This window comes from Streptomyces sp. NPDC043870, from assembly GCF_056435785.1.
This window is the reverse complement of the sequence record NZ_JBWKDT010000015.1, coordinates 57,672-113,568: the sequence shown is the minus strand read 5'-3', so window position 1 is coordinate 113,568 and position 55,897 is coordinate 57,672. Positions and strand designations below refer to the sequence as shown.

The window sequence follows — 55,897 nt, the reverse complement described above, 5'->3', positions numbered from 1 at the left end:
ATTCGTGGACGTGCCCGTGGTGTCGCATTCCTTGCGGTTGGTTCCGATGTCCACGAGCTCGTTGATCTCGCGGGTGTGACGGAAATTGCCGGGGTTGTGGCCGGGGTCGATCACGACGACCTTCCCGGCGAGGGGGCCCTTCGCGGTCGAAGCCGTCGAGGACGCTGCCGGGCTCCCCGGCGGTGCGGCCGGTGCGCCTGCGGACGTCGAGGGCGACGCGGAAGCCGTGGGAGGCGTGGCCGCCCTGTGCAGGGGCGGGGCCTTGGGTGAACCGCTCTTCCCGGCGCATCCGGCCAGGCAGGCCGCCGCGAGCGCGGCGACCGCGAGGAGGGCGCCGGCGCGGGCCGGGCGGCGGCGCCGGGGGGAGGGCTGGTTCTTGTCGTACGGCACGTCGCGATGCTAGGGGATGTCCGGCCCCGCGCCTCAGATTCCGTCCCCCGTGCGACGCAGGACAAACACCGAATCGGTGTCGGCGGCCTCTTGGCCGGGAAGCGCTTCGGTGGCCGTGGCGACGCGGCGGACGGGACGAGGATGGGCAGGTCAACAGGCTTTTCGCTGGCCGATTTCCCGTTGGGTGGCCTGCCATACGGCGTCGCGCTCGCCGGCGTCCAGGAGGTATGCGCTTGGCTTGGCCCGCTTGAGGCGCCGCTGGTAGAGACCCGGGGGGTGTTCGCCAGTGGCCAGGCTCACGACGTCTTGAGCCGCTTGGGCAACGGAGCCTCCGATGAAAAAGCTCGAGAGTGTGAACGCGCTGCGTGTGAGGAGGGGCAACGGAGCGCTCAGTCCGGTTCCGCGTACCGGCCCAGGGCCGTACACGTAACTGCGGATCCCCCTTCGGCCGTAGCGTTCGTGGAAGTCGATGCCCAAGTAGTCGTTGGCGATGGAGATGGTCTCGATGGCCTTCAGGCTCGAGTACTTGACTTCGCCGTGGAGGTTGGTCCGGTCCAGTCGTTTGGTGATCGAACCGCCTCCTGAAACCGCGATGACCCGGGCGTCCCGACCCTCGAGGACGGGGAGGAAAAGGTTGTCGAGATAGAAGCGGGCAAGGTACTGGGTGGCATAGGTGAGCTCCGCACCTTCGGCCGTGAGAGTGCGCCGTACTGCTGTCCCTCCCGCCGAGTGCACCAGGATGTCGAGAGCCTCATAGCGCTCCATGAATGTTTCGGCGAAAGCCTGCGTGCTGCTCATCAAAGAGAGGTCTGCCGTCAGGACGTCGACCGGGGAACCGGTCTCGCGGCGAATCTTGTCCGCCGCCTCTGCGGCCACCTTCGTGCGGCGTCCTGTGATGACGACGTGTGCCCCGAGGCGGGCAAGTTCCATGGCTGTGCTGGCGCCGATGCCGGCCGAGCCTCCCGTAATGAGAGCGCGCTTGCCGCTCAGAGGTGTTCCGTTGGTCATTTTCTGTCGTTCCTCTTGGAATTCGTTCCTGTGTGGGCATGGGAAGGAGTTGCGGCTCGGAGCTACGCGGCCGACGTCGGTCGGGTTCCGCGGGACCGGAAAGGCCGGGCGAGCCTGGGTGCCAGAAGGTCTCGTACGGTGACAAATGCCGCGATGAATAGGGCGGCTGCGGCGCCTCGATTGGGCTTGACGTCTTTGCCGCGACCGAGGCGGGCGAGTTGTTGCTGGTGCCAGGCGCCGTCGAGGAACGCATCGACGGCCTTGTGACGCGTGGTCCGCGGCCGCGTCGAGCTCCGTTCGGTGCTGCCGGCCAGCAGGTCACGGGGGAAGCCGGGGTCGTGGGTAATGGGCCGGGCGAGACCGAGGACGTCCACCGCACCGCTGGTGAGGGCGTCCGTCATGCCCTGGCGGGTCCTGAAGCCGCCGGTCAGCATCAGTGGTGCGGACACCTCCCTGGAGAATTGTTCGGCGAACTCCAGGAAATAGGCCTCGCGTTGGCGGGTCGAAGCGCGCGACGACGCTCCTGCGAGCATGACGGCATTCTCGTAGGTGCCGCCTGAGATCTCGATGAGATCGACGCCTTCGGCTTCCAGGGCCTTGGCTACGGTCAGGGAGTCACCGGGCTCGAATCCACCCCGCTGGAAATCGGCGGAATTGAGCTTGACGGCGACCATGAAATGGTCAGGAGTGGCCGCCCTGACAGCCCGGAAGGCCTCGATGAGCAGCCGCATGCGGTTTTCCAGTGAGCCACCCCACCGGTCGGTACGCCGGTTGCTGAGCGGGGACAGGAACTGGTTGAGCAGGTATCCGTGGGCGGCGTGCAGCTGAACCCCGTGGAAGCCGGCGGCCGCGGCGATCCCGGCGGCGCGGGCGAAACGGTCGATGATGTCGGTGATCTCCGCTTCCTGAAGGGCGCGTGGGTGACGGAAGAGACCCGCGACACCTGCGGACAGGGGAACGGCGGAGGGGGCCGCCACATCCTGTCGGCGCCCGGGCAGGGTGTTGCCCCGCATGGTCTGCCTGCCGGGGTGCGACAGCTGCAGGATGAAGCGGGTCGGCGTGCCGGCGGTAACCGCTGCCCAGCGGCGAAGCATGTCGATGTGACGGTCGTCCTCGATCACGACGTTGCGCGGCGCCTCGAGCGAAGAGCCGTCGACCATGACGTTTCCGCTGATCAGCAGGCCCACGCCGGACGACGCCATGACCCGGTATGCCTGCACGAGCTGTGCGGTGGGGGCACCGGACCAGTCCGCGAGGTGTTCGCTGGTCGCCGCCTTGGCGAGCCGGTTGGGCAACGTGAGGCCGCAGCCGAGGGTGAGGGCCGAGGACAGAGTGGCTCGGCCGGTACGGGGTGAAGGTGGCATGGGAGCCCGTCAATACCTCTTTGAGGACGTCGCTGTACGACGTACCTGAACAACGTACATGGACGGTGTATAGGTAAACCTGTACAAGGTACAGTTGTCAACGTGGCGAAGAAGAAAGACATTGCCGAGGCGCGTGAACGGCTGACCCGGGACGTCATCGTGGCGAGCGCCATCGCTCTGGCTGACGACGAGGGCCTCGGTGCGGTCACGGTCCGGCGGCTCGCTCACGCTCACGGCGTGACACCCATGGCGCTGTACTGGCACTTCAAGGACAAGGACCAGTTGCTCGACGGAATCGCCGAGCGCTTGTTCCGGGATGTTCAGATCCCGCCTGTCGGTTCCGCGCCCTGGCATGAGCAGCTTCGTGCCATGCTCATGGCGCTGGTCGCGGCGCTGCGCCCCCACCCTGCGGTCGCCGGGCTTGCCCGTTCCGGCATCCTGTCCTGCGAGCCGGGACTGGCGATCGTGGAACGCACCCTCTCGCTTCTCCGCCAGGCAGGATTCACCGCGGAACGGGCAGCGGAGATCGGCGGCTTCCTTCTCGCCGCAGTGGTGACGCTGGCATCCGACGAGCCGGGCCTGGCATACGGAAGCGACGCCGAAGCCCGCGACGATGCCCTGCGTGTCAAGGCTGCCTCGCTCAGTGCTCTGTCACCACGGCGCTACCCCAACGTGGCGGCCTCCGCCGGAGCTCTGGCGGCGTGCACGGGGCCGGACTCCAACCATGACCTGGGCATCGACATGCTGGTGACCGGCGTCGTGGGCATGGCGGACGGGCGCGTCACCAGCCGCTGAGACGTCGCGGAGCCGGCCCCTGGAAGTCGGCCCTGCCCGCGGCTTGCCCGCTGGGTTCGGCGGGGCGTGGGCGGGATGTGGTGAGGTCGGGCGTTCAGATCCCCTGACCGGTGCGCCGCAGGACGCGCAGGGAGTCGGTCGCCGACACCTCGGTGAACGCGCCCGAGGCAAGAGCCCGCAGGTAGATGCGGTACGGGGCCTGGCCGGTCCATTCGTCGACCGGGTCGGGGAAGACGTCGTGGATCACCAGCAGCCCGCCCTCGGCGAGATGCGGGGCCCAGCCCTCGTAGTCGTTCGTGGCGTGCTCGTCGGTGTGCCCGCCGTCGATGAAGACCAGCCCGACCTTCCCGCCCCACACCTTCGCCACCTGCGGCGACCGCCCGACGACCGCGATCACGTGCTCCTCCAGGCCCGCCTTGTGAAGGGTGCGGCGGAAGGTGGGCAGCGTGTCCATCCGGCCCACCTCGGGGTCGACCACCATCGGGTCGTGGTAGTCCCAGCCGGGCTGCTGCTCCTCGCTGCCGCGGTGGTGGTCGACGGTGACGGCGACGGTCCCGGCCTCGCGGGCGGCGTCCGCCAGCAGGATCGTCGACCGGCCGCAGTACGTCCCGACCTCCAGCAGCGGCAGCCCGAGCGCCCCGGCCTCGGCTGCGGCCGCGTACAGGGCGAGCCCCTCCTGTACGGGCATGAAGCCCTTCGCGGCCTCGAAAGCGGCGAGGACCTCCGGCTTGGGGGCGGCGGGGGCGGCGGCTGCCATGGCGGATCCTCCGGCTCGTGCAGGCGTACTGGGCGGTCACATGGTAGGCGGGGGCAGGTCACGGCTTCGCGTCGCACCAGGTCCCAGTGGGCCAGGAACATCCGCAGGATGCGCCGCAGATGCGCGCCGAGTGCTCACCGACGGTGAGGCCCATGCCGTAGCAGCCCGCAATGTCCGCCGGTGAGTGGTGAGTTACGTGATTCATGTCACCAGCGTGGCGCCGGGCGATTACGCTCGGCTACGTACCGGAACGAACGCCGCACGGCGTGTGCTTGCGTGAGCTGGGGGCTGCCTCATGGCCAATATCCGCGATCTCGATCCGAGCGCCTCGCCGCTGGACTACTACGGCTCGGAGCTGCGCAGGCTGCGCGAAGAGGCCGGGCTGAAGCAGGGCGAGCTGGGCGGCTGTGTCTTCTGCACGGGGTCGCTGATCGGCCAGATCGAGACGGCGCGGAAGGTGCCGACGCGGGACTTCAGCGAGCGGGTGGACGCGGCGCTGGGGACGGGCGGGGTGTTCTCGCGGCTGGTGGGGCTGGTGCTGAGGAGCCAGTTGCCGAACTGGTTCCAGGCGTATGCGGAGATGGAGGCCAAGGCAGCCTATATCTCCACGTTTCAGCCGCAGTTGGTGTACGGGCTCTTACAGACGAAGGAGTACGCGCGGGCGGTGCTGGGCGTACGGGACGAAAGCAACCTCGACGCCAGGGTCGCTGCACGCATGGAGCGGCAGCGCATTCTGGAGCGCGAGCATCCGCCGCTGGTCTGGGTGGTGATGAGCGAGGCCGTGCTGCACCAGGAGATCGGTGGCAGGCGCGTCATGCGCAACCAACTCGCCCACCTCTTGGGTCTGCGCAGACGGGAGTGGGTGCAGGTGCAGATCTTGCCGTTCGGCGCGGGAGCCCATGCAGGGCTGCCAGGAGAGTTCAATCTGCTGCGATTCGAGGACGATCCGGATCTCGTCTACACGGAGGACTTCGTCCAGGGCCATATGACGGCCAATCCTCAAGCTTTCAGGGAGGGTTCGCTCCGTTACGATCACTTGCAGGCCGCCGCGCTCTCCGTGGAGGATTCGGCGGCACTGATCGCCCGCGTAATGGAGGAACGGTATGGACACCATCCAGACCCTGACGGGCGCTAGCTGGCGCAAGTCGTCCTATAGCTCTGATACCGGCGGTAACTGCATCGAGTGCGCCCCGCTCGGCGCCGCCGCCTGGCGCAAGTCGTCCTACAGCGGTGACACCGGTGGCGAATGTGTCGAGGTCGCCCCCCAGCCCTGCCGCATCGCCGTTCGCGACTCCAAGAACCCCGGGGGCCCCGTCTTCGCCGTCGCGCCCTCCGCCTTCGCGGCGTTCGTCACGGCAGCCACCGAGGGCGACCTCTGACGCGAGCCTGACGTCCACAGGGGTGGGCGGCCCGCCATCCGGGGTGGGTGGGCGGCCCGCCGCCGTGTCAGCGGGCCGTCTCGTGAGCGCGTACCGCCAGGCTGGGCGGCATGGATGCCGCAGTCGACGCCGTGCTGCACGCCCTGGCCCTCGCCGGGTCCATGGCGTGGGAGATCACCTGGGCCCTGATCCTGGGCTTCACGCTGTCCGCCGTCGTGCAGGCAGTGGTCCGCAAGTCCACCGTCGTCTCCCTCCTCGGTGACGACAGCCCCAAAAGCCTCGCCCGGGCGGCCGGCCTCGGTGTGGCGTCCTCGTCGTGCTCGTACGCGGCCGTCGCCCTCGCCCGCTCCCTCTTTCGCAAGGGGGCGAACTTCACCGCGGCGATGGCCTTCGAGATCGCCTCCACCAATCTCGTCGTCGAGCTGGGAATCATCCTGGCGCTGCTGATGGGGTGGCAGTTCACGGCAGCCGAGTTCGTGGGCGGCCCGATCATGATCATTGTGCTGGCGGTGCTGTTCCGGCTGTTCCTGACCGAAAAGCTGGTGCGCGAGGCCCGTGAGCAGGCCGAGCACGGCCGGGCCGGTTCGATGGAGGGCCACGCGGCCATGGACATGTCCATCCCGAGCGAGGGCTCCTTCTGGCACCGGCTGCTGTCGGGCGAGGGCTTCACCGCCACGTCGCACGTCTTCGTCATGGAGTGGGCGGCGATCCTGAGGGACCTCGTTCTGGGCCTGCTCATCGCCGGGGCGGTCGCCGCCTGGGTGCCGGACTCCTTCTGGAGCGCGTTCTTCTTCGAGGGGCATCCCCTGGCCGCGAAGCTCTGGGGCCCGCTGATCGGGCCGATCGTCGCCATCGCGTCGTTCGTCTGCTCGGTGGGCAATGTGCCGCTCGCTGTGGTGCTGTGGAAGGGCGGGATCAGCTTCGGAGGGGTGGTCGCCTTCATCTTCGCCGACCTGCTGATCGTGCCGATCCTCAACATCTACCGGAAGTACTACGGGGCGAGGATGGCCGCCTTCATCCTGGCGACGTTCTACGCCGCCATCGTCGCCGCCGCCTACGTGGTGGAGTTCGTCTTCGGCGCCCTCGGGCTCATCCCGGACCAGTCCACCGCGAAGGTGCCGAGCGAGGGCGTGTCCTTGGACTACACGACGTGGCTCAACATCCTCTTCCTGCTGCTCTCGGCCGTCTTCGTGGTGCGCTTCCTGCGTACCGGCGGGGTCGGGATGCTCCGTGCGATGGGAGGCGCCCCCAGTACCCCGTGACCCCGTGGCCCCGTGACTGGGTGTCCGGGTGTCCGGGTGTCCGGGACTCCGGCCGGGCGTGGGCCGGAGCGTGCCTACGGGTGTTCGGGCGGAAATTCGGACAAGATGGTGCAGCCCCGATTGTTCGACCCGGTACCGCTGTGGAGGCGTCATGGACACCTGGGCCACCTGGACCACCCAGGGAATCATCGCCGGCTCGGGCGGCGTCATGACCACCGAGGGCGGTCCCATCACCGGCGACCTGACGGTGCACACCACGTGGATCGAGGGCCAGGCGCAGGTGACCGTGCAGCACACCGGCGCGACCGAGTGGTACGCCGTGCAGGGCAGCCCCGTGCCCGCGGCCGACGAGGGCACGGCCAGGGCCGTGCACCAGGCGGCCGTGGAGCTGGTCAAGGCAGGGGGCGGCGCCACCTTCTCGTTCCCCGTCTGAACGCGTCGGCCGGTCGGCCTGTCGCCTGTCGCCTGCCGTCGGCCGCCGACTGACGCAGGTGCCCAATATTTGGTGGCGGACAGTTATTTGGTGGCGGACAGTGCCGACGCGCGCGACGATGCCCAAATGGACTTGGATGAGCACGCCGACGAAGCAGCGGCGACTCGGTGGACGCGGTCAACCATCTATCCCGACATGTGGGTTGATCCGGACGACGACCCGCGTGAGAGCGATGCCGAGACCGTCGATGAACGCAGCGCGCTGCTCGGCGGCCTGCATCACTACCGCCTCACCCTGGAAATGAAATGCGCGGGCCTGGACGCCGAACAGATGGCCCGGCGCTCCGTACCGCCGTCCACGATGTCCCTGCTCGGGCTGGTGCGGCACATGGCCGAGGACGAACGACACTTTCGCCGCCTGGCCGGCGAAGACTCGCCCAGGATCTACCGCACCGCCGAAGACCGCGACGGCGACTGGAACGGCGCGACCGCCGACCCGGCGGTCGTGGAGGACGCCTGGCGTCAGTGGCGGGCCGAGAGGGAACTGACCGACCGGTTCATAGCCCGCTTCGCCGACCTCGGCACCCAGCCCGGTGGGGACGGGCAGCTTCGCGACATCCTGGTGATGCAGATCGCGGAGTACGCGCGACACTGCGGCCACGCCGACCTCCTGCGCGAGCGGATCGACGGCCGAGTGGGCCAATGATCACTGCACCCGCGGAACTTCGCAGGGCGAAGTGAGGCAGGACGCGTTCTTTGTGACGCCGATCGACAGTCGGCCATCTCGATCCGTAGTCGGCCATCGCTCCGTTTCGACTGCCCAAGACAGGCCCGAGCGTCTGCCGGAGGCTCGGTGACCCGCGTCACATCCGGCTCCTGTCAGCAATCGGGGCGCCGTCTCGTTCAAGGGGCACGCGAACGAGACAGGAGCAACGCCATGAAGCACCGCATCGTCGTACTCGGCGCCGGATACGCCGGGGCTTTCGCCGCCGGAAACCTGGCCCGCCGGCTCTCTCCCGCCGACACCGAGATCACCGTCGTCAACGCCGTGCCCGACTTCGTTGAGCGGATGCGGCTCCACCAGCTCGCGGTCGGCCAGGACCTCGCGTTCCGCAAGCTCGCCGACGTATTCGCGGGCACCGGGGTGCGGCTGCGCCTGGCGCGCGTCACCGGCGTCGACCCCGAGCGGAGGACCGTCGCCGTGACCGGCAAGGACGGCGAGGACGGCGAGGACGGCGACGGCGAACTCGCGTACGACACGCTTCTCTACACGCTCGGCAGCTCCGTGGCCCACCATGGCGTCCCCGGCGTGGCCGAGTACGCCTTCGATGTGACCGGCCTGTCCTCGGCGCTGCGCCTGCGCGAGCGCCTGGCCGGCCTTGGCGGGGGCGGCACCGTGCTGGTCGTCGGTGAGGGGCTGACCGGCATCGAGGCCGCCACCGAGTTCGCCGAGTCCCGGCCCGACCTCTCGGTCGCGCTCGCCGCCCGCGGCGAGCTGGGCGCCTGGCTCTCCCCGAAGGCCCGCCGTCACCTGCGCCAGGCCTTCGACCGGCTCGGCATCACCGTGCACGAGCACACCGGCATCGAAGCCGTCGAGCCGACACGGGCGATCGCCGCCGACGGTACGTCCATCCCGGCCGACGTGACGGTGTGGTCGGCCGGGTTCGCCGTGCACCCCATCGCGGCCGCCAGCGGCCTGGAGGTCGCCGAGACCGGCCAGATCGTCGTCGACCGCACCATGCGCTCGGTCTCGCACCCGGAGGTCTACGCCGCCGGTGACTGCGCCTACGCGATCGGCGAGAACGGCCGGCCGCTGCCGATGTCCTGCGCCTCGGCCGGCTTCACCAACATGCAGGCGACCGCCGCGATCATCGCGCGCCTGACGGGCAGCGAGGTTCCGACCACCGGGCTGAAGTACCACGGCAACCACATCAGCCTCGGGCGGCGGGACGCGATCTTCCAGATGGTGGACGGGGACGTCCGGTCGAAGTCCTGGTACCTGGGCGGCCGGACCGCCGCGCGGCTCAAGTCGGGCGTGCTCAAGGGGGCCGGGTGGGGCATCGCCCACCCGACCTTCGGCATGCCGAAGCGCAAGCGCCGCCTGGCCACCGCACCGGACCGGTCCGGTGTGAGGGTCGCCGCATAGGCTGTTCCGCGTGGACAGCGTCGCCATCGATCGGTTCGAGGCCAGCCGGGGCCGGCTGGCCTCGCTCGCGTACCGTCTGCTCGGCTCGGCGGCCGACGCCGAGGACGCCGTGCAGGACGCGTTCCTGCGCTGGCAGGCCGCGGACCGGGAACGCATCGAGGTGCCGGAGGCGTGGCTGACCAAGGTCGTCACCAATCTCTGCCTCGACCGGCTCCGCTCGGCGCAGGCGCGCCATGAGCGCGCTGTCGGAGACTGGCTGCCCGAGCCACTCCTCGAGGGCGACCCGATGCTCGGCCCTGCCGATACCTTCGAGCAGCGCGAATCGGTGTCCTTGGCCGTACTGACCCTGATGGAGCGCCTCTCGCCGGTCGAGCGGGCCGCTTACGTCCTGCGCGAGGCCTTCTCCTACCCCCACGCCGAGATCGCCGGGATCCTCGACATCACCGAGTCCGCGAGCCAGCAGCATGTCCACCGGGCCCGACGCCGGGTCGCCGCCGAGCGCCGCGGCGGCGACGAGGTGGACCCCGCGTCCGCGCGCCGGGTCGTCGAGGAGTTCCTCGCCGCCGCCATGTCGGGGCGCACCGAACGGCTGGTGGCGTTGCTCACCGCCGACGCGACCGCGGTCTCGGACGGCGCCGGACTGGCCAGGCGGCTGCTGCGGTACAAGACGCGCGAGCGCATCGCCTCCTACGTGCGGGCCGGCTTCAAGCCCACTCCGGCGAAGCGGCGGCTGGCCGGCGGCTCCCCCGCGTTCCACATCGCGCTGGTCAACGGTTCCCCGGCCGTCCTCGCCGTGGTCGACGACCGGGTCGTGGGCGCCGTGGCGTTCGAAGTCGGCGACGGCAAGGTCGCGTGCCTGCGCGGCATCGCCGCCGCGGACCGGCTCGCGCGCCTCAACGAGGCCTGGCGGCAGTACGCACCCGACGCGCCGGTCATCAGCGCATGGTGACCAGAGCCACCGGAATTGTCCGGTCGCGATTCTTGCTGCGTCGTGACTGAGCTCTGAGCTCTGAGCTGGAAGGTGAAGAAAGGTGTGGGTCTCGCCAGCCCGGAACTGGCCAGGTCGACCTTGCATCTTCGGGCCGTCGACCAGCTTGCTGCGGTCAGCGTGACGGGTCGATCACGCGGTCGCGGAACTCCTGGAAAGTGTGCCGGCCGGACGAGCCCGGAGGAGTAAGCAGGTCTCCTTGCGAGCAGTCCAGAGCACGCGCGGACGTCGAAGCATCGACGTCTTCCAGGCCGGCGTCCAGCCAGACGCAACTTCTTCGCATTAGGCTGTTTCCCATGAGTGCCCGAGCAAGCACACGCCCCGGCGGGCGCAGCGCCCGCGTCCAGCAGTCCGTGCACCAGGCCGTCCGTGACCTCGAGGCGGAGGTGGGGCGGGATGGGCTGACCGTGCCCCTGATCGCGGCCCGTGCGGGGGTCACGCCGTCCACCGTCTACCGGCGCTGGGGGGATCTGCGGGAGCTGCTGTCCGACGTGGCCGTCGAGCGGCTGCGCCCGGATTCCCCGCCGGCCGACCACGGCGGCCTGCGGGCGGACCTGGAGGCGTGGGCGGTGCAGTTCGCCGAGGAGATGTCCTCGACGGCGGGCCGCACGTACGTCCGCGACGCCCTGCTGGGGGACCCCGAGCAGGGCAACGCGGCTCGCTGCTCCGACTACGCCGCCGAGCAGTTGAAGGCCGTCGGCGTGCGCGCGGCCGGGCGCGGGGAGGCCGTGCCCGACCTGGAGACCCTGCTGGACGTCCTCGTCGCCCCCCTGATGTATCGGATTCTGTTCCGCCCCTCGGACCTGTCCGCGGCCTACACCGACCGCCTGGTGGCGGCGGCGCTCGGTCGCGCCTTGCTCCCCCTAATCGGATAAAAGCTAAGCGTTTGCGTTTGGGGGCTTCGTGAGCCTAGTGTGCTTAATGCAAAGCATTTGCCTTAAGGCTCAGAGGTGCTTCCATGATCAGCGTCACAGCTCTGCCGTCCCGTCCCCGTCGCCTGCCCGTGCTGAGCCGCCACGGCGCCTTCCGGCTCCACGCCTCGGTCCTGGTCGGCCTGCTGGCAGCCTCCAGCGCACCGACCCCGCTCTACTCGCTCTACCAGGCCGCATGGCACTTCTCGGCCATGACGCTGACCGTCGTGTTCAGTGCCTACTCGCTCGCCCTGCTGGCGGCACTGCTGACCGCGGGCACGCTCTCGGACCACCTGGGCCGGCGCCCGGTCCTCGCCGTGGCGCTGCTGGCGCAAGCCCTCGCGATGGCCGTCTTCGCCATCGCCCAGGGGGTGCCGGAGCTGATCGCCGCCCGGATCCTGCAGGGCCTGGCGACCGGCGTGGCCACCAGCGCCGCCGGAGCCGCGCTGCTCGACTTCGAGGACCCCGACCGCCCGGGCCGGGCGACTGCCGCCAACGGCATCACCCCCGTGGCCGGCATGGCCGCCGGCGTGCTGGCCGCCATCGCCCTCGTGCAGTACGCCCCCGCCCCCACTCGCACCGTCTACCTGCTGCTGCTCCTGCTCTTCACCGCGCAGGCCGCCGCGGTCCTGCTCACCCCCGAGACCGCCCGCCCTCACCGCGGCGCCCGGCGCTCAATGCGCCCCGCCATCACCGTCGCTCCCGCCTCCCGGCCGGCCATGGTGCTCGCCGGGCCCGGCATCGTCGCCGCCTGGGCCCTGGGAGGCTTCTACTCCTCCCTCGGCCCCTCGCTCGCCCGGCTCATCGCCCCACACGCCGCCCGCGCCACCGGCGGCCTGGTCTTCTTCACCCTGACAGCCGCGGCCGGCCTCGCCGGCCACGCCACCCGGGCGCTGCCCGCCCGCACCGTCAGCCTCGCCGGCACCGCGCTCCTGATCCCGGGAGCCCTGCTGACCCTGAGCGGCCCGCATCTGCACAGCCTGCCCGTCCTGTTCGCCGGCACCGCCCTGGCGGGCGCGGGCTTCGGCGCCGTCACCCAGGGCGCCCTGCGCCTGCTGCTGCCCCCGGCCGCCCCGGGCGAACGCGCCGGCACGCTCGCTGCCTACTACGTCCTCAGCTACCTCGCCATGAGCATCCCCGCCGTCCTCGCCGGCCTGCTGACCAACTTGTACGGCCTGCAGACCGCCGTCTCGCTCTACGCCGCGACGGTCATCCTGCTGGCCCTCATCGGCCTCATCCGCGCCGTGCGCCGGCTCCGCACCGCCTGACCCGGCCCGCCCCGCCCCGCCCGCCGAAAGGACCCACCGATGAGCACCGCCACCCCCCGTCAGACCAATCCCTTCACCAGCACCGGATGGAGCCTCGGCGACATCGCCGTACGCCGCGTCGACGAGATCGAACTGCCGCGCCAGACCGGACCCTGGTTGCTGCCGGACGCCACCAAGGAGGTGCTGGACGAGGCGTCGTGGCTGCGCCCCGAATTCGCCGACGCCGACGTCCCGCGGCTGGCGAGCCACAGCTTCGCGGTGGAGGCCGGCGGGCTGCGGATCGTCGTGGACACCGGCATCGGCAACGGCAAGACCCGGGCCAACCCGGCCTGGAACGGTCTCGACACCGACTTCCTGGGGCGGCTGGCGGCGGCCGGTTTCGCGCCCGAGTCCGTGGACCTGGTGATCACCACGCACCTGCACACCGACCACGTCGGCTGGAACACCCGCCGCGCGGGCGAGGACTGGGTTCCCACCTTCCCCAACGCCCGCTACCTCACCAGCCGCACCGAATGGGACCACTGGGCCGCCACCGACCTGGACGAGGCCCGCACCCAGATGTTCCGCGACTCCGTCCACCCGGTCCGCGACGCAGGGCAGTACGACCTCGTGCCCGTGCGCGAGCAGGCCCATGAGGTGGCGCCGGGCGTCTTCCTGGTCCCTGCCCCGGGCCACACCCCGGGGCAGGTCGCCGTGGAGCTGCGCGGCAGCGACCGCCGGGCGCTGATCACCGGCGACAGCATCCACCACCCCGTGCAGCTGTCCCATCCCCACGTGAACAGCTGCGTCGACATCGACCCGGCCCAGGCGGTCCGCACCCGCGCCCGGCTGCTCGACGGCCTGGCGGACACCGACGCGCTGCTGCTGGGCACGCACTTCCCTCAGCCCACCGTCGGCACCGTCCGCCGGGAGAACGGCCGCCACCGGCTGCTCGCCGAGCCGGGCGTGGAGATCCCGGCCACCGCGGCCTGACCATGCGGCCGGTGCCGCTCGGCGTCCGTACGGGCCACCGGGCAGCCGTGGCGCCCGCAGTTCCCCAAAGCCAATCCTTGGCCTTCAGGGCCTCGACTACTCCGCCGCCCCAGCCTTGACCAAAAGACCGAGAGGGAGAACATCCATGTCCGCCATCGAACTCACACCTCCGGAGGCCGCCCGCTGGGCCGCCCGGGCCGGACTTGTGCTGCCCGCCGAGCGCCACGCCGCGGTCGCCGCGGTCGCCAACCACATCCACAGCGTCGTCGCGGTCCTGCGCGAGCTGGACTTCGCGGACATCCCGCCCGCCGCCGCGTACCGCGCCGGAGAGGAGAAGCACGATGCAGCCGTATGAGCTGCCCCTTGCCGCCGCCGCGGACGCGATACGCAACCGGCGACTGTCCCCCGTCGAACTGGTCGACTCCGTCCTCGATCGCATCGAGAAGGTGGAGCCGCACCTCGGTGCCTACGTCACGGTCACCGCCGAACAGGCGCGCCGGGCGGCGAGCGAAGCCGAACACGAAGCGGCACAAGGCCGTTACCGGGGACCGCTGCACGGCATCCCGATGGGGCTCAAGGACCTGATCGACGTCAGCGGGATGGCCACCACGGCCAGCTCGCGGGTCCGCGCCGGCCATCACGCGACAGCGGACAGCACGGTCGCCGCGCGTCTGAGCGCGGCCGGCGCGATCCTGCTCGGCAAGACCCACACCCACGAATTCGCGTTCGGCCTGACCACCCCGCAGACCCGCAACGCCTGGGACCGCGGCCGGGTCGCCGGTGGTTCCAGCGGCGGCTCCGCGGTCGCCGTCGCGTCGGGCACCGCGACCTTCGCCCTGGGCACCGACACCGGCGGGTCGATCCGGGTGCCCGCCGCGCTCAACGGGGTCGTGGGCCTCAAGCCGACCTACGGTCTCGTCCCCCGTCACGGCGTCACCTCCCTGTCCTGGTCGCTGGACCACGTCGGTCCGGTCACCCGCACCGTCGAGGACGCGGCCCTGGTCCTGACCACGCTGGTCGGACACGATCCGCGCGACCCCGCCTCGCTGTCCGTGCCCGCCGCGGACTACCGGCCCGGTCCCGGCACGGACCTGACGGGGCTGCGCATCGGCCTGCCGCGCACCTACTACTTCGACCACGTCCACCCGCAGGTAGAGACCGCCGTCCGGCACGCCGTCGGGCAGCTGGAAGCCCTGGGCGCACAGCTCGTCGAGGTCGGCATCCCGATGACCCGCTACATCCAGGCCACCCAGTGGGGCCTGATGGTGCCGGAGGCCGGCGCCTACCACGAAGGCAGCTTGCGCTCGGTCCCCGAGCTGTACCAGGAGGACGTCCGCATCCTCCTGGAGGCAAGCGAGTTGATGAGCGCCGGGGACTACGTACGCGCTCAACGCTCCCGCACGCTCATGCGCGCCGAATGGGCACGGATGCTGGAGGAGGTCGACGTGATCGCCGCACCGAGCGTCCCGATGACCGCGGTCGGGGCCGACGAGGAGACGGTCACCTGGCCTGACGGCACGGTCGAGAGCGTCTCCGACGCCTACGTGCGCCTCTCCGCCCCCGCCAACATCACCGGAGTGCCTGCCCTGACCGTTCCGGCCGGCCACGACTCGGCGGGCATGCCGATCGGCATGCAGCTGCTCGGCCGGCCCCTCGGCGAGCGCACGCTCCTGCGGGTCGGCCACGCCTACGAGCAGACGCAGCCCGCCCGGGCACTCGCCAAAGCGGCCTGAAGTCGCAGCGCATGCAGAGTCGCTGACCTTTGCGGGGTTCAGAGCTACAGGACAGGAAACCAGCGACCTGAGTCGGAGCGTCTCGCGTATCTGACCTTCCATCAGTTTGGAACGTGTTCTAATCTGCCGCGCATGGCCACCGGAAGCACGCGCAGCGCGGGAAGCACCGGACGCACCGGAAGCGCCGGAAGCATCGGAAACACGCAGGAGCAGGGCGAGTTGGCGGACTCCGTACGCAGCTGGCTGGCGCGGGCCGTGCCGCCCGAAGCCGTACGGAAACTGCTCGACTCACCGGGAGCCGGCACCGGCGGGCGGCCCGCGTACTGGGACGCGGCCGTGGCGCAGGGGCTGCTCGGGGTGCATCTGCCTGAGGAGTACGGCGGCGGGGGCGGCACGCTCGTGGACCTTGCCGTGGTCCTTGAGGAGACCGGGCGGGCCGCACTGCCCGGGCCGTATCTGCCCAGTGTGCTGGCCTCCGCAGTGCTGACCCGTGCCGGGCGGGGCGAACTCCTACGCGGCCTCGCCGACGGCCGGCGCATCGGGGCCGTCGCCCTCGGCCCCGGCACACTCACCGTCACCCGTATCCCGGGCGGCTACCGCCTCGACGGCACCGCGCCGCCCGTGCTCGGCGCCGGGCAGGCGGATCTGGTCCTGCTCCCGACCCCGGCCGGATGGCTCGCCGTGGACGCCGGTGAGCTCTCCATACGGGGACACGAGAGCGCCGATCCGACCCGTCCCACCGCCGAGGTCACCGCGGACGGCGTCGTCGTGCCCGAGGACCGCGTCCTGGGCATCGGCGGCATCACCGATATCGGTGACGATGGCCCGGACCTTGTCGTCGGCCTCGCCGCCGTGCTGTTCGCCGCCGAGGCGTGCGGAACCGCCGCCTGGGCGCTGCACACCGCCACCGAGTACGCCAAGGTGCGCGAGCAGTTCGGGCGGCCCATCGGACAGTTCCAGGCGGTGAAGCACCTGTGCGCGGACATGCTCGTACGCGTCGAGCAGGCGCGGGCGCTGACCTGGGACGCGGCACGGGCGGCCGACGACGCCACGGCCGCGGGTCTCACCTCCGCCACGGGTCCCACCACCGCCGGCGGCCTCACCGCCGCACTCGCCGCCGCGACCGCCCTCGACGCCGCCTACACCTGCGCCAAGGACTGCATCCAGATCCTCGGCGGCATCGGCTTCACCTGGGAGCACGACGCCCATCTCCATCTGCGCCGGGCCCTCGTCGCCCGCCAGCTCCTCGGCCCCGGCGACGCGCACCGGCTCCGCGCCGTACGGCTCGCCGCGGCCGGCGCCAGGCGCGAGCTGCGCCTCGACCTGCCGCCCGAGGCGGAGCCGTACCGTCGAGCGGCCCGCGAGGCCATCGCCCCCGCGCACGGCCTGGACCCCGGCGCGGCGCGCCGCGTCCTCGCGCCCACGGGCTACGCCGCCCCGCATCTCCCGCCCCCGTACGGCCTCGGCGCCGGGCCGCTCCAGCAGCTCGCCGTCCAGCAGGAGCTACGGGCCGCCGGGATCAAGGTGAGCGACCTCGGTATCGCGACCTGGGTGGCGCCGTCCCTCATCGCCTACGGCACCCAGGAGCAGAAGGACCGCTTTCTGCTCCCGACCCTGCGCGGCGAACTGCTCTGGTGCCAGCTCTTCAGCGAGCCCGGCGCCGGATCCGACCTCGCGAGCCTGCGCACCCGCGCCGAGCGCACCGCGGACGGCGGCTGGCGGATCACCGGCCAGAAGGTGTGGACGAGCGCCGCCCAGTGGGCCGACCACGGCATCCTCCTCGCCCGCACCGACCCGGACGCCCCCCGGCACAAGGGCCTCACCTACTTCCTCGTCGACATGAAGGCCACGGACGGCATCGACATCCGGCCGCTGAAGGAGATCACCGGCGAGTCCCTCTTCAACGAGGTGTACTTCGACGGCGCACTGCTCCCCGCCGACGCCGTCGTCGGCGAGGTGAACGACGGCTGGCGGGTCGCCCGCAACACCCTCGGCAACGAACGCGTCCACATGGCCGACCAGTTGACCTTCGACACGGGACTGGAGGAGCTGATCGCACGGGCGCCCGGCCTCGACGACACCTGCCGTGCCCGGATCGGCGCGCTCGCCGCCGAGGCGCACGCCCTCGCCTGCATCGAGCTGCGCACGACCCTCCAGCAGGTCGACGGCATGGAGCAGGGCGCCGGTGCGTCCATACGCAAGCTCGTCCAGACCCCGCACCAGCAGAGGGTCGCCGAACTCGCCCTCGAACTGCTCGGTCCCGCGGGTGCGGTCCGCGAGGGGCCGGGCGAACGGGCCGTGCACGGCCTGCTGATGTCCCGCTGTCTGACCATCGCGGGCGGCACCACCCAGGTCCAGCTCAATGTCGTCGCCGAGCGCATCCTCGGCCTGCCGCGAGACTGAAGGAGTCCGTCCGGTGAAGACCTACATCGTCGGTGTCGGCATGACGAAGTTCGAGAAGCCCGAGTCACGCGACTGGCAGTACTGGGACATGGCCAAGGAGGCGGGCGGCGCCGCCCTCGCCGACGCCGGGATCCCGTACGACCTCGTCCAGCAAGTCCCTGTCGGCTACTGCTTCCAGGCCTCCACGGCCGGCCAGCGCGCCGCGTACGAACTCGGCCTCACCGGAGTCCCCGTCTACAACGTCAACAACAACTGCGCGACCGGCTCGACGGCCCTGATGATGGCCCGTCAGTTCGTCGCGGGCGGCCTGAGCGACTGCGTCCTCGCGCTGGGCTTCGAGAAGATGAAGAAGGGCGCGCTCGGGGGCGGAGCCGACGGGGGAGACTTCAAGGTCTCGCCCGTGGCCCGGCATTACGGGATCATGGCCGCCGCTCACGGCTTCGAGATGACCCCGCCGACCGCCCAGATCTTCGGCAACGCGGCCCGCGAGCACATGGAACGGTACGGGACGACCCCACGGCAGCTCGCCGCGGTCGCCGCCAAGAACCACCGGCACTCGGCCGGCAACCCCAAAGCCCAGTTCCGGGACGTCTACGAGGTGGACGAGATCCTGGCCGCCAGACCCATCCACCAGCCGCTCACCAAGCTCCAGTGCTCGCCCACCTCCGACGGTGCCGCCGCGGCCGTCGTCGTCTCCGAACGCTTCGTCGTCGAGCACGGCCTCCACGGCAAGGCCGTGGAGATCGCCGGGCAGGCCATGACCACCGACACCGCCGACTCCTTCGACTCCGGCTCCTGCATCGACGTCGTGGGCAGGCCCATGTCACGGGCGGCGGCGCGGCAGGCGTACGAGGCGTCCGGCCTCGGCATCGACGACATCGACGTCATCGAGCTGCACGACTGCTTCTCCGTCAACGAGCTGCTGACGTACGAGGCGCTCGGCATGTGCGCGGACGGCGAGTCCGGGAAGCTCGTCGACTCCGGGGCGACGACGTACGGCGGCCGGTGGGTGGTCAATCCGTCCGGCGGGCTGATCTCCAAGGGGCATCCACTGGGCGCGACAGGACTGGCCCAGGCCGCGGAGCTGACCTGGCAGCTGCGTGGCGAGGCGGGGGCGCGCCAGGTCCCGGGTGCCAGGACCGGACTCGCGCACAACATCGGACTCGGCGGCGCCGCGGTCGTCACCGTACTGCGGAAGTCCTAGACCCCGGCCGGTGGATCATGCGAGCCCAGCAAGATCCGCCGGCCGGACGGGACTTTGAGGAGTGTGGGCCAGGGGGTCGCTTTACTGCTGATGCGGATGGTGATGCGGGTGATGCGGACGGCCCGGTCGTGTCGGCCGCAGCGCGTTGGCGAACACGTAGTCGCCGACGTTGGTACCGATCATGGTCCCGTCCTCGGCGTCCCAGCGGAAGTGCACGCCCAGCCAGAGTCGGCTCAGCTTGCCCTCCTCGGCGACCTGGCTGAAGCTGTTCATCCGGCGGTACTCCTCGATGGTGTGCGGGTCCTCGGAGCGTGCGATGAACGAGACGTCGTCACGACCGAAGAAATGCTTCATCGCGCTTGCCCACGCAGCCGTGAAGTTGGCGTGCCCGGAGGTCCAGGCGGGGAAGCACGGGGTGAACGGTGTCCCTTCGCGGTCCGCGCTGAGAGGCTGCCAGGTCGCGTTCGCGCCGCCCGTCGCCTGGATCGCGGACACCGGGCGCCACTCGTTGATCGGGGAGTCGAACTTGCTGTCCCAGGCGGTGATCCCGGCATCCGCCAACGACAGCGCCGACAGTGCGAACAAGTGGGTGGTCTGGTACGTGTCGAGCTTGAACTTCCTGGCGACGATCCCGGTCAGCTCGAGCAGTTGCCCCGGGGGGTGGTAGGTGCCGTTCAGGTCATGGTCCCAGAACCAGCCGATGACGGTCTGCTCGAAGGTGCGCTCGGTGGAGTCGACGGCACCGACCCGTCGCACCTCGTCGAGCTGGGCCGCGTACTCCGGGCTGGCCAGCAGATCGGCGTAGGAAGTGAAGCCTCGCAGGGTGGGAGGCCGGAACCGCGAGCCGGAGCGGAGCACGAACGGCCTCACCTTGCCCCAGTTCGGGGTATCCGCGTCGCTCGGCTGCTTGCAGGCTCCTTCATCAGGCGTCGCCTCTTCACCCGTCGGCCGCCAGGCTCCAGGTGTGGTGGTGTCGCCGTCGTAGACCGCCGGGTTGTCCGAACCGTCGCCCTCCCGGGATTTGTTGATCTGCCTCACCACCCGGTCGACCACGCGGTCGAGGCGATCGTAGGAGTGGGGGGAGCGGCCGGTCCGGGCCCTGTACTGGGCGTCGATGTAGGCCTGATCTTTGGGGAACAGCTGCGAGATCATCCGGTACGCCGTGCGGTCGATCAGCTGCTCCTCTTCGTGCGGACGCGGCCGCGAATGTCTGTCGGCGTACTTGATCGGCTGGTTGAGGTACGGCTCGTACTTCAGGGTTCCGTACGTGTACTGATAGGCGCTCTCGGCGTTGTAGATCGCCGCGTGGACCATCGCCCGGCCCTGGAGAGTTTGGTGGGCGCGGAGTCCTAGGACCCCGGTCCCGCGGACCTTACGCCGAAATCCGGATGTACGGGCTGTCAGGTGCCTGAGAGCATGACGGTCATGGCCTCAGCCCCGTCAGACACAGCAGACCCCCGGATATCGGCACCGGACCGCCCGGCCGCACGTATGTGGGCGGTCGTACTGGCCGCCTGCGCCGGGCAGTTCCTCGTCGTCCTCGACGTGTCCGTCGTCAACACGGCACTGCCTTCCATGCGGGCCGATCTGGGGCTCAGTGCCGTCGGGCTGCAGTGGGTGGTCAACGCGTACTCGATCGCCTTCGCCGGGTTCATGCTGCTCGGCGGGCGGGCCGGAGACCTGTTCGGGCGGAAGCGGATGTTCCTGGTGGGGCTCGGGCTCTTCACCGCCGCATCGCTCGCGGGCGGGCTCGCCCAGGAAGGCTGGCAGTTGCTCGCCGCGCGCGCCGGGCAGGGGCTGGGTGCGGCCGTGCTCGCCCCCTCGACGCTGGCGCTGCTCACCTCCGCCGTGCCGGAGGGGCCGGCCCGGGCACGGGCCATCGCCACCTGGACCGCGGTCGGTGCGGGCGGCGGCGCCGCCGGCGGGCTGGTCGGCGGGGCGCTGACCGACTCCCTCTCCTGGCGCTGGACACTGCTGATCAATGTGCCCGTCGGCGCGCTGGTGCTGGTACTGGGCATGTGGTGGCTGACGGAGAGCCGCGGCGGGGAGGGGCGCCGGCTCGATCTGCCCGGCGCCGTACTCGTCACGGCGGGTCTCGCGACGCTCGCGTACGGCATCGTGCAGACCGAACAGGAGGGCTGGACCGCCCCCGCGACCCTGGTGCCACTGGGCGCCGGACTCGTGCTGCTCGGTGCCTTCCTCGCGGTCGAGTCGCGGGCGAAGACGCCGCTGATGCCGCTGAAGCTGTTCCGGATGCGGTCGGTGTCCGCGGCGAACGCGGCGATGTTCAGCTGCGGCGCCGCCATGTTCTGCATGTGGTACTTCATGACGCTCTACGCCCAGAACGTCCTCGGCTACACGCCGCTGGAGGCCGGGCTCGCGCTGATGCCCAGCTCGCTCGCCGTGGTCCTCGGTTCAAGCTCGCCCCGCGGCTGATGCCCGTCGCCGGCGCCCGCAACGTCGCCGCCCTCGGGGTGCTGGTGTCCGCGGCCGGCTTCGGCTGGCAGTCCACGATGGACGCGCACGGCTCGTACGTGACCACGATCATGCTGCCCGGCATCGTGATGATGGCGGGCGCCGGATTGGGGGGAACGCCGCTCGCGGCTCTCGCCACCTCGGGGGCCGCACCGGGCGACGCGGGCCTTGTCTCCGGGCTGATCAACACCTCACGGGTGATGGGCGGTGCGCTCGGGCTAGCCGTCCTGTCGACGGTCGCGACGGCCCGGACGGGCGGGGCGACGGATCCGGAGGCCCTGACGGCCGGATACGCGCTGGCGTTCAGGTCCGGCACAGGAATCCTGCTGGGCGGGGTGCTGCTGATGCTCCTCTGGCTGCCGAAGGACCGCCGCATGCGCTGAGGTACGGGGGCGGGGACGGAGCCCCCCGGTCACAGCCAGCCCTGGCGGCGGGCCGCGCGGACCGCTTCCATCCGGCTGCGGGTCCCGGTCTTGCCGATCGCCGCCGAGAGGTAGTTGCTCACCGTCGACTCCGACAGATGCACCTTCGCGGCGATGTCGGCGACCCTCGCCCCGTCCACCGCCGCGTTCAGCACATCCCGCTCACACGGCGTCAGGGGGTTCGGCCCCGCGCTCAGTGCCGCCGCCGCGAGCGCGGGATCGATGACCGTCTCACCACGCAGAACGGCCCGGATCGCCTCCGCGAGCTCGTCCACGGGCCCGTCCTTGACGAGGAACCCGGCGGCCCCTGCCTCCATCGCCCGCCGCAGGTACCCGGGCCGCCCGGACGTCGTCAGAATCAGCACCCGGCAGTCGGGCACCTCGTCCCGCAACTCCGCGGCGGCGTCCAGACCACTGCGGCCGGGCAGTTCGATGTCCAGCAGCGCCACGTCGGGCCGCGCCAACTGCGCGGCCCGCACGATCTCGTCCCCGGCGGTCACCTGCGAGACCACCTCGATGTCCTCCTCCATCCCGAGCAGCAGCGCGAGCGCGCCGTGCATCATGCCCTGGTCCTCGGCGAGGAGGACCCTGACGGACTTGGCGGGGCGGTGATCCCGGGGCATTTCGTCCACCGCTCAAGGATATGGCCGAACCACCCACCGGGCGCGGGCAACCGGCCTGGTCACCGGGACCACCGCCGCCAGCACTGCCGGGTGCGCCGGCGCGCCCGGAGCGGACGTCCGCCGCGGGGGTGTCGTCGAAGAGGCGTACGGCGCCGGAGTCGGGCTCGTGGCAGTGACAAATGTCCTGCGTGGACGCCGGGACACGGTGATCTGACGTTGCGTCAGGAGTCTTCACAAGTCGTGGGGGGTGCGTTATACATAGGGTCCAACCGGCCTAGAACGCGTTCTAGAACGGACGCGGGGAGCGGTCGGTCCCGTACGGCCTCGGTGCGGCCGACGGTGCGGACGGCCGCACCGAGGTCTTCCACTCCACAGTGAGCCAAGGAACCAAGGAGCAGCATCCCCATGCCCATCGATGCCGCCAAGGCGATCGCGGCCGAGCCGCGCAGTGCCGAGATCACCTGGGACCACAAGGACATCCAGCTCTACCACCTCGGCCTCGGGGCGGGCGTCCCGGCGACCGACCCCGACGAGCTGCGCTACACCCTCGAGTCCCGGCTCCATGTGCTGCCCAGCTTCGCCACCGTCGCGGGCGCCGGCATGGGCGTCGTCGGCGGGCTCTCCGCCCCCGGCATCGACGTCGACCTCGCCGCCGTGCTGCACGGCGGCCAGCGGGTCGAGGTGCACCGCCCGATCCCGGTCAAGGGCCGGGCCGTCAGCACCTCGCGCGTCGCCGCCGTGTACGACAAGGGCAAGGCGGCGATCCTCGTACTGCGCTCGGCGGCGGCCGACGACGACGGTCCGCTGTGGACCAGCGACGCGCAGATCTTCGTACGCGGCGAGGGCGGCTTCGGAGGCGAACGCGGGCCGTCCGTGCGGGTGGAGCAGCCGGACCGCGAGCCCGACAAGGTCGTCGAGCGGGCGATCCGTGAGGACCAGGCGCTCCTCTACCGTCTCTCCGGCGACTGGAACCCGCTGCACGCCGACCCGGAGTTCGCCGAGCTCGCGGGCTTCGACCGGCCGATCCTGCACGGGCTCTGCTCGTACGGCATGACGCTCAAGACGGTCGTCGACACGCTCCTCGGCGGCGACGTCGCCCGCGTCCGCTCGTACGCCACACGCTTCGCCGGGGTGGTGTTCCCGGGCGAGACCCTGCGCATCCGGATGTGGCAGCAGGACAGCACGGTCCAGGTGTCGGTGACGGCCGTCGAGAGGGACGACGCCCCGGTGCTCGCCGACACCATCGTCGAAATCGCGTGAGCCGAAACCTCCTGAGTGGAAGCCTCCTGAAGGGAGCCGCACCATGCGCGCAGCCGTACTGCACGAGATCGGCCAGGACAAGCTCGACGTCCTCGACGACGTCGAGGCGGCGGGCTTCGGCCCCGGCAAGGTGAAGATCCGGATGAGGGCGACCGGGCTGTGCCACTCGGACCTCTCCGCGATGAGCGGTGTGCTGCCGCAGCCCGCGCCCTTCGTCCCCGGCCACGAGGGGGCCGGGGAGATCCTCGACGTCGGCGACGGAGTGACCGCGGTCAAGCCCGGCGACCGGGTGCTGATGTGCTGGCTCCCGGCCTGCGGGTCCTGTCCGTCCTGCAAACGCGGCCAGAGCCAGCTCTGCCTGGCCGGCCTCATGAACGCCGGCACGCCCAACTTCAAACGCCCCGGCGGTGACGTCTTCGGCTTCGCCGGTACGGGCACGTTCGCGGAGGAGGTCGTGGTCGACGCGGGCTGCGCCGTGCCGATACCGGACGATGTGCCCTTCGAGATCGCTGCACTCATCGGCTGCGGGGTGACGACGGGAATCGGCGCGGCCGTCAACACGGCGAAGGTGGAGGCCGGTTCGTCGGTCGCCGTCATCGGATGCGGCGGCGTCGGCATCTCCACGATCCAGGGCGCCCGGGTGCAGGGCGCGGCACAGATCGTCGCCGTCGACCCGGTGGCTCCGCGGCGCGAGGCGGCGCTGTCCTTCGGCGCGACCGAGGCCGTCTCCCCGGACGAACTCGCCGACGCCAAGCAGCGCATCACCGGCGGCGAAGGCTTCGACTACGTCTTCGAGGTCGTCGGCAAGTCGGCCACGGCCAGGACGGCGTACGAGACGACGCGGCGCGGCGGCACGCTGTGCATCGTCGGCGCGGGCGCGATGGACGACTTCCTGCAGCTCAACATGTTCGAGCTGTTCTTCGACGAGAAGCGGATCCTGCCGTCGATGTACGGGGGCGGGGGCGTGCTCCGCTCGTACGAACGGGCGATCGCGCTGTGGCGGGCCGGCCGGGTCGACCTGGCGTCGCTGATCACGCACCGCGTACAGCTCCCCGAGATCAACGAGGCACTGACCCAGATGCGCACCGGCGAGGCGCTGCGCACCTGCATCGAGATCTGATCGAGCCGAAGGGACCCGGATGTCACTCCCACTTGAGGGCCTGTCCGCGATCGTCACGGGCGCGGGCCGCGGTCTCGGCCGCGCCGAGGCACTGGAGCTGGCCCGGCTCGGCGCGAGCGTCGTCGTCAACGACTACGGTCAGCCCGGCCGCGACGGTTCCGGCGAGGCGTCCGCAACGCCCGCGGAGGAGGTCGCGGCGGAGATCCGCGCGGCGGGCGGCCAGGCGGTGGCCCAGCTCGGCGACGTCTCCGACTTCGCTTCGGCACGAGCCCTCGTCGACCTGGCGATCGACACGTACGGAAAGCTGGACATCCTGGTCAACAACGCGGGCATCCTGCGGGACCGGATGGTCTTCTCCATGAGCGAGGACGAGTGGGACTCGGTGATCCGGGTCCACCTCAAGGGCCACTTCAACACGACCCACTTCGCGTCGGTCCACTGGCGCGAACGATCCAAGGCGGCGGGTGCGCCCGTCTACGGGCGTGTCATCAACACATCGTCGGAGGCGTTCCTGGCGGGCTCGGCGGGCCAGCCGAACTACGCGGCCGCGAAGGGCGGCATCGTCGGCCTGACGACGTCGACGGCGCTGGCCCTGGCCAAGTACGGCGTCACGGCCAACGCCATCTGCCCGCGGGCTCGTACCCGTATGACGGAGGACGTCTTCGCAGGCTTCGGCGTGCCGTCCGACGGCGAACTCGACCCGCTCGCCCCCGAGCATGTCTCCCCCCTGGTCGGCTATCTGGCGTCCCCGGCGGCGGCCCGCGTCAACGGCCAGCTCCTGGTCGTCCACGGAGGCATGGTGGCGGTCGTCGAACGGCCGCGGGTGGCCGCCAAGTTCGACTCGGCGAAGGACACGTTCTCCTTCGAGGAGCTGGACGGCGCCCTCTCCCCGTACTACAAGTCCCGCCCCCCGGACGAAACCTTCGCCGCGGCGGAGGTCCTGGGCCTGAAGCGGGCCTGAAGCCCTGAAGCGGGGCTGCAGCGGGCGTGAAGCGGGGCTGGGCCGTGTCTTCAAACGCCGGAGGGGCTCCAAAGGAGCCCCTCCGGCAATTGAGGACGGGTCTACTGCCCGCCACCCCCAGGGCGGCGGTGCCGGCCGTGGGCGGGAGACGTCGAGTCCTCCGTCGCCGCCGCACCGCCTCGGTGCTTTCCGGCTCCGCCGGCTGCGGCCTGGTTCGCGGCCGCCCCCTGCGGACGCGCCTGGGTCGTGTCGGTTCGGGCTTCAGACATGTGGGAAGTTCACCCCGTTGAGATCGCTGATTTCGTCGCAAGGCGAGCAGTCACGTCACCGTCGGCATCCGTACGATGCGGCTGCGCAGCCCCCGGCCGCAGAGTCTAACCGCGTGCCGTACGCCCGGTGAGGGGTGCCTCCTGCAACGGCACGGGCCTGCACACAGCAGGACCCCCGACACCCCCGGACGGTTCCCCACCTGCGCATTCCGGTTGTGCCGGTTCTGTGATCGCGGCAGGCACGTCGGGGAGTGGCTCATCCGCCGGGGGCTCCAGCCGAGCCACCCCGCACGGCACCGCACCTGTCGCGTACGGCAGTTGCAGCACGCCGTCCCGGGTCCACAGCCCTGACCCCGTCAACCACCCCTCCGGAGCGGAAAGTTGCTGCAGCCGGCGGCCCGCGGGGCGCCACACCCCCACCCAGCTGCCCGCCGCCGCGTCGATCCGCAGCCCCACCGCACAGCTCTCCGGCATCAGCACCTGCCCCGGCTGGATCGCGAACGGTGTGACCGCCGCGTCGGCCAGGCGCAGGCATTCGGGAAACCGCACCGGCCGCACACTTCCGAGCACCCCCCAGCCCAGCCGGTCGTGGCCCGCCGCGTCCGACCGGATCAGCAGCAGTCCGCTCTCGGCGTCCGCGAGCAGCAGCCGGTCGTTGCTGTCCTCCGTGATCTGCAGCAGCGGCGTCACCTCCCCGCGCCGCTCCAGGTCGACCACCACCGCCTTGGTGATCCCGTCCGACTCCCGGTCCACGGCGAGCATCCGGCCCGTACGGTCCAGCCACACCCCGCCCGAACAGCGGCCCGGCACCTCCGCGACCCGCTCGGGGCCGGACGCCCCGCCCGCCACCAGCCACACCGTCGTCGAACGCTCACCGGGCGCCAGTGCGTACACGCACGTACCGTTCGGCGACGGCGGGAGCAGCCGCAGCGCCGTGGACTCGACCGCGCCGAGCGGCAGTTCGCCGGTACCCGGCCCGGTGGGATACAGCAGGGAGAACGTCCGCCGGTCCGCCACCCTGCGGTGTATCAGCACCCGCCCGTCGGCCAGCGGCGCCACCTGCGCGTCGGGCTCCTCCGGCTGGCCGAGCGGCAGCGGCACCGCGTACGGCTCGGGCCCGTCGAGCGTCCACCGCTCGACGAACCGGGCGTCTCCCTCACCCGCGAGACGCGCCGCGTAGCAGCCGTCCCCGCTGACCGTGAGCGCCGCACGCGGTACGTGCGGTACGTGCGGTACGTGCGGTACGTGCCGGCCGGTATCACCCTCCGGGGCCGCCTCAATGGCACACGCTGTCATCGGATGGTCACCTCCCGGCCACCGAAGCTAGTTTTCGCACTACCAGCCGAACGGCGCGAGCGTGCTCACTTCACACATAAGGGTGGCCATTTCCCGATTCGCCTGAGGCCGAGGGGGGCGCTGTGCTGCGCGAGGCGGCAGCTCGCCGAGCCCGGCCAGTTCTCGCGCACCGTCACCCACGCCATGGGCACCACCGAGGGGAAGGCCGCTCCCCAGCGCGTCGTGGTCCTCGACGTCGGCGAGCTCGACAACGTCGTCTCGCTCGGCGTGAAGCCCGTCGGCTACGCCCCCGCCGAGGGCGACGACGGCATCCCGTCGTGCCTGAAGAAGGACGCCGGCAGCCCCAAGAGCGTCGGCACGATCAACAACCGCGCCAAGCCGACCGTCTCCCTGGTCCGCTACATACCGGACAAGATCCGCCTGTACGCCAAGGCCGCCTTCATCGGCACCGTCCTCGACGACGCCGGACTGCCGCGGCCCAAGAACCAGCAGGTCAACGACCTGGCCTCGGAGATCAGCGCGGAGAAGGCCGACGAGGCGGACGCCGACTGGATCTTCACCGGCGTTTACGGCGACCCGACGAAGACCAAGCGTGACACCGCCCGGGCCAACCCGCTCTGGAAGAACCTGAAGGCGGTCAAGGGCGGCCGGGCCAAGGACGTTCCGGACGAGACCTGGTGCCTGGGTCTGGGCGTGACCGCCGCCGGCGAGGTCCTGGACGACCTGCGCGGATACCTGGTCAAGTAGGAGGCGAGCCCTGGTGCCGTCGCGCACCGGGGCTCTCTCGCCGGGTCCGGGCGTGACCGCCGCAGCCGGCGCCGCGCCCTCCGCCCGAGCGGCGCCGGTTCAGGCGCAATGGACAGCCAGGTAGCCTTTGCTGCGTGCCCCGTCTCTCTGAAGTCACTGCCGCGCTCGACGTCCTCTGGCCGCCCGAGAGGGCCGAAGAGTGGGACGCCGTCGGCACGGTCTGCGGCGAGCCCGGCGCCGAGGTCGCGCGTGTCCTGTTCGCCGTCGACCCGGTCCAGGAGATCGCCGACGAGGCGGTCGCCCTCGGCGCGGACCTGATCGTCACCCACCACCCGCTCTATCTGCGCGGTACGACGACGGTCGCCGCCTCCCACTTCAAGGGCCGGGTCGTGCACACGCTCATCAAGCACGACATCGCGCTGCACGTCGCGCACACGAACGCCGACACCGCCGACCCGGGTGTCTCCGACGCCCTCGCCGGCGCGCTCGACCTGCGGGTCGTCGCCCCCCTCGTACCGGAGACCGGCCTGGGCCGGATCTGCGAGCTCGACCATCCGCTGTCCCTGCGGGAGTTCGCCGACCGCGCCGCGCAGCGACTGCTCGCCACCGCACAGGGCATCCGGCTGGCGGGCGACCCCGACGCCGTAGTCCGGCGGGTCGCGGTCAGCGGCGGCTCCGGCGACAGCCTCTTCGACGCCGTACGAGCCGCGGGCGTGGACGCCTTCCTCACCGCGGACCTGCGCCACCATCCCGTCTCGGAGGCCACGCAGACCGCGTCTCTTTCTTCCGCCCCGTTGGGTCTGGTCGACGCCGCCCACTGGGCCACGGAATGGCCCTGGTGCGAGCAGGCCGCCGCCCAGCTCGACGAGATTTCCGACCGTCACGGCTGGGACCTGCGGGTCCATGTCTCGAAGACGGTCACCGACCCCTGGTCCTCCCACCACACCTCTGGAGCCCCCAACTGAACGCCGCGCCCGCCGACCAGATCCGACTCCTCGACGTCCAGGCACTCGACGTACGCCTGTCGCAGATCGCGCACAAGCGCAGGAGCCTGCCCGAGCACGCCGAGATCGAGTCGCTGAACAAGGACCTCACGCAGCTGCGCGACCTGCTCGTCGCCGCGCAGACGGAGGAGAGCGACTGCGCCCGCGAGCAGACCAAGGCCGAGCAGGACGTCGACCAGGTGCGCCAGCGCGCCGCCCGCGACCAGCAGCGTCTCGACTCGGGTGCCATCACGTCCCCGAAGGACCTGGAGAGCCTCCAGCACGAGATCGTCTCGCTCGCCAAGCGCCAGGGCGACCTCGAGGACGTCGTCCTGGAGGTCATGGAGCGCCGTGAGTCCGCGCAGGAACGTGTCTCCGAGCTGACCGGCCGGGTCGCCTCCGTCCAGGCGAAGGTCGACGACGCGACCGCGCGCCGGGACGCGGCGAGCGAGGAGCTCGACGGCGAGTCCGCGAGCGTCTCCAAGGAACGCGAGGTCATCGCCGGGTCCGTCCCCGCGGACCTGATGAAGCTGTACGAGAAGCTCCGCGAGCAGCAGGGCGGCGTGGGCGCGGCCCGGCTGTACCAGCGCCGCTGCGAGGGCTGTCACATCGAGCTCAACATCACCGAGCTGAACGAGGTACGGGCGGCTGCCGCCGACGCCGTCCTGCGGTGCGAGAACTGCCGCCGCATCCTGGTCCGTACGTCGGAGTCCGGCCTCTGATGGCTCGCGAACTGATCGTCGAGGCCGACGGCGGCTCCCGGGGCAACCCGGGCCCCGCGGGCTACGGCGCGGTCGTCCTCGACCCGGCGACGGGGGAGACGCTCGCGGAGCGGGCGGAGTACATCGGCGTCGCGACGAACAACGTCGCCGAGTACCGCGGACTGGTCGCAGGCCTGAAGGCGGCGAAGGAACTCGCTCCGGACGCCAGGATCCGCGTCCGGATGGACTCCAAGCTCGTCGTCGAGCAGATGTCGGGCCGCTGGAAGATCAAACATCCCGACATGAAGCCGCTCGCGGCGGAGGCCGGGCGGATCCTCCCGCTCGGGCAGGTCACGTACGAGTGGATCCCGCGCGAGCAGAACAAGCACGCGGACCGGCTCGCGAACGAGGCGATGGACGCGGGCAAGAAGGGCAAGCAGTGGGAGCCCTCCGCGTCGCGGGCGGCGCTCGCCGAGGACCAGCGCGCGGCGCGGGCCGTGGGCGATGCGGCGGCGGGCGCGGCGAAGGCGCGTGCGGCGCTGTCCGCCGCGGCGGCCGGCCGCGGCGGGGGTACGGCTGTGGCCGCTCCGGGCCGGGACGCGTCCGCAGCCGTCGTGGCACAGGGAGGCGTGACACCGGCCGGTGCGGGACGTGTGGCAGCGGCCGATGCGGGACAGGGACGTGTGGCAGCGGCCGATGCGGGACAGGGACGTGTGGCACCGGCCGATGCGGCTGAGGAAGCCCCGGCCGTGGGCTGGGGGCCCGCGGACGTGGGCCCGCCCGCCACGTTCGTGCTGCTGCGGCACGGTGAGACGCCGCTGACGCCCCAGAAGCGGTTCTCGGGCAGCGGGGGCACCGACCCGGAGCTCTCCGACGCCGGTCTGCGCCAGGCGGAGGCGGCCGCGACGGCGCTCGCCGCGCGCGGCAAGATCCAGGCGATCGTCGCCTCCCCGATGCGGCGCTGCCTGCAGACGGCCGGGGCCGTGGCCGCGCGCCTCGGGCTCGACGTCCGGGTGGACGACGGTCTGCGAGAGGCGCACTTCGGCGCCTGGGAGGGCCTGACGTTCGGCGAGGTACGGGAACGGTATCCGGACGACCTGGACGCGTGGCTCGCCTCCCCGAAGGCCGCGCCCACGGGCGGCGGCGAGAGCTTCGCGACGGTGGCCCGGCGGGTGTCGGCGGCGCGTGACCGGCTGATGGAGGAGTACCGCGGCCGTACGGTCCTCCTGGTCACCCACGTGACACCGATCAAGCAACTGGTCAGGCTGGCCCTGGGGGCGCCGCCGGAGGCCCTGTTCCGCATGGAGCTCGACGCGGCGTCGCTGTCGGCGGTCTCGTACTACGCGGACGGCAACGCGTCCTTGCGCCTCTTGAACGACACGTCGCACCTGCGCTGACGGGGCGCTTTCCGGCGGGGGCCGGCGGCGGGTGCGCGGTGTCGGTGTGCCCGGTGCGCCTCCGGCGGGGGTGCGGTGTCGGTGTGGCCGGTGCCGTGGCGGCGTCCGGTGTGTCCGTCCTCAAGCGCCGGACGGGCTTGGTGTGGCTGTTGCCGGTGGGTGGTGGGGGTGCGGTGGCGGTGTGGCCGGTGCCGTGGCGGCGTCCGGTGTGTCCGTCCTCAATCGCCGGACGGGCTCGGGGTGTGCCGGTGGGTGGTGGGGCGGGGCCCCTCCGGGCTCGACTCCTCGGGACCGGCGGGTTGCCCGGTACCGCGGGAGCACCCGGTACTTCCGCCGGTCCCTGCGGGGCCGACCCTGCACGGCCCCGCCCCGGACCGTCCGCCGACTGCGGGTCGTGGGTGGTGGGTTCCGGTTCGGCCCGGGTCCGGTTGCCGCGGGGGGCGTCAGCCCCCGTGAACCGTTCGCCCGGAGGGGGCTGTGGCGCAGCCCCAGTGGGATCAGGAGCCCCGCAAGGACGACGCCTCGCGGGCAAGGGACTCCACACGCGACCAGTCCCGCGCCGCGACCGCGTCCCCCGGCAGCATCCACGTGCCACCCACACACCCCACGTTCGGCAGCCCCAGATACGCCGGCGCCGACGCGAGCGAGACACCGCCGGTCGGGCAGAAGCGGGCCCGGGGCAGCGGCCCCGCAAGGGACTTGAGGTAGGCGATGCCGCCCGCCGCCTCCGCGGGGAAGAACTTCATCTCGTGCACTCCGCGCTCCAGCAGCGCCACGACCTCCGACGTCGTCGACACCCCCGGCAGGAACGGCAGGCCGGACGACCTCATCGCGTCCAGCAGCGCATCGGTCCAGCCGGGACTGACGAGAAAGCGTGCGCCCGCGGCCACCGCGTCGGTCACGCCCCGCCGCGAGATGACGGTGCCCGCGCCGACCACCGCGTCCGGTACCGCGTCCGCGATCGCGCGGATCGCGTCGAGCGCGGCCGGCGTGCGCAGGGTCACCTCGATCGCCGGCAGGCCGCCCGCGACGAGGGCCCGCGCGAGAGGTACGGCGTCGGCGGCGTCGTCGAGGACGACGACGGGGACGACGGGGGCGAGGTCGAGCACGGAGGCCATGCGGTCATCCTGCCCAAGCCGATCGCCCTGAGCAACGAGTGTTGCGCTCTGTGCAACGTTCGATCAGTGGATCTCGGTCACCACCACGTCGAGCGACCACGCCTTCCCGGCCCTCGCCGGGGCCTGCGCCTCCACCGTGTATCCGAGGTCCCGCAGCGCTTCCACCAGCTCGGCCGGCCCCTTCGGCGCCGCTCCCGCCTCCAGCAGGCTGCGGACCATCCGGCCCTTCGTCGCCTTGTTGAAGTGGGAGACGACCGAACGCTTCTCGACGCCGTCGACGATCTGCGAATGGAGCACCCGCACGGTCGCCGTGCGGTCCGCGACCTCGCCCTTCGGGCGCCATGCCGACGCGTACGCCGAGGACCGGAGGTCCAGGACGAGCCCGTCCCCGGCCGCCTCGGGCAGCGCCGACGCCATCGGCGTACGCCAGTACGCGCCGAGCGCCCCGAGTCCAGGCAGCTTCACGCCCATCGAGCAGCGGTACGACGGGATCCGGTCGTCGACGCGGACCGCGCCCCACAGCCCGGAGAAGACCAGCAGCGACCGCCGCGCCCGCTTGCGGGCCGCCGGGTCGAGCGTGGCCAGCCCCAGCGCGTCGTACAGGACCCCGGTGTAGATCTCCCCGGCCGGACGCGCCCCGGCGGTCCGCAGCTCCGCGTTCTTCGTGAGCTCGCCGCTGAGCCCCTCGCTCAGCCCGAGCACCTCGCGGGCCTTCTCCTCGTCCCCCAGGCACAGCTCGACGAGTTCGTCGAGCACCGCTGCCCGCGCCTCGGCCAGCCCGGGCAGCGAGAGCGACTCCGGCTTGAGCGGCGCCCCGCGTCCGGAAGCGGCTTTACCTTCCGACGGCGGCAACAGCACGAGCACGGCGGTTCTCCTCTACGTACGTACGGAAAGGGGGTGCGGCCCCCGCGCCAGGGTAGTCGGGCCGACGGCCCCGCCCCGCCGCTGTCCACCGGGGCGCCGGGCCCGGGGGTGCGGGGCGGGGGACCGCCCGGCCCGGGTCGCCGCCCCGTTCCGCCCGCCATACGCTCGGCACATGCCCCGCCGCCATCTGCACGTGATCTGCGCAGCCGAGGCTTCGCTCGCCGCCGCCCTGCGTGCGCTGCGTACGGCGCTCGACGTACCGGAGGGCTTCCCGGCCGAGGCGCTCGAGGAGGCGGAACGGGCGGCGCGGGAGCCGCGGCTGCCGGAGCGGGATGCTACGGACATTCCGTTCTTCACGATCGACCCGCCGGCCTCCACAGACCTGGACCAGGCGATGCATCTGGGCCGCCGCCGGGGCGGCGGCTTCCGGGTGAGCTACGCGATCGCCGATGTCGCGGCGTTCGTGACGCCCGGCGGCGCGCTCGACGCCGAGGTCCACCGGCGGGCGCTGACGCTCTACTTCCCGGACGAGAAGGTTCCGCTGCACCCGGTGGTGCTCTCCGAGGGCGCGGCGAGCCTGCTGCCGGACCGGACGCGTCCGGCGCTGCTGTGGACGATCGACCTCGACGAGGACGGGGCCACGGTCGCGACGGACGTCCGCCGTGCCCTGGTGCGCAGCCGCGCCAAGCTCGACTACGCGGGGGTGCAGCGGCAGATCAATGCGGGCACCGCCGAGGAGCCGCTCGCGCTGCTCAAGGACATCGGGCTGTTGCGCGAGAGGCTGGAGGTCGAGCGGGGCGGGATCTCCCTCAACGTCCCCGAGCAGGAGATCGTCCAGCGCGACCACGCGTACAGCCTCGAATTCCGCGCCCCGCTCCCGGCGGACGCCTGGAACGCCCAGATCTCCCTTCTGACGGGCATGGCCGCGGCCGATCTCATGACTGCGGCCGGCACCGGCATCCTGCGGACCCTGCCGACCGCCCCGGACGGCGCCGTGGCCCGGCTGCGTCGCACCGCGAAGGCCCTGCACATCGACTGGCCGCACCATGTCTCGTACGCGGGGGTCGTGCGCTCCCTCGACCCGTCGGACCACCGCCACGCCGCCTTCCTGCAGGAGTGCACGACGCTGCTGCGCGGCGCCGGCTACACCGCGTTCAGCGGCGGCCGGATTCCCGACCCCGCGATCCACGCCGCCGTCGCCGACGCGTACACGCACTGCACCGCCCCGCTGCGCCGGCTCGTCGACCGGTACGCGGGCGAGCTGTGCGTGGCGGCCGTGGCCGGGGAGGAGCCGCCCGGCTGGGTGCGGGAGGCCCTGGAGGCGCTGCCGAACGAGATGGCCGACGGGGCGCGGCGCGCCAACACCGTCGAGCGCGAGTGCGTCGACATCGTCGAGGCGGCCCTGCTGAGCGGACGGATCGGCGAACTCTTCGACGCCTTCGTGGTCGACGTGAAGGACCACGAACCGGACGTCGGCACCGTCCAGTTGCAGGACCCGGCGGTAGTCGCCCCGATCGAGGGCGGCGGGGCGGAACTCCCGCTGGGCGAGGCGCTGCGGGTACGGCTCATGCAGGCTGACCCGGGGGCGGCGAAAGTGCGGTTCGCGCCTGCGTGAGGGCGCGCAGGAGGGCCCGGGCGTCGTCGGCGTGGCAGCGGACGGTGTGCACCTGACGCTCCTTCCCGAGCAGCCCCACGGCCGTGACGGGCTCCGCCAGCTTCAGGGTGAGGGACGTCTGCGCGCCGACGTCCAGATCGAGGACGCCGTCCTGCTTGGGGTGCGTGAAGAGCAGCTCGTACGAGACGGACGCGATCCGGTCGAGCGGGATCCGCAGGTCGACATGGGCGGCCTGGCGCAGCCGCAGGGTGTCCGCGGACAGGGTGTGCGGGCGGGTGGCGGAAGCCGCGTACAGCCCGATGACGAAGAAGACGGTGTACACGTCGAGGACGAGCACGATCCCGTGCACGACCGGCCAGGAACTCAGCAGGTACGACATCCCGACGGTCTCGACGACACAGACGAAGCCGAAGCCGAAGAGGACGGCGGCCTGGTCACGGGCGTACCCGAAGGACCGGTCGCCGGGGCCGACGCCGTGGCGGCGGCGCGCCGCCCACAGGACGACGCTCCACATCAGCCGCAGCTCGTGCCCCATGAGCCGGAGCACCGGCTCGGGCACCAGCTCGCCCACGGCTTCGCGGGTGCTGCGGCCCTGCCTGCGCAGCCGTACGAAGACGGCGGCCTCGGCGAGGAGCAGGAGCAGCATGGCCGCCTCGGCGGCGGTGACGACGGCCGTGGGCGGCCGTACGCCCGTCACCAGACAGACTGCGAGCGCCACTTCACCGGGTATCACGGCGTAGGCGACGCCTCTGAGACCTCGGATCAGCCGCTTCACCGGGCACGCTCCGCGACGATGCGCAGCGCGCGGCGTACGGCGGCGGCCTGGGCGGGGGAGAAGTCGGCGAAGAACGCGTCCAGGAGGGCGCTTTCGGGCAGTGTGCCGGTACCGAGCCCCTCCACGACCTCGTCCGGCATGGAGGCGGCCAGCGCCTGCGCGGCCTCCTGGACCCGCGGGTCGTCCGTGCCGGTCTCCTTGTCCGCGAGCGCGTCGAGCAGCCCGTACACCTCGTACGCCCGCTCCGCCGCGCCCGGCGCCTCGGTCATCCGCCGCATGGCGCCGAGCAGCCGCTCACGCTCGGCCGCGGGTGCGACGCTGTCCAGCAGGGCGAGCAGTTCCCGGTCCTTCGCGGCCATGGCGGACCCGGACGCGGTCGCCCCGGCGGCGGCCTCGGCCTCGGCGATCGTTGCGAAGAGCGCGGCCAGCTCGGCCGACACGGGTCCTTCGGCCGTCAGCCGTCCGTCCCGTGCCTGTTCCAGCAGCATCCCGAGCCGCCGGCGCCGCTCCGCGATCTGCTCCTGCTGCCGGGCGAGATCCTCCTCCAGCTCCTCCAGCACCTCGACGAGGTCCCGCCCGGCGTCGTCGGCGAGCACGTCCCTGACCTCGTCGAGCCCGAGCCCGAGCTCGGTCAGCCGCCGGATCCGCGCGAGCAGCACGGCGTCCCGCACGGAGTAGTCCCGGTAGCCGTTGGCCCGCCGCACGGGCTCGGGCAGCAGGCCCTGGTGGTGGTAGTGCCGCACGGCCCGCGGGGTGACCCCGACGAGTGCGGCGATCTCTCCGATCCGCATGGCCTCAGTAGAAACCCTGACGCTGCGGCAAGGTCAAGCGAGCCTGCCGACTCGGTGGCGAACGCCCCCGGGCCCGATGATCGTGTGCCACGATCGAGGGAAACAGTCCCCTCTCACGGACGGCGGGTGCAGCGATGTCCCAGTCTGGCGAGCGACCGAGGAAGGAGCGCGACATGACTGCCGTGCCGCATGAACCGCTCACGCAGGCGGACGTCCTGCTGGAGGGCTTCCTGGCGCTGGACACGCCGGAGGGCTTCCGCGCGGAGCTGATCGAGGGGGAGATCGTTGTGACACCGCCGCCGGACGGGGACCATGAGGACTACATCAACCTGATCGTGAAGCAGGTGATCAGGCGTTCGAGCACCGACATGGATTTCTCCGGGAACAAGGGCCTCAAGCTGAAGAGCGCGCCCGACAGTTCGAGGGACCATCTCATCCCCGACGGCACGTTCGCGCCCACCGAGCTGCGACTGTTCCGTGGCGCCGACTCGTGGATGCCCGCTGACGGCGTGGCCATGGTGATGGAGGTGACCTCCACCCGCCCGAACATGGACCGCGAGGCCAAACGCCGCTGCTACGCACGAGCCGCCATCCCCCTGTATCTGCTGACCGACCGGGGCACGTCGGCGCTCACCCTCTTCAGTGAGCCCGAGCACGGTGACTACCTCCAGCGGCGCGCCATCCACTTCGGCAAGGTCCTGCCCCTGCCCGAGCCGTTCGCGTTCGAACTGGACACCGCCGCCTTCGTCTGAGGCGCGCGCTCGGGGTCCGCACCGCCCGGGTAGCATGGTCACCACGGCAGACGAGCCGGGCGGGCGGCCGCGTGAGGAACCCTTCGGGGCGCCTCCCGAGGAACGTCCGGGCTCCACAGGGCAGGGTGGTGGGTAACGCCCACCCGGGGTGACCCGCGGGACAGTGCCACAGAAAACAGACCGCCGGGGACCTCGGTCCCCGGTAAGGGTGAAACGGTGGTGTAAGAGACCACCAGCGCCTGAGGTGACTCAGGCGGCTCGGTAAACCCCACCCGGAGCAAGGTCAAGAGGGGCCACCCCCGAAAGGGACGGTGGCCCTGCGCGGACGATCGAGGGCTGCCCGCCCGAGTCCGCGGGTAGACCGCACGAGGCCGGTGGCAACACCGGCCCTAGATGGATGGCCGTCGCCCCGACGACCGCGAGGTCCCGGGGCACAGAACCCGGCGTACAGGTCGACTCGTCTCTCGCCCTCGCCCCCGCAAGGGGGCGGGGGGCCGTACTCAGGGCCCCTGACCAGGTAGTTCTCTTGGTCGGGGGCCCTTTTTTCGTAGATCAGGGAGCCTGACCAGACCCCGGTCCGCACCGGTTCAAACGGGGTCGCGCGGCTACGTACGTAGCCATGAAAGTAGCCATGGCGCGGCGGTGCACGAGACTGCTCGATTCCGCTCCTCACCTGCGGCAGGACGCCTCTGGCCTGGCCCTTTGATGAGTCGGAGCGTGCCGCTGGGACGTCGCGCGGCGCGTGATGAGGTTGTACCTCTCTGACTGCCCCGGATAGATCCGCGGTTCTGCGGGCGGTAAGCGCGCCAACGGGGCTGAGGCCGGTGTCGGCCTCAGCCCCGCTGAGGTTCTTCGTACGGCGCCCGGAGAGGCGCTGAGGTCACGCTGCGACAGGCTCGGCGGACCGTGCCGGCCGCGCCGTGAGGCTCGCGGCGATGGCACCGTGCGTGTCCGCGTGATTCCGCAGGAGGTGGCTGTACGTCCGGCGCAGCTCCTCGACGGAGTCGCCGACCCACGCGGCCACGGTGTGCTCGGGGATTCCGTTCTGGAGGCACGTGGAGATGAATGTGTGCCGGAGGTCATGGAAGGTGGGGAGGTTCCCCTTCTCGTCCTTGATCCCCAGCTTCCGCAGCGTGGGCTTCCACGCGTCGTCGTTGAAGTGGTTCCGGCAGATGAGATTGTTGCGCGCGCTCCAGAACAGGGCGCGTGCTGTGCCGCGCTTGCACTCGGTGAGCGTCTTCTTGTGCTCCCACAGGACGTTCTGGGTGACCCGTGGCGGCTGCTGCTCCATGAACTCCTCCAGGGCGTCCACCAGGTATGGCGGCATCGGGACGTCTTTGGTGTTCAGGCGCGGGCTCGTCTTGAGCCTGTCGACGAGCGTGGGGCTGTAACGCGTCTCCTTGGTCCGGAGGATCTGTCGGCGCACGGTGAGCAGCTTGCTGTCCGTGCCGATGACGTCGTCGCACACGGCCAGGGCCTCTGCTTGGCGGAGTCCGCACGCGAACCCGAGCATGGGTATGAGGCGGTACCGCTTGGGAAACTCGTCATAGATCGCCCAGCACTCGTCCGGGCTGAAGACGTAGGAGGTCGATTCGGCGACGTAGGGCCCGTCTACCTCGTACGTGGGGTTGGACGCGATCTTTCCGTTCTGGAGGGCGTCCTTGATGATCATCTTGAAGACCTTCCAGTGCCCCTCCGCGGTGGAGTTGGCGAGGCCCTTGTTGGCTTCCATCTCCTGTACCCACGCCTCGACTTGGGCCTTCTTGATGGTGCGAAGGCGCTTGCTTCCCCAGCGGGGGTTGAGGTGGACGCGGACGGCGGTCTCGTAGCTCGCGACGCTGATCTCCTTGGCGCGTCGTCTTCCCAGCCAGTCGGCTGCCCACTGCTTGAAGGTGAGGTTTGTTTCGACGGGCTCAGGGGTTGCACCTGGGGCCATTCCGTCGAGGATCGCCTGTGCTTGAGCCTGCGTCAGGCCGATTGATTCGGGGATCGTCGCGCGCGTGCGACTGCCTTCGTCAGTCGTGCGGTTGTAGGACCAGCTATGGCCGCACCCGCCCTTCTTCGGCCTGTTCTGGTCAGGGCAGTCGCACCTTTTGTAGACAGTGGGCTTGCGTGCCACGGGACGCCTCTCGCGATATTGGTTGATTCTCAGGTGACTCCCTGGCCAGGGGAGTTGGACTCTACGTAGGCGCAGCCGTGGCTGGTCAAGCCCGACGGGCGGAGGGCTGGACGAGCGGTGATGGACCTTCTATTCGCGGCAACGGCGCCCACGTCGGCGTGCGGAATTCATTCCGTGCGCGCTTCGATCCATGCCTCAAAATCGCGTTCTCGGACGCGAAGAATGCGGTCGCTGACGCGCACGATGGGGATATCCCAGTTCCTGTAGTTGTCGAGCACCGTGCGCTTTGTGACGTCCATTCGCTCGGCAATCGTCTCGAAACTCAGCAATACGTTGGAGCCACCGCGAGCCATCGTCGTCCTTGCCTTCTCGTAGATGTCCCCCGGCGGACCGTTCCGGCCGGACGGAGCCGGTTGTGTTCAGTCCGGCACCGATACGTACGTCGGCTAGCGGAATCTGTTACACCCGGGCAGATTCCAATGAGTCCGTGGTGCGAGGGGGCGCGTTGAGGTGACGGAAGCGGCGGTGGTCTCGGCCGGATCGGCTCAGCGGGCCGCGGTCGCCCTCATGCTCGGGCGGCGCGGTCCGGGGTAGATGCGCATGACCTCCTGGGCCGCGCCTTTGCCGCGGGTGCGCAGGACGCCACGGCGGCGTCCCTCGCGCACGACCCGGGCGGCGGCCTGGTGGGTGATCTTGGTGCGCTGCGACGCAGTGCCGACGGAGATCCACTCGTCGTACGGGAGGAGCATCAGCGCGCGGTCGGCGTCCATGTGCGGGGACATGACCGTGGTCCTTTCGGTTCGGGTCTCGGCGCCGGGTTGCTCTCCCGACGCGTGCTGCACCATATATCACAGGGAGTGGCACCTGATATCGCTAACCCGTTCGACGGAATCCGCAAATGGCCGGTTATGCTGCCTCAACGTTGCCCGGAACGGGCCGCTCCTCCTGTGGGGAAGCAGTGGAGCCGCCGCGTGGGCAGCGTGCAGCGCATCAACGCAGCACTGGCTCTTGGGGGGACAGCACGCCGTGACCGACACTCTGGAAGACCTCGTCGCGCGCGCCGCAGCGGGCGGCACGGACGGGGCCGATGCCATCGCGGCGCTGTACGACGAACTCACCGACACCGTCTACAACTGGGTGCGGTTCTACGTCCGCGACGGGCACATCGCCGAGGACCTGAGCCAGGAGGTCTGGCTGAAGGTCGCCCAGAACATCAGCAAGTACCGGCCAGGTACGAACTTTCACGCCTGGCTGCGCACGATCACGAAGAACCGTGCGCTGGACTACCTGCGGTCTGTGCAGCGGCGTCCCTCCGAAGTGCTGTACGCCGATCATCTCGAACTCGACCGGCCACGCGTCGGCCATGGGCCGGAGGAGTACGCCGAGCGGCGTGCCCTGGCCGAAGCCGTTGCGGCACACATGCATAAGCTGCGCCCAGAGCAGCAGCAGGTCCTGACCCTGCGGTTCTTCGACGGGGAAAGCCCTGGGCGCACGGCGGAGATCATGGGGAAGACGGACGGTGCCGTGCGTACATTGACGGTACGGTCACTGCGCAAACTCGCCGAGGTCATGCCGGCTGGGGAGTCGTCTTCCCAGCTGATCGAGGAACTGCTGACGGCGGCAGTGGGCACTAACAGAGTTGTCGGTACACGGGTTGAAACACGAGAGGCGAGGGCGCATGTCGCGACGCGCTGACCAGAGCGAGCGCCTGGAGCGGGCGCTTGACGGCGGGCCGGTCCCTCACGACGAGGAGACCCGACAGATGCTGGCCGCCGCGGGCGCACTGCGGCCCGGCACCCGACGCAGCCCTGCGCGGGTGCGTGCCGCCAAGGAAGCGATGCTCCGCGAGTACGAGCGCGCGCAGAATCCGCAGGAGTCCCGCGAGGACGCCGGAACGGGCGACGGCCTGGACGAGCCGGAGATCCACCGCGAGGAGATCGAGCTGCCTGGCGGCGGCCAGCTCGTCCTCACCGACATCGAGGCCATCACGCCCGAGCGTGCCGAAAAGACGGCCGCCCGCATCGCGCGCATCCTGCAGAGCACCGAGGAAAGAGACCGGCAGAGTTGAGCAGTGCGATACCCGAGGGCCTTCCGCCGGTGCAGATCCACATCCTCAGCCCGGAGGATGGCGAGGACGATGTGCCGCTCACGGACGTCGGCGTGGTCAACATCAACGGTGAGCGTCACCTGTTCCTGAGCCCGCAGTCCTTCGGCTCCGCCGTACGGCAGGTCAGCTCCGCCATGCCGGACCTGCCCCTGGAGCAGGTGGAGCGCCTGGTGCGCGAGCATTGCACCGAGTTCAAGGACTTTGACGAGCTGCTGGGGCCCATCGACCCCGCCCCGCCCGTCGACGTGCCGCCGCCCCCTGCCCAGCCGCCGTCGTCCGCCCGCTCGAGCGGCCGAGCGAAGAAGTGGGCCATCGCCGCGGCCCTACTGCCGGCGTTCGCTGGGACGTGGGCGCTGGGCCACTTCACGGGAGCCGACCCGGCCTCGACGGCAGCGAGCGCCCCGGACGCGAGCCCGAACTCCGCCGATGCGTCCGACAGGAAGCCCAGCGACCAGAACCTGGGGCCGGAGCCGTTCACGGCCCGCGACTTCATGGACTTCTCCGATGCGGGGAAGATCGACTGCAATCCCATCGACAACCTGGAAGCGGAGTGCACCGACTCCGACGGGATGGTGATGGCGACCAAGGCTGCCACCGGGCCGGACAGCACGATCTTCATGTTCTCGTACGGGTTGGAGCGCATTGGGCTGCGTATTTTCGGAGACGCCGAGTACGCCGAGACATGGACTCTGCAGGACGGCTCGCCGGAGCTGTACCCGAACATGGTTCGCTTCGGCCGGTACGTGCTGTGGGGCACTGACAAGGCGCGGCTGAAGGAGTACCTGGAGCTGCTGCGCTCGGCACCGAAGAAGGTGCCCGCCAACGCGCGGGTCATGGGCGGGATGGAGCCGCTGCCGTCCCGGTTGGCGGCGCTCACGCTGGGCACGCTAGGGCTCGACGAGCATGACGTGCGCGCGATTCTTTTCGCGCCGCAGGATGCCCCAGTCGACGCGCCCGTGTTGATGGCAGCTCGGGCCGTGCTCGGGATGAGCGACGATGTTCCCTCGCGTGTGGGCCGGGACGAGGACGACATCGTGGCCCTCGCCGCGGGCATCGAATCGCCTCCGGTGGTGCCCCAGCCAGACGAGAACACGCACACGGGTGGCAACGTCGTGCCGGTCACCGAAGCAGCGGCGGCAGGTTCTGAGCCGACGCCGACGGGCACCTCCTCCGAGCCGTCGCAGGAGACCACGGCGCCCAGCCCCGACCCTGCGCCGGACCCGAAGCCGACCGAGAAGTCCGAGGAGCCGGTAGCGGAGAAGCCCGCCCCGACGCCGGAGCCGGAACCGGGCAAGGACGAGTCAACGACCGAGCCTGCCCCGCCGATTCAGCCGGAGCAGCCGGACCCGGCTTCGACCGAGCCTGCGCCGCCGGTCGCCGAGGCGCCAGCACCGCCGCAAGAGCCGGACCCCGCCACGCCGCAGCCGCCCGCCGAAGAGGGTGGCGTTTGGGCCGAGCAGCCGGGCCCGCCCGCGCAGGACGACACCACGCCCGTAGGCGACGAGGACGCAGTCGACGGGGAGTTGCTGGCGCTTCCGCAAGCCTGGATTGCCCCGGACGCGTAGCACGACGCGCCGCGCAGGAGACCACCTGCGCGGCGCGTTCTCGTTCCGGTACGGGTCAGAAGGGCGGCTCAGTCGCCCACTGGTCGTCGGCCACCGGACGTCCGGCTGGCGCTGCGGCCGGTCGTTGCCCGCCGGTCTTGGTGACCTTCGCGGTCGCGTTCTTCAGGCTCACCCCGACGTCCTCGACGTCGAGTTCGTACACGGTGCGTTTGACGCTCTCGCGATCCTCGTACGAGCGCTGCTTGAGGCGGCCCTGCACGATGACGCGGGTGCCGCGCGTAAGTGACTCGGCCGCGTTCTCCGCCGCCTGGCGCCACACGGCGCAGGTCAGGAACAGGCTCTCGCCGTCCTTCCACTCGTTGGTCTGCCGGTCAAAGGTGCGCGGGGTTGAGGCGACGCGGAACTTCGCCACGGCGGCGCCGGACGGGGTGAAGCGGAGTTCCGGGTCGTCGACCAGGTTGCCGATCAGGGTGATGACGGTCTCGCCTGCCACAGGAGGGCCTTTCAGGTGGGGCGCAGCCGCCCCGTCGTTGGGCGGGGCGGCACAGCGGGTTAGGAGAACAGGAGCTTCCAGGTGAGCGGTCCGGGGATGCCGTCCGCGTCGCCCTTGAGCTGGGAGTGCGCGCGCTGGAAGTCGCGGACGTTCCTCCGGTCCGCGTCCGACCACTTCGGACCCGGTCCGGACGTGTAGTGCTTGCCGTAGCCCTTCTTCACGAGTTGCTTGCCGAGGATCGTGATGTGGGAGTTGTTCTTTCCGGGGCCGAAGTACGAGGCGCCGGGGAACGGGGGCGCAGGCTTTGCAACGACCTTGCTGGGCAGGGAGCCGAGCAGCTTCTTGAGGGAGTCCGCGCCGGGGACGCCGTCCGCGGCCTTGCCGCTGTAGCCCAGCGACTTCTGGAAGTCGGCGTAGTTCGCGGTGTCGACGTCCGTCCACGTCGCGCCGGGGCCGGAGGTGTAGTGCTTGCCGAATCCCCGCTTCACCAGGGCCTCGCCGACCTTGGTCACGTGGGCGCCCTTGGCACCGTAGCCGTACGTCAGCCCGTCGAGGGTGACCTGGTAGCGGGCGATGGACGCCCCCGAGCCGGTGGAGCCGCCGGGGTCCGACGCAGGCTTGTAGCTTCCGGCCGGCATGCCCGCCTCCACCCAGGCGTAGAGCTTCGTGCCGGGGCAGGCCGTGGCGAACCCGTCCTTGTGCCCGCGCTTGGCCAGGGTGCGGCCGGTCTTCTTGCACGCCTCCTCATACAGGGCGCGGCACGCCGCGAGCGCCTTCGCACTGGGCTCCTGGCCGCCGCCAATGGCGATCTGCACGCCGATACCGGACACGTTGTGGTTCGGGCAGTGGGCGCCCTGGAGGTTCCAGCCGCGGCCCTCGTACACGTTCCCGGCCTGGTCGACTACGAAGTTGTAGCCGACGCCCGCCCAGCCCTGACCGCGGTGCTCGGCTTCGATGGCGCGCATGATCGCGTAGCCGGTGCGGGTGATCGGGGTGCCGCCGTCGTAATGCACGAAGAACTCGGTGCGGCGCGCGAGAGGGATGGTGGCCGGGGTGCCAATCCAGGGCTTCGCGCCCCACTTGGCGCGGGAGATGATCTGCATGGGTGGTGTGCCCTCCGGTGACTGTGGTCAGGGAGGGAGCACCGTGCAGGTCTGCTCCAGGTAGTGTCGCGCGCTGCCGGTCAGCCGTCGATCACCTCGGCGTCCACGACGCCGTCTTCCAGCTCCGGCGGGTCGGGGTACTGCACCGCGAACAGCGTCTTGTTCAGTCTCTCGGCGAGAGCCGTGAGGTCGACGCGTTCCTCCTGAGCGGCTTCGATGCTGTCCAAGCCAGTGATCTCGACAGCCAGAGCGGCGTCCTTGCCGTAATGGTGGCGGTGCTGACGCTCCAGATACCACGCGTCGGCACGCCAGTCCGGAGCCGTACGGTCCTCGGTGACCTCCTCGACGATCTGCCCGGTCTCTGGGTCCCGGAACTTCCTCGTCGTGACCTTCGTGACGATCCCGCCATCGGCGACCCGGCGAATGTTGGCCACGGCGCGGGCCGCAGCAACGGCGCGGGCCGTGCGGACCCTCTCGAACAAGGCGACGTACGCGTCCTCCTCCTCGTTCGGGGCCTGCCCGTCTTCTCTCGCGGCGATCTCGGCGCGGCCGCGGGCCATCCACCGGCGGTAGGTCGAGCTCGAGATGCCGGCCGCCTCGACGGCAAGCTCGACAGCGATGCCGGTCCGGCACGCGGCGACGATCCGGCCCTCGACCACCTCGGACAACAGGGTGGGGCGCCCTCCGATCTCGGGGCGGCGCGGCTTGCGGCGGTTGGACATGGCGGGGCTCCTCAGCGTCCGGGCGTGAACGCGTGCCCGCAGGCCGGGCAGGTGGTCAGACGTGCGCGTCCCTCGTCGTCCGGGCTGAGCCCGTCACCCTCGCCGTCCGCGCCTTCGTCAGGCAGGTGAAACACGGGCGCCTGGTCCTCGTTGACGGCGCCGGGCAGCGTCTCGGGATCGACCTGGCGCAGCAGGCTCTCCAGCTCGTCTTCAGGAATGGCGAGCGAGTCGAACAGCTCGGCGTCGGCGGTCACGATGTCTTCGAGGTACGTGGCGAGGGAACGAGGATGCCAGCCGCCGTCGGCGCCGATCTTGTTGAGCTTTATGTTCAGGGCCTTGGCCTCGGCGTCGGATCGGGAAGCCCACCCGCGTTGAACCGGGATGAGCCAGCCGCCGTCGTTGTCCAGGAGAAGCCCGTCCGGGAGCGGGGCGCCGCGCGACTGCATCTCGATCAGGGCGACACGGCGGCCGTGCCCGCCGAGGATGGTGCTGGTGCGCTCGTCGGCGATGGGCTGGTCGACGAAGCCGTGTGTGGTGATGCTCTCGATGATCCGCTCGACCTCGTGCTTCTTCGGGTTTCCGGGCGCGGGGGCGAGGTCGGTCAGCGGAATGTAGGTGGTGTGACGGGGTGCGGGCACGGTCTCGGTCACGGCAGTCCTTCCGGCGGTTCGGAGTGCCGGCGGCGGGCGCGGTCTGCGAGCCCGCGGACTTCAACCGCGGCGCCCCGCCTCGCAAGCGGGGCATGCCGTCATGGCCGGGCCGCTCCCGCCGCCGGGCCGGGACCGCCCTCTTTCCGGATGGGGCGGTACCGGGGCCCGTCCCGCCTCGGGCGACGTCACCAGGGGTGGGAGAGCCACGCGGAAAGTAGGGGGTACGGCTGACTTGTGTCGCGGGGCTGGCAATCTGCCGCCCCGATCTGCGAGTTCAGACGCGGGCGTGTACGCGATGCGACGCGTGCTGTACTATTTGCCGTGGCTGGGAGAGCAACCCAGCCACCTGGGCCTAGGTGTCACAGATTTCGCCAATCGACGTACTTACAGGCGAAGCCCTCTGCGCCCCGCCCAGGACAGACCCGAAAAGCCCTGGGCCACGCCCTGGGTGAGAAAGGACCCCCGCATGTCGTACGACGACGTCGACCAGACGCCGGAGCCCGTCCTGTCCCTGGGTGACGCCGCGCTCCTCTCGGTCTTCGCGAAGCTGTTCAAGGACCACGTCGTCCCCGCGATCGACGAGAAGATCGCCGCAGTGAAGGGTCCGCTCCTCACCGCGTACGACGACCCCGAGAGCAGCACAAAGTCCATCGACGCCAAGGTCAACGGCATCGCTGTCGCCACACACACGGTGGCGATCTCCAAGGACAAGTACGTCGTCGACGACGAGGAGGCGTTCAACGCCTTCGCGGAGGAACACGGCGAGGTCGAGGTGATCATCCAGGCCCGCCCCGCGTTCCGCGACAAGATGCTCAAGCTCTCGAAGTACGACAAGGCCACCGGCGCCATCGTTGACAAGACCACGGGCGAAGTGATCCCCGGCATCACCCGCATCCCCGGCGGCAAGCCCACCGGCTCGGTGTCCCTCCGCTGGAAGGAAGGCGGCCAGGAAGCCGTCTTGGAGGCGTTCCACAAGGGAGAGCTCGACAGTCTGCTGCGCGGTGTGCCCATGCTCCCCGCCGCGCCGGACCGCAGCCCCGAGCAGCAGTAGCCCCGCGCACCGTCGAACGACGGCCCGGCCGCCCCTCACCGCGGCCGGGCTCCCTCCCGAAGGACTACCGCCTTGTCCAGCAGAACCGTTGACATCGCACCGGCACTTGCCGGAGGCATGTCCGATCGTGCGTTTCGCCTGTACTGCTATTTCCTCCACTACAGCCGGGGCAGCTGGGTCACCGTCCAGGAAGCCGCCGACGCGTGCAGCCTGACCAACCACCAAGCTCGTGAACCCCTCTCCGAACTAAGGGCAGAGGGCATGGTCGAGTCCCGGCGCGTCTACGAGATGGGCGCCCACGGCCGCAAGACGTGGCACACCCACTTCCGCCTGCTGCCCGCGACGACGAACGAGGCAGCCGCGTGACCAACCGCAACGCGGTGCGCCGCAACCGCCGCGGACACTACGTCCAGGTCGAATCCACGACTGCCCGCGACACCCGCCTCAGCTACCGCGCCCTCGGCGTGCTCACGTACTGCCTCGATCAGTCCGACAGTTGGAACGTCCGCTCCGAACAACTCGCCCGGGGCGAGGGGCGCGAGGGACGCGATGCCGTACGCAAGGCCCTCCACGAACTGGCTGCACACGGGTACTACCGGCTTGAGCGACGTCGCTTCCTCGACGGTACGACCGGGATGGGCGCGGCGGTCAGTGAGTACCCCGTCGAGCAATGGGCCCAGGACTACGTCACCTTTGACAAGAAGCTCGACATCCCCGTCGTCGAGCAAGAAGACGGCAGCTTCCGCGTCCGCTACGCCGACGGCAGCCTCGGCCCCGACGGCTTCGCATCCAGCCCCGACGCACCCGCCGGGGAACCGGACAACGATGCGGCCGCCGACCCCGAACCGCAGCCGAAGCCGAAGAAGAAGCCGCGCACCACCCCGCCGGCCGCGGCCCGCGCTGCCGCCAAGAAGCAGGGCGACGAGCCGACGAGCAGCACCCCGGACACACAGGCGCAGCCCGGCGAAGAGAAGGAAGCGGCCAGGGAGAAGACGCCCGCGCAGGAAGTCGCCACGTGGTACTACGACCACGCCACGCAGCATCTCGGCCCGTACGCGGGCAAGAAGCGGTCTGGCTGGTACTTCGGCCTCCTCAAGCTCAGCGAGCAGGCCCTGGATGCGCAGTACACGCAGAAACAGGTAGCCAAGGCATTTCAGCGCACGGGCGTCCATTTCCCGACAGCGCACCAGTTCCAACGGGCGCTGAGTGACGAGCGGAACAACAGGCCTATGCCCGCCCAGTACGGCGGCCGTCCCGCCCCCTACAGCGACGCTGCGACCTGGGGCGTGAACGACAAGGCCAGCCCTGCGCCCGCGCACATCCCCGAAGTCCACGACGACGGTGCCGAGTTCGGCATCGTCCCTGCCTGACGCCAAGGAGAACGAGCGGTGAGCACCATGGCAGCAGAGCGCTTCATCCCCGAGCGCGAGCCGAAGCGACTGTTCGAGGTCACCGACCGACTGCTTGCGGTCCTGCGACGTGGAGGGGCCGACCTCTCGCAGCTCGGCATACCTGCCCTGCCCGATGAGGGCGATGAACTCGAACTGTGGGAAGACGTGTCCGTACCGCAGGCCAACGCCCGCGCACTTGCATGGAAGAACAGCATGAAGGCCGCTGATCACGACGACTACCTGAAGTGGCGGTTCGCCGATCTCGACGATTACCAGCGGCCCCAGGCGCTCGGCGGCTGGCTCGACTCGCTTGTCGAGGCCAAGAGGAAGAAGGCGCGGCCCAGCACCATGCACTTCATCGTGTCCGGGAACATCGGCTCGGGGAAGACCACGGCGGTCGCCGCGCTCGGTAACGAGGCGGCGGAGCGTGGCTTGCTCGTGCGGTTTGTGCAGCACTCCACGTACCTCACCTGGCGCCGCCCCGACGGTGGCCCCGACGGGCTGAGCCGCTTCGAGATCCGGAGGCGGCACGTCGAGGACCCGGACCTGCTGATCCTTGACGAACTGTGTGGCGAGATGGACGGCGTGCAGACGGAGTTCGTCCGCAGGGAGACGACCGACCTGGTCGGCTCCCGGCTCGCCTCCGGCCGCCCCACCGTGTTCTCGACCAACCTCAAGCGCGACGGCATCAAGGCGGTGCTGGGCGAACGGCTCCTCTCGCGCATTGAGGACCGGGCGTACCTGGCGAAGGTGGTCGGGCCGGACCGGCGCACTCCACGCAAGCCGCTCGACTGGTGAACTCGAGCCCGTGAAACGGGGGGTGGCGCCGCGGACAACGATCAGGTGCAGCGAGGCAGACGCGGACGCTATATCGTTTGGGCAACCCGAGGACCGACGAGCATAGGTCCCTCGGGAAGACCCGAACGAAAGGGACGTGTCTTGCCGAAGCTGCCCACCATACGTGCCATCACCCAGGGCGAGCGGGAGCTGCGAGATTGGCACCGCAACCTGCGCATCGGAGCCGCGGCCGCAGGCTTCGGGATGATGCTCGCCTCCCTCTACCAACTCCACTGGGCAGGAACGCTCATCGGCTTCCCCGGCCTCGCCGCCGGCGCGATGGCGGTCGCCCTCGAACTACTCCTTGCCTTCAACGCCGGTGCGGTCACCTCGATCCGCCGACGCGGCGCGGACGGCCGCGAGGGCGGCTACTACTGGTCGCTCTGGCTGATCTTCGGATTCCTGCTATGCATCTCGATCGCCGCGAACGTGGGCCACGCCGTGGTCGCGCTGAGCGAGTGGTTCAGCACGGGCGGCGCACCGACCGTCATGGCGGACAACCAGGTCTACGTGTACGTCGTCGGGAGCGCCGTCGCCGCGATGGTGCCGCTCGGCGGCAGCTTCGGACTGCACATCTCCGGCTTCGTCCGGGCGCGCGGTGCGGGATCGGACTGGGTCGACGAGAACGGGACAGGGGCACTGCTCGACGCGGTGGCCTCGCTGCCCACTCCCCGGAAGGCGTCAGCAGCTCCGCGCCCTGCGGCGAAGACCCCGGCACCGAAGCCCAAGGCGCCGGAGCAGGGCGACGAACAGGCGCCCGCACCGCAGGACGAGGAGCCAAAGCCGGAGGAGCAAGAGTCCGAGACCGCACCGGAGATCGAGCCGGTGACCGTGCTGGCCGAGGAGGAGCTGTACGCCCTCTACAAGGAGGCCAAGGACGCAGGCGAGGAGCACCGCTTCGGTACGCGTGGAGACCTGAACCCGACGCAACTCGGCCGCCGAATAGGGCAGAGCCCCCAGAATGGGCGGAAGAACGTCGGCCCGCGCTTCGAGGCCCGCTACCGGGCGGAGAAACTGGGGGAGCGCGGCGACGGCGTGAACCTGGAAGGGCTTGAGGCCCGTAGCGATTCCGCTCAGGCATCCTGACGTTCTGCACCTAACCCGCGGCGGGCGCACCCGATTCGGGGCGCTCGCCGCTGGCACGATCGGACGCCTCCATGACCACTGAGACCCTGGCCCGGCTCGCAGTCGCCCGCGCGTACCGCGACCTGTCCGATGTCGCCCGGCACGGCGTGGGCAACATCAACTCCAGCGCGGGCGCTCGTGTGCGGATCGAGGAGGCGCGGCGATTGCGGGTGCTGGCCAACGAACTCGTCGACCTGGTAGTGCTCAGCGAAGCCCTGGCAGGGACGTCGTGGCAGGTGATCACGCAGGCCCTGAACCGGCGCGACGCCCGAACGGCGCAGAGCGAGTACGCGGAGGCGGTCACCGAGTGGCAGGCCGCGCCGACGGAGGCGTTCGAGGGGATCGACGGCGATGCGCGAGACCTGGACACCTGGTACCGGGTACACCGCGACGACGCGGATCCGGTAGCGGAGAATCCGGCCTCTGGCCTGCTGCAAGCGGATTGATTCTCGGCCCCGAACCGTTAGAATAGTACAGCGGACGTCAGGGCGAGAGGCTAGGGCCCTGTACGCCGCAGCATCCGGGAGAGCAACCCGGAAGACCCGAAGCGAAAGGCCCCCATTCCGTGGCTGGAATCACCGTGCCCCAGCGCACTCGCAAGAGCCGGAAGCCCACCGGCAAGCCGAACCCGCCCATCATCCTGCTCACCGGCCCCGAGAAGTCCGGCAAGAGCTACGAAGCCGCCCGCGGCTCCGGCTCCGACCTCATCGGCACGACCTACTGGATCGAGATTGGCGGCACCGAGGGGACCGCCGACTACTACGGTCGCGTGCCCGGCGCCGACTACGAGATCGTTTCGCACGACGGCTCGTACCAGGACATCCTTGACGCGATCCGCTGGGTGAACCACCAGCCCCGCGTCGACGGCAAGCCGAACATGCTGGTCATCGACTCCATGACCTCGCTGTGGGACATGCTCAGCGACGAGATCGCCATGTACGCGCGCAACCGAGCCATTCGCAAAGCGCAGCGCAACCGCTCCCGAGTGCCCACCCTTGACGATCCGGTCGTCATCGACTCTGACCTGTGGAACCGGGCCAAGGACCGCTGGGGCGAGGTCCTGTGGCTCCTGCGTCGCCACCAGGGCCCGTGCCTGCTGCTCGCCCGAACCGAGATCGTCACCGCATTCGAGAACGACAAGCCGACCCGCAACACCACCCGGAAGGTGAAGGCGGAGAAGAACTTGCCCGCGGCCGTCGACGCGATCGTGGACCTGCACGCCATCGGCGAAGCATGGCTCACCGGCGTGCGCAGCCTGCACATGGAGATCCAGCCCGGTGAGACCCAGCGGTTCCACGACTTCACCTTGGACACCCTGCTGCGCCGCCTTGGCCTGCACGACGCCGCCGAGTCCCGCTCCGCATACGAGGTCCGCCCCGACGCCGACCTGACCGAGCAGAACCAGCAGCCGCAGCAATCCGCCCCGCGACAGCCCGCGGCACGACAGGCCCAGCCCCTCACCGGAGAGCAGGCCGCCAAGATGATCCGCGACGCCCTCATGCACCCCACGGACCCAGAGAACGCCCTGCGCGAGCTGCGGGAGGAGCACGGCCGCCGCACCCTCAAGGCCGTGAAGACGGAGACCGCGTGGGGCGTGATGAGCGCCGACGAGCTGATCACGAAGTCGCTCGACCACCTCAAGTCCAAAGCCGAAGAAGCGCAGGCCAGCGAGAGCGGCATCAACCCGCTCGGCGAGGGGCAGACGCCGTCCGACCAGACCGGCGACGAGGACCGGCATGATCCGTCGGACGGGACAGAGTCCGAGCCGGACGGGGAGGAGACTCCGCCGCCCCCGGACCCGGACGCCGAGCCGCCCGTGACCGAGCGGCCCGAGGACGTCAGCGAGGCGGAGGAGCCGCAGGACCTTCCCCGGCCCCGGACCGCCCAGACGAAGCGGGTCAACAGGGTGATGTCGGTGCTGCTCACCGAGGCAGAGATCCAGGCCCGCATCCTGGGCCTGTCCATGCAAGAGCATCTGGAGCCGATTGCCGACCCGAACAACGAGGCCACGCCGCCGCCGATGACCAAGCTGCGGACGCACGTCCTGGAGCACCGTCCCATGGTCATTGCCCTCCTGGAGGAAAACGGCGAGCGGAACATCGCCAACGCCTACCGCCTCGCAGGTAAGCCGGAGCTGAAGATCGCCGACATGTTCGCGCCCCTCTACGCCGACCTCGCCACCGTCGGATGACGTGACGTGAGGTGACGCGCGCCGGGCCCGCCGTGATCTGTCATATCGGGGGAGTGGGGCACGCCCGCCGCATCACGGCACGTCACCTGCCGAAGGCGCGCCCGCGCGACCCAGCCACCGCACGGGCGCGCCTTCGACATGTCCGACGAGCGCGCGCCCCTCGTCCCGACGGCGCGCTACAGGCGGGAACGGCGCGCCACCTGTACCGCGCCAGGCGCGCCCCGCCCGGCATCAACGCCGAGCGCACCAGGAGCGCGCGCTATCCGTTGGCGCGCCATCCTCAGCCCAGGCGCGCCCCGCCAGGGCGCGCCGGCACTCTGGGGGCGCGCCACCAGGCAGGCGCGCCGCGCACCCAATGGACGCGCTACCAGGCGGCGCGCCACCCGTTGACCTGCGGATTCGTGAGGCGCGCCCGATCCGAAGCGCGCCCAGTCACGCCCGACGCGCCTTGGTGGCTCGGGCGCCGTACGGCCAGGGACGAGCGCGCCTCGATGGCGCGCGGTGCGCTCGGACATGAAGACGGGCGCGCCCAATCCGGGCGCGCCCAAGATGAGGGTGGCGCGTCAGTTCGCCGGGTGGCCCTGCCCCCGGCGCGCGGCGCGCTTCTCCCTGCGTACCTCGTCGCGCGCCTTCTGCGCATCCGCGCGCACCGCGTTGCGTAGTCGGGAGAACTCCTCGGGGTACTTCTCGGCGAGTAGCCGCATCGCCTGGAGACGGTAGTTTGGCGCGGTCGGCATCCGGCCCCACCGTGCCACCGAGTAGTTCAGGGTGTACTGCAGGAATCGCAGCTCAGCCTCCAGCCGCGAGCGCAGCTGCGAGATGCGCGCGGCGTGCTCCTTGCGTGACTCGTCCTCCACGGGAGGCAGGAATTTCTCGGGGGTCCGCATCATCTGGATGGCCAGAGCTTGTGTGCGTGGCGCCACCTCGGGTGAGCGGAAGGCGAGGCCCTGAACGGCGTCGCGACCTGACCGCGCGCGGCCGGCGACCTGCCGGACGAACTTCGACCACTCTTCGGCAAACGCCTCGTCGTCGAGCTGCACCAGGTACTCGGCCTCGTCGAACGCCTCGTCCTCGACCGCGGCCACGATGGGCTGCCGGGCCTCCTGGAGCTGAGCACGGAAGGCGCTGATCCGGGCCTGGTAGTCGCGCTTGGACTCGCCGTCGCGCCTGACCACGACAGACTTGAACTCGCGGGCTGCGCGATCGGCCGCGGTGAGCGTCCGGCTGGCCAGGTCCCGTGAGCGGAAGGCAGCCGCCTGGACCTCCCGGGGGACTCTCCGGTCCGTGCCGCCCTGTACGAAAATGGTCCACGCCTCGAAGAACGCCTGATGCGACATCTCCGTCAGGCGCTTGACCTCTGCCGTGACCTTCTCGGCAGGTGGCTGCGCGTCGGCCATTCCCGCGGCTCCTCCTGGTGCGTAGTAGGCGATGGCCGCCTCGCGACCGAACCCACTCCGTGTGCCGGGTCTACGCAGGAGCAACCGCTCTCCGGCCCTGGGCGCTCTGCACGCGCGCAGTGGTCTCGGACCTGTTTCCCTGGCATGACCCCGGTCGAAAGGGAATCCCCAAAGAACCGGATACCAGCAAGCCCTCAACGCAGTGAGTTCGGCGGCGAGGCGGCCACCTTCGTGCGGATGATACCCGCCGGCGCCCGGCGGCCATCCACCCGCAGCGCTATCCGGCCGCTTCTGGGGGCTTCGGGCTGGTAACCGACTCGATCGCCGGGGCGACCTTGCTCGGCTTCCAGATCAGGTCGTACGTCGCCTGTGAGGCGGCGAGGACTGCAGCGATCGTGGCGAAGGTGAGCGTGCCGTGCTGGAACTGCTCCCAGCCGCCGGACGCCGCCACGGTGACGACGCCCGCAACCAGGGCGAGGACGACGGCCACCACCTTCTTCACCTCCGCCGACCAGGCCGGGCGCTGGACGATCGCGGTGAGCAGCGGGAGGAGGGCGCCGACCTGAGCGCCGGTGGTGATGGAGTCGAGAGTCGACATGGGAGTTCTGCCCTTCTACTGGGTGATGTGGCGGGCAGAGCGTGCGGGTGCCGGCGGGCTTGTGTCGTGCGCTGGGCTACTCGGTGTCGCGCTGCTCGACGTCGGCGGCGATCTCGTTGGGCGGGTCCGGCGCCGGACGGTGCAGCACGTGGTGGACCAGGTCGCGCAGGTCGTGGATGTACTCGATCGCGGCGGCCTTCCAGCGGCGCCACTGCCGCTGTTCCTCCTGAAGGTGCTCGACGCGGCGCTCGAGGTCGCTGTACTTCGCTTCGAGGGACGCCATCCGCTCCAGGGTCTGGGTCGCGGCCGCGCGTTGCTGCTCCAGGAGGCTCGTGAATCCGTCAGTAACGGTCTTCACCGCGGACACCTGGGCGTCGCTGTCGTTCTTGCGCTTGTTCTGCCGGTATACCAGCCACGCGCCGCCCAGTCCGCCGATCATCCCGAAGAGGGGAGCGAGTACGGGCGCCAGCGAGACGAGCCCATCCACTGGCACTCTCCTCGGTCGGTCGGTCATAAGGTGCGCGGGAGCCGGGACCGCCGAGGGTCCGCGGCTCCCCACAGCGCGTACGGTGCCGCGCCGTGCGGCTTGCGTCGCGCCCCAACCTCCTGTCAGGGACTGGCCGCTTCCTGCTGGTCGGGCGTGACGCCGGCGGTGATGTTCCAGGCGCTCCGAACGGCGGCAAGGATGAGGTCGTCGCTTACGGCTGCTTGGGCGCTGTCGGGGGTGTCGGAGATGTATCCGGCGGCGGCTGCGGCGGAGACGGCGGGGTCTGCGGCGATGACCGGGGCAAGTCCGGGGGTGTTCCAGTCGCCGGGGTTGAGGACGGTTCTGGCGAGAGAAACGCGCAGTGGGTTTCCGGGGGTGGTGGGATCCTCGGCGAGGATTTCCCGGGCGACGCGGGTGAAGGCGGCGCGGACCCTGGCGGCGAACTTGGTGTTGCGCATCAGCAGGTCGTGTTCGCTGAGCAGCGTGGACACGGACATGGCGACCTCCAGGGCTACTTGGTGTAGGTGACGCGGAGCTGCGGGGGGTAGGTCTCGCCGACGCCGCGGGCGGAGCCGTAGTACGTCGAGGAGGTGCTGTTGGGGTCGAGGGCGATGCCGCGCCAGGTGGTGGAGTCGAAGACGCTCGTGATGTCGACCCATTTGCCCTGATTGCGAGCCCAGGTGACGGACTTGGCCTCGGAGTCCGAAGAGAAGGTGCTCGGGCGCGAGGTGTGCTTGTGGGCCTTGATGACGGCCGTTCCGCCCGAGTTCGAGTACCAGTGGTCAAAGTAGAGGTAGATCTCTGCTTTGTTGATCGTTGCGCCTGACAGGTCGGTGCCCAGGGCCGCCGGAAAGCCCACCAGCGAGGCTTGTGTGCCGTT

Annotated in this window: 56 protein-coding genes, 1 other RNA gene and 2 pseudogenes (2 of these 59 only partly in view); 36 read left to right on the top strand and 23 right to left on the bottom strand. The window is 70.6% G+C overall.

From position 1 onward, the window contains the following. The 3 genes from AC0699_RS20300 to AC0699_RS20290 all read right to left on the bottom strand — a co-directional run. Positions 1-390, bottom strand: partial view of an N-acetylmuramoyl-L-alanine amidase gene (locus AC0699_RS20300; protein WP_478662011.1) — the start only. Its footprint begins 537 nt before the window's first position; only the first 390 of its 927 coding nucleotides appear in the window; it begins with the start codon at positions 388-390; its stop codon lies beyond the left edge, outside the window. A gap of 150 nt (positions 391-540) precedes the next feature. Further along, entirely contained in the window at positions 541-1,398 is an 858-nt protein-coding gene (locus tag AC0699_RS20295; RefSeq protein WP_478662009.1) for an SDR family NAD(P)-dependent oxidoreductase, read from the bottom strand. 62 nt (positions 1,399-1,460) lie between these two features. Next, the gene (locus tag AC0699_RS20290; protein WP_478662007.1) at positions 1,461-2,762 is read right to left on the bottom strand and encodes an NADH:flavin oxidoreductase/NADH oxidase family protein; all 1,302 of its coding nucleotides are present in this window, start codon (positions 2,760-2,762) and stop codon (positions 1,461-1,463) included. Positions 2,763-2,864: 102 nt separating this feature from the next. On the opposite strand from AC0699_RS20290, the gene AC0699_RS20285 reads away from it, so the two are divergent. Continuing rightward, complete coding sequence (locus tag AC0699_RS20285; protein ID WP_478662005.1) at positions 2,865-3,557, top strand: TetR/AcrR family transcriptional regulator; 693 nt, start codon at positions 2,865-2,867, stop codon at positions 3,555-3,557. Positions 3,558-3,651: 94 nt separating this feature from the next. Here AC0699_RS20285 and AC0699_RS20280 read toward each other — a convergent pair whose 3' ends face one another. Continuing rightward, positions 3,652-4,314: a class I SAM-dependent methyltransferase gene (locus AC0699_RS20280; RefSeq protein ID WP_478662003.1), complete on the bottom strand. Its 663-nt coding sequence runs from the start codon at positions 4,312-4,314 to the stop codon at positions 3,652-3,654. Positions 4,315-4,609: 295 nt separating this feature from the next. Here AC0699_RS20280 and AC0699_RS20275 point away from each other — a divergent pair, with 295 nt between their 5' ends. From AC0699_RS20275 to AC0699_RS20210, 14 genes are all read left to right on the top strand, one after another. Next, positions 4,610-5,449: a helix-turn-helix domain-containing protein gene (locus AC0699_RS20275; RefSeq protein WP_478662001.1), complete on the top strand. Its 840-nt coding sequence runs from the start codon at positions 4,610-4,612 to the stop codon at positions 5,447-5,449. After that, the gene (locus AC0699_RS20270; protein ID WP_478662000.1) at positions 5,418-5,693 is read left to right on the top strand and encodes a DUF397 domain-containing protein; all 276 of its coding nucleotides are present in this window, start codon (positions 5,418-5,420) and stop codon (positions 5,691-5,693) included. Before AC0699_RS20275 ends, AC0699_RS20270 begins: the two co-directional genes overlap by 32 nt. Positions 5,694-5,803: 110 nt before the next feature. Next, a complete protein-coding gene (locus tag AC0699_RS20265) occupies positions 5,804-6,955 on the top strand; it encodes a permease (RefSeq protein WP_478661998.1) in 1,152 nt (383 codons plus the stop codon). Between the two features lie 151 nt (positions 6,956-7,106). Continuing rightward, the gene (locus AC0699_RS20260; protein ID WP_478661996.1) at positions 7,107-7,388 is read left to right on the top strand and encodes a hypothetical protein; all 282 of its coding nucleotides are present in this window, start codon (positions 7,107-7,109) and stop codon (positions 7,386-7,388) included. A gap of 195 nt (positions 7,389-7,583) precedes the next feature. After that, positions 7,584-8,093 carry a DinB family protein gene (locus AC0699_RS20255; RefSeq protein WP_478662142.1) on the top strand — a complete coding sequence of 170 codons (510 nt, stop codon included), beginning with the start codon at positions 7,584-7,586 and terminating at the stop codon, positions 8,091-8,093. Positions 8,094-8,324: 231 nt separating this feature from the next. Beyond that, a complete protein-coding gene (locus tag AC0699_RS20250) occupies positions 8,325-9,533 on the top strand; it encodes an NAD(P)/FAD-dependent oxidoreductase (RefSeq protein WP_478661994.1) in 1,209 nt (402 codons plus the stop codon). A 10-nt stretch (positions 9,534-9,543) separates the two neighbouring features. Continuing rightward, positions 9,544-10,482, top strand: coding sequence for a sigma-70 family RNA polymerase sigma factor (locus AC0699_RS20245; RefSeq protein WP_478661992.1), 939 nt, complete (start codon positions 9,544-9,546; stop codon positions 10,480-10,482). A gap of 335 nt (positions 10,483-10,817) precedes the next feature. Next, entirely contained in the window at positions 10,818-11,396 is a 579-nt protein-coding gene (locus AC0699_RS20240; protein WP_478661990.1) for a TetR/AcrR family transcriptional regulator, read from the top strand. Between the two features lie 83 nt (positions 11,397-11,479). After that, the gene (locus AC0699_RS20235) at positions 11,480-12,700 is read left to right on the top strand and encodes an MFS transporter (RefSeq protein WP_478661988.1); all 1,221 of its coding nucleotides are present in this window, start codon (positions 11,480-11,482) and stop codon (positions 12,698-12,700) included. Between the two features lie 39 nt (positions 12,701-12,739). Beyond that, entirely contained in the window at positions 12,740-13,672 is a 933-nt protein-coding gene (locus AC0699_RS20230) for an MBL fold metallo-hydrolase (RefSeq protein WP_478661987.1), read from the top strand. Between the two features lie 145 nt (positions 13,673-13,817). Beyond that, positions 13,818-14,027 carry a hypothetical protein gene (locus AC0699_RS20225; protein WP_478661984.1) on the top strand — a complete coding sequence of 70 codons (210 nt, stop codon included), beginning with the start codon at positions 13,818-13,820 and terminating at the stop codon, positions 14,025-14,027. Then, positions 14,014-15,405, top strand: coding sequence for an amidase (locus tag AC0699_RS20220; protein ID WP_478661982.1), 1,392 nt, complete (start codon positions 14,014-14,016; stop codon positions 15,403-15,405). The genes AC0699_RS20225 and AC0699_RS20220 overlap by 14 nt, the downstream gene beginning before the upstream one ends. 132 nt (positions 15,406-15,537) lie before the next feature. Beyond that, positions 15,538-17,808 (top strand): acyl-CoA dehydrogenase, encoded by a 2,271-nt coding sequence (locus AC0699_RS20215; protein ID WP_478661979.1) that lies wholly within the window; start codon positions 15,538-15,540, stop codon positions 17,806-17,808. Between the two features lie 13 nt (positions 17,809-17,821). Next, entirely contained in the window at positions 17,822-19,012 is a 1,191-nt protein-coding gene (locus AC0699_RS20210) for a lipid-transfer protein (protein ID WP_478661977.1), read from the top strand. Positions 19,013-19,093: 81 nt separating this feature from the next. Here the strand turns inward: AC0699_RS20210 and AC0699_RS20205 are convergent, their stop codons facing one another. Further along, positions 19,094-20,326: a vanadium-dependent haloperoxidase gene (locus AC0699_RS20205; RefSeq protein ID WP_478661975.1), complete on the bottom strand. Its 1,233-nt coding sequence runs from the start codon at positions 20,324-20,326 to the stop codon at positions 19,094-19,096. 102 nt (positions 20,327-20,428) lie between these two features. On the opposite strand from AC0699_RS20205, the pseudogene AC0699_RS20200 reads away from it, so the two are divergent. Continuing rightward, positions 20,429-21,870: pseudogene (locus tag AC0699_RS20200) on the top strand (MFS transporter). 29 nt (positions 21,871-21,899) lie between these two features. On the opposite strand, the gene AC0699_RS20195 reads toward AC0699_RS20200, so the two are convergent. Then, the gene (locus AC0699_RS20195) at positions 21,900-22,532 is read right to left on the bottom strand and encodes a response regulator transcription factor (protein WP_478662139.1); all 633 of its coding nucleotides are present in this window, start codon (positions 22,530-22,532) and stop codon (positions 21,900-21,902) included. Positions 22,533-22,937: 405 nt separating this feature from the next. On the opposite strand from AC0699_RS20195, the gene AC0699_RS20190 reads away from it, so the two are divergent. Genes AC0699_RS20190 through AC0699_RS20180 form a run of 3 tightly spaced genes read left to right on the top strand, consistent with a single transcriptional unit; the run spans position 22,938 to position 25,873 of the window. Next, positions 22,938-23,792 carry a MaoC/PaaZ C-terminal domain-containing protein gene (locus AC0699_RS20190; RefSeq protein ID WP_478661972.1) on the top strand — a complete coding sequence of 285 codons (855 nt, stop codon included), beginning with the start codon at positions 22,938-22,940 and terminating at the stop codon, positions 23,790-23,792. 43 nt (positions 23,793-23,835) lie between these two features. After that, on the top strand, positions 23,836-24,912 hold the full coding sequence (locus AC0699_RS20185) for a Zn-dependent alcohol dehydrogenase (protein WP_478661969.1): 1,077 nt from the start codon (positions 23,836-23,838) through the stop codon (positions 24,910-24,912). Positions 24,913-24,931: 19 nt separating this feature from the next. Beyond that, entirely contained in the window at positions 24,932-25,873 is a 942-nt protein-coding gene (locus AC0699_RS20180; RefSeq protein WP_478661967.1) for a 3-oxoacyl-ACP reductase, read from the top strand. A gap of 374 nt (positions 25,874-26,247) precedes the next feature. On the opposite strand, the gene AC0699_RS20175 is transcribed toward AC0699_RS20180, so the two are convergent. Next, on the bottom strand, positions 26,248-27,438 hold the full coding sequence (locus AC0699_RS20175) for a hypothetical protein (protein WP_478661965.1): 1,191 nt from the start codon (positions 27,436-27,438) through the stop codon (positions 26,248-26,250). 144 nt (positions 27,439-27,582) lie between these two features. On the opposite strand from AC0699_RS20175, the pseudogene AC0699_RS20170 reads away from it, so the two are divergent. The 4 genes and pseudogenes from AC0699_RS20170 to AC0699_RS20155 all read left to right on the top strand — a co-directional run. Continuing rightward, a pseudogene (locus AC0699_RS20170) lies at positions 27,583-28,185 on the top strand (ABC transporter substrate-binding protein); the annotation flags it as partial. Positions 28,186-28,319: 134 nt separating this feature from the next. Further along, positions 28,320-29,150: a Nif3-like dinuclear metal center hexameric protein gene (locus AC0699_RS20165; RefSeq protein WP_478661963.1), complete on the top strand. Its 831-nt coding sequence runs from the start codon at positions 28,320-28,322 to the stop codon at positions 29,148-29,150. Further along, a complete protein-coding gene (locus tag AC0699_RS20160; RefSeq protein WP_478662137.1) occupies positions 29,147-29,890 on the top strand; it encodes a zinc ribbon domain-containing protein in 744 nt (247 codons plus the stop codon). The genes AC0699_RS20165 and AC0699_RS20160 overlap by 4 nt, the downstream gene beginning before the upstream one ends. Beyond that, positions 29,890-31,266 carry a bifunctional RNase H/acid phosphatase gene (locus tag AC0699_RS20155; protein WP_478661959.1) on the top strand — a complete coding sequence of 459 codons (1,377 nt, stop codon included), beginning with the start codon at positions 29,890-29,892 and terminating at the stop codon, positions 31,264-31,266. Before AC0699_RS20160 ends, AC0699_RS20155 begins: the two co-directional genes overlap by 1 nt. 497 nt (positions 31,267-31,763) lie before the next feature. On the opposite strand, the gene eda is transcribed toward AC0699_RS20155, so the two are convergent. Together eda and yaaA are read right to left on the bottom strand one after the other, a co-directional pair. Beyond that, a complete protein-coding gene (eda, locus tag AC0699_RS20150) occupies positions 31,764-32,384 on the bottom strand; it encodes a bifunctional 4-hydroxy-2-oxoglutarate aldolase/2-dehydro-3-deoxy-phosphogluconate aldolase (RefSeq protein ID WP_478661956.1) in 621 nt (206 codons plus the stop codon). Between the two features lie 63 nt (positions 32,385-32,447). After that, positions 32,448-33,248 carry a peroxide stress protein YaaA gene (yaaA, locus tag AC0699_RS20145; protein ID WP_478661952.1) on the bottom strand — a complete coding sequence of 267 codons (801 nt, stop codon included), beginning with the start codon at positions 33,246-33,248 and terminating at the stop codon, positions 32,448-32,450. A 172-nt stretch (positions 33,249-33,420) separates the two neighbouring features. On the opposite strand from yaaA, the gene AC0699_RS20140 reads away from it, so the two are divergent. After that, the gene (locus tag AC0699_RS20140) at positions 33,421-34,863 is read left to right on the top strand and encodes an RNB domain-containing ribonuclease (protein ID WP_478661950.1); all 1,443 of its coding nucleotides are present in this window, start codon (positions 33,421-33,423) and stop codon (positions 34,861-34,863) included. Here AC0699_RS20140 and AC0699_RS20135 read toward each other — a convergent pair. Both AC0699_RS20135 and AC0699_RS20130 read right to left on the bottom strand, forming a co-directional pair. Then, entirely contained in the window at positions 34,814-35,638 is an 825-nt protein-coding gene (locus AC0699_RS20135; RefSeq protein WP_478661947.1) for a hypothetical protein, read from the bottom strand. The two genes, AC0699_RS20140 and AC0699_RS20135, sit on opposite strands and share 50 nt — an antisense overlap. Next, a complete protein-coding gene (locus AC0699_RS20130; protein WP_478661944.1) occupies positions 35,635-36,429 on the bottom strand; it encodes a MerR family transcriptional regulator in 795 nt (264 codons plus the stop codon). Before AC0699_RS20130 ends, AC0699_RS20135 begins: the two co-directional genes overlap by 4 nt. A 173-nt stretch (positions 36,430-36,602) precedes the next feature. Between AC0699_RS20130 and AC0699_RS20125 the strand changes: the two genes are divergently transcribed. Both AC0699_RS20125 and rnpB read left to right on the top strand, forming a co-directional pair. After that, entirely contained in the window at positions 36,603-37,181 is a 579-nt protein-coding gene (locus tag AC0699_RS20125) for a Uma2 family endonuclease (protein WP_478661941.1), read from the top strand. 51 nt (positions 37,182-37,232) lie between these two features. Beyond that, positions 37,233-37,645, top strand: an RNA gene (gene rnpB, locus AC0699_RS20120) — RNase P RNA component class A. A 416-nt stretch (positions 37,646-38,061) separates the two neighbouring features. On the opposite strand, the gene AC0699_RS20115 is transcribed toward rnpB, so the two are convergent. The 3 genes from AC0699_RS20115 to AC0699_RS20105 all read right to left on the bottom strand — a co-directional run bounded on the left by AC0699_RS20115 (position 38,062) and on the right by AC0699_RS20105 (position 40,082). After that, positions 38,062-39,117, bottom strand: coding sequence for a tyrosine-type recombinase/integrase (locus AC0699_RS20115; protein WP_478661938.1), 1,056 nt, complete (start codon positions 39,115-39,117; stop codon positions 38,062-38,064). Between the two features lie 350 nt (positions 39,118-39,467). Continuing rightward, entirely contained in the window at positions 39,468-39,653 is a 186-nt protein-coding gene (locus AC0699_RS20110; protein ID WP_478661936.1) for a helix-turn-helix domain-containing protein, read from the bottom strand. Positions 39,654-39,845: 192 nt separating this feature from the next. After that, positions 39,846-40,082: a hypothetical protein gene (locus AC0699_RS20105; RefSeq protein WP_478661934.1), complete on the bottom strand. Its 237-nt coding sequence runs from the start codon at positions 40,080-40,082 to the stop codon at positions 39,846-39,848. Between the two features lie 244 nt (positions 40,083-40,326). On the opposite strand from AC0699_RS20105, the gene AC0699_RS20100 reads away from it, so the two are divergent. From AC0699_RS20100 to AC0699_RS20090, 3 genes are read left to right on the top strand one after another with little or no spacing between them, the layout of a single operon-like run. Next, positions 40,327-40,995 (top strand): RNA polymerase sigma factor, encoded by a 669-nt coding sequence (locus AC0699_RS20100; protein ID WP_478661932.1) that lies wholly within the window; start codon positions 40,327-40,329, stop codon positions 40,993-40,995. Continuing rightward, a complete protein-coding gene (locus tag AC0699_RS20095; RefSeq protein ID WP_478661930.1) occupies positions 40,979-41,368 on the top strand; it encodes a hypothetical protein in 390 nt (129 codons plus the stop codon). The genes AC0699_RS20100 and AC0699_RS20095 overlap by 17 nt, the downstream gene beginning before the upstream one ends. After that, on the top strand, positions 41,365-42,972 hold the full coding sequence (locus AC0699_RS20090) for a hypothetical protein (RefSeq protein WP_478661928.1): 1,608 nt from the start codon (positions 41,365-41,367) through the stop codon (positions 42,970-42,972). The genes AC0699_RS20095 and AC0699_RS20090 overlap by 4 nt, the downstream gene beginning before the upstream one ends. Before the next feature lie 55 nt (positions 42,973-43,027). On the opposite strand, the gene AC0699_RS20085 is transcribed toward AC0699_RS20090, so the two are convergent. The 4 genes from AC0699_RS20085 to AC0699_RS20070 form a co-directional block, all read right to left on the bottom strand. Beyond that, positions 43,028-43,465 (bottom strand): single-stranded DNA-binding protein, encoded by a 438-nt coding sequence (locus AC0699_RS20085; RefSeq protein ID WP_478661925.1) that lies wholly within the window; start codon positions 43,463-43,465, stop codon positions 43,028-43,030. A 59-nt stretch (positions 43,466-43,524) separates the two neighbouring features. Continuing rightward, positions 43,525-44,568 (bottom strand): peptidoglycan-binding protein, encoded by a 1,044-nt coding sequence (locus AC0699_RS20080; protein ID WP_478661922.1) that lies wholly within the window; start codon positions 44,566-44,568, stop codon positions 43,525-43,527. Between the two features lie 80 nt (positions 44,569-44,648). Further along, positions 44,649-45,290, bottom strand: coding sequence for a hypothetical protein (locus AC0699_RS20075; RefSeq protein WP_478661920.1), 642 nt, complete (start codon positions 45,288-45,290; stop codon positions 44,649-44,651). 11 nt (positions 45,291-45,301) lie between these two features. Beyond that, positions 45,302-45,940, bottom strand: coding sequence for a ParB N-terminal domain-containing protein (locus AC0699_RS20070; RefSeq protein ID WP_478661917.1), 639 nt, complete (start codon positions 45,938-45,940; stop codon positions 45,302-45,304). Between the two features lie 466 nt (positions 45,941-46,406). Between AC0699_RS20070 and AC0699_RS20065 the strand changes: the two genes are divergently transcribed. The 7 genes from AC0699_RS20065 to AC0699_RS20035 all read left to right on the top strand — a co-directional run bounded on the left by AC0699_RS20065 (position 46,407) and on the right by AC0699_RS20035 (position 52,535). After that, positions 46,407-46,991 carry a hypothetical protein gene (locus AC0699_RS20065; RefSeq protein WP_478661915.1) on the top strand — a complete coding sequence of 195 codons (585 nt, stop codon included), beginning with the start codon at positions 46,407-46,409 and terminating at the stop codon, positions 46,989-46,991. Positions 46,992-47,108: 117 nt separating this feature from the next. After that, a complete protein-coding gene (locus tag AC0699_RS20060; protein WP_478661913.1) occupies positions 47,109-47,357 on the top strand; it encodes a FaeA/PapI family transcriptional regulator in 249 nt (82 codons plus the stop codon). Next, the gene (locus AC0699_RS20055; RefSeq protein ID WP_478661911.1) at positions 47,354-48,361 is read left to right on the top strand and encodes a hypothetical protein; all 1,008 of its coding nucleotides are present in this window, start codon (positions 47,354-47,356) and stop codon (positions 48,359-48,361) included. The genes AC0699_RS20060 and AC0699_RS20055 overlap by 4 nt, the downstream gene beginning before the upstream one ends. An 18-nt stretch (positions 48,362-48,379) precedes the next feature. Then, a complete protein-coding gene (locus AC0699_RS20050; RefSeq protein ID WP_478661909.1) occupies positions 48,380-49,180 on the top strand; it encodes a P-loop NTPase family protein in 801 nt (266 codons plus the stop codon). Between the two features lie 141 nt (positions 49,181-49,321). Beyond that, positions 49,322-50,305, top strand: a complete 984-nt coding sequence (locus AC0699_RS20045; RefSeq protein ID WP_478661906.1) for a hypothetical protein — start codon at positions 49,322-49,324, stop codon at positions 50,303-50,305. A 71-nt stretch (positions 50,306-50,376) separates the two neighbouring features. Continuing rightward, on the top strand, positions 50,377-50,790 hold the full coding sequence (locus tag AC0699_RS20040; protein WP_478661904.1) for a hypothetical protein: 414 nt from the start codon (positions 50,377-50,379) through the stop codon (positions 50,788-50,790). 119 nt (positions 50,791-50,909) lie between these two features. Next, positions 50,910-52,535: a DEAD/DEAH box helicase family protein gene (locus AC0699_RS20035; protein WP_478661901.1), complete on the top strand. Its 1,626-nt coding sequence runs from the start codon at positions 50,910-50,912 to the stop codon at positions 52,533-52,535. Between the two features lie 563 nt (positions 52,536-53,098). Here the strand turns inward: AC0699_RS20035 and AC0699_RS20030 are convergent. The 5 genes from AC0699_RS20030 to AC0699_RS20010 form a co-directional block, all read right to left on the bottom strand. Further along, positions 53,099-53,932 carry a hypothetical protein gene (locus tag AC0699_RS20030; RefSeq protein WP_478661899.1) on the bottom strand — a complete coding sequence of 278 codons (834 nt, stop codon included), beginning with the start codon at positions 53,930-53,932 and terminating at the stop codon, positions 53,099-53,101. Between the two features lie 277 nt (positions 53,933-54,209). Continuing rightward, complete coding sequence (locus AC0699_RS20025) at positions 54,210-54,530, bottom strand: hypothetical protein (protein ID WP_478661897.1); 321 nt, start codon at positions 54,528-54,530, stop codon at positions 54,210-54,212. 76 nt (positions 54,531-54,606) lie between these two features. Next, a complete protein-coding gene (locus AC0699_RS20020) occupies positions 54,607-55,017 on the bottom strand; it encodes a hypothetical protein (RefSeq protein ID WP_478661895.1) in 411 nt (136 codons plus the stop codon). Between the two features lie 122 nt (positions 55,018-55,139). Then, on the bottom strand, positions 55,140-55,514 hold the full coding sequence (locus AC0699_RS20015; RefSeq protein WP_478661892.1) for a hypothetical protein: 375 nt from the start codon (positions 55,512-55,514) through the stop codon (positions 55,140-55,142). A gap of 14 nt (positions 55,515-55,528) precedes the next feature. After that, on the bottom strand, positions 55,529-55,897 hold the 3' portion of the coding sequence (locus AC0699_RS20010; protein WP_478661890.1) for a hypothetical protein. The gene runs 3,540 nt beyond the window's last position; only the last 369 of its 3,909 coding nucleotides appear in the window; its start codon lies off the right edge, out of view — the gene reads right to left on this strand; its stop codon occupies positions 55,529-55,531.

Bases quoted from the DNA above. Each gene is read 5' to 3' on its own strand.
- AC0699_RS20295 (WP_478662009.1), bottom strand. From the start codon at position 1,398: ATGACCAACGGAACACCTCTGAGCGGCAAGCGCGCTCTCATTACGGGA.
- AC0699_RS20290 (WP_478662007.1), bottom strand. From the start codon at position 2,762: ATGCCACCTTCACCCCGTACCGGCCGAGCCACTCTGTCCTCGGCCCTC.
- AC0699_RS20280 (WP_478662003.1), bottom strand. From the start codon at position 4,314: ATGGCAGCCGCCGCCCCCGCCGCCCCCAAGCCGGAGGTCCTCGCCGCT.
- AC0699_RS20275 (WP_478662001.1), top strand. From the start codon at position 4,610: ATGGCCAATATCCGCGATCTCGATCCGAGCGCCTCGCCGCTGGACTAC.
- AC0699_RS20270 (WP_478662000.1), top strand. From the start codon at position 5,418: ATGGACACCATCCAGACCCTGACGGGCGCTAGCTGGCGCAAGTCGTCC.
- AC0699_RS20265 (WP_478661998.1), top strand. From the start codon at position 5,804: ATGGATGCCGCAGTCGACGCCGTGCTGCACGCCCTGGCCCTCGCCGGG.
- AC0699_RS20260 (WP_478661996.1), top strand. From the start codon at position 7,107: ATGGACACCTGGGCCACCTGGACCACCCAGGGAATCATCGCCGGCTCG.
- AC0699_RS20255 (WP_478662142.1), top strand. From the start codon at position 7,584: ATGTGGGTTGATCCGGACGACGACCCGCGTGAGAGCGATGCCGAGACC.
- AC0699_RS20250 (WP_478661994.1), top strand. From the start codon at position 8,325: ATGAAGCACCGCATCGTCGTACTCGGCGCCGGATACGCCGGGGCTTTC.
- AC0699_RS20240 (WP_478661990.1), top strand. From the start codon at position 10,818: ATGAGTGCCCGAGCAAGCACACGCCCCGGCGGGCGCAGCGCCCGCGTC.
- AC0699_RS20235 (WP_478661988.1), top strand. From the start codon at position 11,480: ATGATCAGCGTCACAGCTCTGCCGTCCCGTCCCCGTCGCCTGCCCGTG.
- AC0699_RS20230 (WP_478661987.1), top strand. From the start codon at position 12,740: ATGAGCACCGCCACCCCCCGTCAGACCAATCCCTTCACCAGCACCGGA.
- AC0699_RS20225 (WP_478661984.1), top strand. From the start codon at position 13,818: ATGTCCGCCATCGAACTCACACCTCCGGAGGCCGCCCGCTGGGCCGCC.
- AC0699_RS20220 (WP_478661982.1), top strand. From the start codon at position 14,014: ATGCAGCCGTATGAGCTGCCCCTTGCCGCCGCCGCGGACGCGATACGC.
- AC0699_RS20215 (WP_478661979.1), top strand. From the start codon at position 15,538: ATGGCCACCGGAAGCACGCGCAGCGCGGGAAGCACCGGACGCACCGGA.
- AC0699_RS20205 (WP_478661975.1), bottom strand. From the start codon at position 20,326: ATGGTCCACGCGGCGATCTACAACGCCGAGAGCGCCTATCAGTACACG.
- AC0699_RS20195 (WP_478662139.1), bottom strand. From the start codon at position 22,532: ATGCCCCGGGATCACCGCCCCGCCAAGTCCGTCAGGGTCCTCCTCGCC.
- AC0699_RS20190 (WP_478661972.1), top strand. From the start codon at position 22,938: ATGCCCATCGATGCCGCCAAGGCGATCGCGGCCGAGCCGCGCAGTGCC.
- AC0699_RS20185 (WP_478661969.1), top strand. From the start codon at position 23,836: ATGCGCGCAGCCGTACTGCACGAGATCGGCCAGGACAAGCTCGACGTC.
- AC0699_RS20180 (WP_478661967.1), top strand. From the start codon at position 24,932: ATGTCACTCCCACTTGAGGGCCTGTCCGCGATCGTCACGGGCGCGGGC.
- AC0699_RS20175 (WP_478661965.1), bottom strand. From the start codon at position 27,438: ATGACAGCGTGTGCCATTGAGGCGGCCCCGGAGGGTGATACCGGCCGG.
- AC0699_RS20155 (WP_478661959.1), top strand. From the start codon at position 29,890: ATGGCTCGCGAACTGATCGTCGAGGCCGACGGCGGCTCCCGGGGCAAC.
- eda (WP_478661956.1), bottom strand. From the start codon at position 32,384: ATGGCCTCCGTGCTCGACCTCGCCCCCGTCGTCCCCGTCGTCGTCCTC.
- AC0699_RS20140 (WP_478661950.1), top strand. From the start codon at position 33,421: ATGCCCCGCCGCCATCTGCACGTGATCTGCGCAGCCGAGGCTTCGCTC.
- AC0699_RS20130 (WP_478661944.1), bottom strand. From the start codon at position 36,429: ATGCGGATCGGAGAGATCGCCGCACTCGTCGGGGTCACCCCGCGGGCC.
- AC0699_RS20125 (WP_478661941.1), top strand. From the start codon at position 36,603: ATGACTGCCGTGCCGCATGAACCGCTCACGCAGGCGGACGTCCTGCTG.
- AC0699_RS20115 (WP_478661938.1), bottom strand. From the start codon at position 39,117: ATGGCCCCAGGTGCAACCCCTGAGCCCGTCGAAACAAACCTCACCTTC.
- AC0699_RS20110 (WP_478661936.1), bottom strand. From the start codon at position 39,653: ATGGCTCGCGGTGGCTCCAACGTATTGCTGAGTTTCGAGACGATTGCC.
- AC0699_RS20105 (WP_478661934.1), bottom strand. From the start codon at position 40,082: ATGTCCCCGCACATGGACGCCGACCGCGCGCTGATGCTCCTCCCGTAC.
- AC0699_RS20095 (WP_478661930.1), top strand. From the start codon at position 40,979: ATGTCGCGACGCGCTGACCAGAGCGAGCGCCTGGAGCGGGCGCTTGAC.
- AC0699_RS20080 (WP_478661922.1), bottom strand. From the start codon at position 44,568: ATGCAGATCATCTCCCGCGCCAAGTGGGGCGCGAAGCCCTGGATTGGC.
- AC0699_RS20075 (WP_478661920.1), bottom strand. From the start codon at position 45,290: ATGTCCAACCGCCGCAAGCCGCGCCGCCCCGAGATCGGAGGGCGCCCC.
- AC0699_RS20065 (WP_478661915.1), top strand. From the start codon at position 46,407: ATGTCGTACGACGACGTCGACCAGACGCCGGAGCCCGTCCTGTCCCTG.
- AC0699_RS20060 (WP_478661913.1), top strand. From the start codon at position 47,109: ATGTCCGATCGTGCGTTTCGCCTGTACTGCTATTTCCTCCACTACAGC.
- AC0699_RS20040 (WP_478661904.1), top strand. From the start codon at position 50,377: ATGACCACTGAGACCCTGGCCCGGCTCGCAGTCGCCCGCGCGTACCGC.
- AC0699_RS20030 (WP_478661899.1), bottom strand. From the start codon at position 53,932: ATGGCCGACGCGCAGCCACCTGCCGAGAAGGTCACGGCAGAGGTCAAG.
- AC0699_RS20025 (WP_478661897.1), bottom strand. From the start codon at position 54,530: ATGTCGACTCTCGACTCCATCACCACCGGCGCTCAGGTCGGCGCCCTC.
- AC0699_RS20015 (WP_478661892.1), bottom strand. From the start codon at position 55,514: ATGTCCGTGTCCACGCTGCTCAGCGAACACGACCTGCTGATGCGCAAC.